Below are 57,223 nucleotides of genomic sequence, written 5' to 3' on the forward strand. Positions count from 1 at the left end.
CCCCCCCCCCCCCCCCCCCCCCCCCCCCCCCCCCCCCCCCCCCCCCCCCCCCCCCCCCCCCCCCCCCCCCCCCCCCCCCCCCCCCCCCCCCTCAGCGCGCCGAGCTCACTCCTCGCCGGAAACCGCGGCGAGAGAGCGCAGGATGGCCGTCTGCTTGGCGTCACGCTCGCGCACGTGCTCTTCGTACGTCTTCGAGCCGTAGGCCGCCTCCGCCTGCTCGATGAGCGAGCGGATGGTCTCGGCGTCCATCGGCGGACGCCCGAGCCCCTCCCAGCCGCGCTCCAGGTTGGAGCCGAGCGTGCCCAGCCACTTGCGCAGACCACCCTGGCCGCCACCCAGGTGGAAGGCCAGGAACGGGCCCACGGTCGCCCAGCGCAGCCCGATGGAGGTGGTGACCACCTGGTCGAGCTCCTCCAGCGTGACGACGCCCTCGCGCACCAGGTGCACCGACTCGCGCAGCAGGGCGGACTGGAGCCGGTTCGCGGCGAACGCCATGATCGGCTTGTGCAGGACGACCGGCTTGCGGCTGACCGACCTGAAGAAGGCGACGGCCTCCTCCACGGCCTCCGCGGAGGTGCGCTCGCCGGCCACGACCTCCACCAGCGGCACCACGTGCGGCGGGTTGAAGGGGTGGCCCACGACCAGGCGACTGGAGTCGGCCATCCGGGCGCCCATGTCGTCCGGGTTCAGGGTGGAGGTCGACGACAGCAGCAGCGCCCCGGCCGGGGCCGCCTTGCCGATCCGCTCGTACAGCTCCTGCTTGAGCTCCAGGTTCTCCGGCGCGTTCTCGACGATGACGTCGGCGTCCGCGACCGCCCGCTCCAGGTCGGGCTCGAAGCTGAGCCGCTCGGCGAAGCCCGCAGGGTCCGCACTGCCCTCGGGCAGATACGGCGCGAACAGCTCAAGCCCCTCGGCCACGATGCGCGGCGCGTCCTCGCGCCGGCTGTTGACCCGTACGTGCAGCCCGTGGCCCAGGAACAGCGCGATCCAGCCCAGCCCGATCGTGCCCGCGCCGATCACTGTGACGACGCGCTCCCGCTCCGCGCTCACGCGCCGGCCCCAAGCTTCGGGATGACCTGCTCGGCCATCAGACGCATCGTGGTGGCGGCGTCCTCGAAGGACAGGTGGCCCGAGTGCACGCCGAGGCTGATGGTGATGTCATCACCGAACCACTCGGAGATCTGCTCGAGCTGCGCCCGTACCTGGTCGGGAGCGCCGATGAGCAGCTTCTGCTGCTCCATCTTGCCGTCGAAGTGGGAGGTCCTGGTGGCCTCCACCAGCTTCTCGTACCCCGGGTAGGCATCGGAGCGGGTGGTGCCCCAGGAGGCGACGGCGTCCCGGATCGCGGCCGAGTTCCGGTCGTCGTCGATCCGGCCCTTGACCCGGGCCTCCTCGCCGTCCTCGGAGACGACGCACGGGTAGCTGAAGTGGATCTGCTCCGTACCCGGCGTGCGCCCGGACGCGGCCCACTCGGCGCGGTAGATGGCCAGCCGGTTCTGCAGCTCCTCGGTGGACATCACGTTCGGCACCGTCTGCAGGTTGTGCCCGTCACGGCCCGCCTCGGCACAGGACTCCGCGCTGCGAGCGGTGGTCACGAACACCGGCGGGTGCGGGCTCTGCACGGGCCGGGGCAGCAGCGTGACCGGGCCGAACTGGTGGAACTGGCCGTCGAAGACCACGTCCTCCTCGCTCCACAGCCGCTTGATCGCCTGGACGCCCTCGACGAACCGGTCCTTCGACTCGTCGATGGAGATGCCGAAGGCCTTGAACTCGTCCGGCAGGAAGGCCCGCCCGAAGGCGGCGTCGACCCGGCCGTTGGAGATGTTGTCCAGCATGGCCAGCTTGCCGGCCAGCTTCACCGGGTGCTGGAAGGCGGGAATGGTGGCACTGGTGCCCAGCCGCACCCGCTTGGTACGGCCTGCGGCCGCGGCGAGGAAGGTCACCGGGTCGGGGCTGTAGCCGCCGTAGGAGAAGAAGTAGTGCTCGACCATCTTCACGTGGTCGAAGCCCAGTTCCTCCGCGAGGTCGACGAGCCGCAGGGCCTCGTCGAAGTACTGCTGGGCGGACTTGTCGGCGGGGCCGACGGTGGGGAAGAAGACGATCCCGAATTTCACTGAAGCTCCTCAGCCTCGTCAGTCGCGGCCGGAGCCGTCGTGGTGGAGGTCCCGTTCGGCGACCTGCCAGGTGCCGTCCACGAGCACCAGGTGGTCGTTGCAGACCACGCTGGCGAAGATGTCGAGTGCGCCGCCGCGCTGGGTGCGCATCGCCAGCGCGTAGCTGCGTGCCCGCAGCGACCCGTCCGGCTCGGGGCGCACGTCGAGCATGCCGAGCCAGTGCCGGAAGTCGATCTTGTCGGCCTCGAGGCGCTTCTTGCGGGCCCGCGAAGAGTCCCGGATCGCCGTCCGTCCGCGCAGCGGTTCGTCGAGCCGGCTCGCCTCTTGGAAGACGGCGTCCTCCGTGAACGTCTGAGCCCACCCGTCGGGGTCGCCGCCGTCCAGGAGGCCCATCTGGCGGGCGTAGAACTGCTGCACCTGTGCGTAGAGCTCGGCGGAGACGAAGGGGTCCGCCGCGGTCCGCGCGGTGCCGGGGGTCGAGTCGCTCATACGATCTGCCTTTCGTGAAGGAGCCGGCGAGCCGGCTGTGTTACGTCCTCTGCTGTCACGGGGTGCCGGACCCGGGACCGGGGTACAGGAGCTGTGATCCGTAGGCTCCCGCCGCCGGGTCGAACCGCAGTGCCACATGGCTCGCCAGACTGTGCACGTCCCGCCAGATCCGCTGGAGCGGATGGCCGGCGAGCTGGCCGGAGCTGCCGCTCGCGCGCAGCAGCCGCTCGACGACGTCCACCAGCCGCTCCACGGCGTACGCGCAGTCGGCCGGGTTGCGCGTCAGCTCCAGCGGGCCGGCGGCCGGGGCGTCGGCGACCTCGGCGGCGCGCTCGAGCAGCAGCGCGGCGCCGTCGACGGCGATCGTGGCGCGCACCAGGGAGGTGCGCAGCGAGAGCTCTTCCTCGTCCGCGCCCGTCCGGGCGTCATCGGCCCACACCCGCAGAGCGGCCCGTGCCGCGCCGAGCGCCGGCGCGCCGAAGAGCAGGCCGCTCAGCAGCCGCAGCGGGGCGGTGTGGCAACGAGCCCGGGAACCGATGCTCCGGCCCTCGATCATGTCCTGGCGGGTGAAGCCGAGGTGGGCCGGCACGAAGACGTTGTCAGCGATCAGGGTGTTGCTGGCGGTGCCGCGCATGCCGAGCGAGGTCCAGGTGTCGGCCACCCCGTAGTCCCGGCGCGGCAGTGCGAAGAACCAGGGCACCCGCCCGCCGTCCTGCGGCACCAGCGCGCAGACCAGGGCCCAGTCGGAGAACCCGACCGCACTTGTGTAGGCCCACTCACCCGTGACCCGCCAGCCGCCGCTGACCGCCGTGGCGCTCCCGCGCGGCATCAGCGCGCCCACCACGACGGTGTTCGCTCCCTTGGCCCAGAGTTCGTCCTGACCCTCCTCGGGAAGGTAGGCACCCATCCGGCCCGCCCCCGCGATGACCGAGGCGCTCCAGGCGGCCGAAGTACACCCCTGCGCAAGGGTGGAGACGGCGCTCAGCAGATCGGCGGCCGTACCCTCCGAACCGCCGAGGCGGGCGGGCACGAAGTGCCGGGCGAAGCCCGCGTCGACGATCCCGTCGGTGACGGCGGGCGACAGTACCCGATCGGCATCGGCCCGCTCCGCGTACCGGCTCGCGACGGAAGCCAACTCCTGTGTCCTGACATGCAGGTCCGTGCCTGATGTCGGAAAGCTCGGCATCAATACCACTTTCCTCGCTGTTTCGTGGCGGTGCGTCATGCGGGTGCCAATGTGACAACCCTGGTCCCGGTGGATCCAGGCCCGCTGGAAGGCTGCTCGACCAGCTCCGCGCGCGGCCCGGGCGCGAAGCGCCGCGTACGGGACCACCGGCCCTCGATCGGGGGTCGAGGGGCCGTTCACATGCTCGGACGGACAGCAGCACGTGAGAGGCGACCATGATTAATCTCTTTCAGCCCCAGGTCGGAGCGGAGGAACTCGACGCGGTCGCCGACGTGTTCCATGACCGCCGGCTCGGCAGCGGGCGCCGGAGCAGGGCCTTCGAGACGGCCTTCGCCGAGCACCTGGGCGTCGGGCCCGATCACGTCGTCTTCACCAGCTCCGGCACTTCCGCCCTGCACCTGGCCGTCGAGACCCTCGACCTCCAGGACGGCGACGAGGTCGTCCTGTCCTCCTTCGGCCTGCCCGCCACTGCCGAGGCGGTGGCGGGGCGAGGCGGCCGCCCCGTCTTCAGCGACGTCGACCGCCGCACCCTCAACCCCTCCCTCGAGGACATCGAGGCGACCCTCACCGACCGCACCCGCGCGGTGCTCCTGCTCCACTACGGCGGCCGGGTCGGCGACGTCGTCCGGATCGCCGCACGATGCCGGGAACTCGGCATCGTGCTGATCGAGGACGGGGCCTGCTCCGTCGCGTCCCGCGTCGAGGGCACGCACGCCGGCACCTTCGGCGACCTCGCCGTGTGGAGCTTCGACCCCGGCCGGGTACTGGTCACGGGCGACGGCGGCATGGTCTACGCGAAGGACCCCGACCGGGCCGCCCGGACACGACTGCTGGCCAGGCGCGGCCTGGTGCGCGCCAGCAGCTTCGGCCACGGCACGGTGCCGGGCGAGCCGGACCTGCCCGAGTACGGCCGCGGGATCATCGGCAACGACCTGACCGCCGCCATCGGCTCCGTACAGCTGCGCCGGCTCCCCGAGATGGTCGAGCGGCGCCGGGAAATCGCCGCGCGGTACGACAGTGAACTGGCCGGCACCGAGGGGCTGCTGACGCCGCCGCCGCTGCCCGAGGGCCACGAGTCCACCAACTGCCTCTACTGGGTGCAGCTGGACCCCGCCATCCGCGACAAGGTCGTCGCCGACCTGCTCGCCGACGAGATCTACACCACCCCCCACTACGCCCCCCTGCACCGGGTCCGGGCCGACGGAATCGACGAAGGGCCCCCGGACGCCGGGCTGCCCGCCTGCGACTGGGCGGTGGACCGCACGGTACGCCTCCCCATGCACTGCGGGCTCAGCGACGGCGAGGTGGCCACGGTCATCGGCGCCCTGCGTGAGGCGGTGCGCGCACGGCTCGCCGAAACCGCGGCCTGAGCGCGGACGCGCGGCCTGCCCATGCCCCCGGGCCGGGCGTGAGGACCGCTGCGCCGGGCCGGCGGCAGCGTGATCGAGCTTCCTTCGAACCCCACTCGACCGCTCCCGGGGACCGTGGTAGGGCGGGATCAGACCTGATCAGGAGGACGCGCCGTGCCGATCTTCAGATACCCGGAACTGCCGCTCGACGGGCTGCTGCGCCGGGCTGCGCTGCGCGACCCCGCCGCCTGCGCCGTCCGCAGCGCGCACGGCATGCGCACCTTCGCCGAACTCGACGCCCGCGCCGACCGCTACGCCGCCTACCTGGAGCACACCCTCGGCAGGCGCGGAGCCCGCGTCGGCATCGCCAACACCCTCGACGAGGAGTTCCCCGCCGCCTACTACGGCACCCTGCGCAGCGGCAACACCGCCGTCCTCCTCAACCCGCTGGTCCGGGCCGCAGGGCTGCGCCACATGTGCGAGGACGCCCGCGTCGAGATCGCCTTCGTCCCCACCACCACTGCCGAGCTCCTCGTCAAGACCGCCGACCGGCTGCCCCTGCTGCGCGCGGTCGTCGTCACCGACGCGCCCGACGGGATCGTGCCTGCCGACGCCGTCCCGCTGTGCGTCGCCCTGGACTCCGCGCCGCGGCCCGCGCCCCGGACCACGGCGGCCTTCGACCCGGACACGGAAGCCTGCGTCCAGTTCACCACCGGCACCACGGGCCGCCCCAAGGGGGTGCGGCTGACCCACCGCAACCTCGTCGCCAACGCCGCGCAGACCGCCGCCGCCCACCACCTCGACGCCGGCTCGGTGACCCTGAACAACCTGCCGCTTTACCACCCGATGCACCTCAACTCGGCCGTCTACGCGGGCGCCTGCCAGGTGCTGTGCCCCTGCCCCCGCCCGGTGGCCGCCCTCGAACTGGCCGACCGCACCGGAGCCACCCACCTCTACACGCTCCCGGCCCGCCTGCACCAGCTCGCCGCCGACGTCCGCTTCGCCGAGGGCCCCCGCGGCGCCGGCCTGCCCCACCCCCTCCCCGGCCGGCCCGGCCGGCTGACCGTGGTCCTCTCCGGCGGCAGCGCCCTCGCCCCCGCCGACGCCCGGCTGCTGGCCGATCGGCTCGGCGTACCCGTGCTCCAGGGCTACGGAATGGTCGAACTCTCCCCCCTCACCCACTCCCAGCGGCCCGACGGCCGCACCGGCACCGGCACCGTCGGCGCGCCCGTGCCCGGCACCGAATGCCGCGTCGCGCACCCGGAGACCGGCGTCCCGCTCGGTCCCGGCGACACCGGCCAGGTACAGGTGCGCGGGCCCCAGCTGATGGCCGGCTACCTCGGCGAGAGCGGACCACCGGCCGACGCCGACGGCTGGTTCTCCACCGGGGACGCCGGCCGGATCGGCCCCGACGGGGGGCTGTACGTCGTCGACCGCCTCGACGACGTGTTCTCGTACGACAGCCAACTCGTCTCGCCCACCGCCGTCGAAGCCGTCCTCGCCGCCGACCCCCGGGTCGACGACTGCGTCGTCGTCGGCTGGCCCGACCCCGTCCACGGAGCCCTCGTCTGGCTCGGCATCGTCCTCGCCGATCCGACCGCCCCCGGGCTCCTCGACGTGCTCGACTCGGTCGTCGAGGCCGCCAACGCCCAGCTCGGGCCGCACGAGCAGATCCGGCGGGTCGAGGTCCTGGAAGCCGTTCCGCGCACCCCCGCCGGCAAGCCGGAGCGCCGCACGCTCCGCCGCGCGCTGCGCCGCCGCGCGGCGGCCGAGGCGGCCGTCTGAGCCGGGCGATGCCTTCACGAGGGGCCGTGGACGGCCGCTGAGGCCAGGATCCAGGATCCTTCGAGCGGACCTCCGCCGAAGCCCGCGATGGTCGAGAGCGAGGTTGAGAGAGGTGTGATCCGATGTCAGGTGAGCGTGTACAGCACACGTCGTACTCGGTGGACGTGGCCGCCCCCGCGGGAGTGGTCTACGCGCTGATCGCGGACACCACCCAGTGGCCGCTGTTCGTCCCGCCCAGCGTCCACGTCGAGCGGCTGGACTTCGACGGGACCCGGGAACGCTTCGGCATGTGGGCCACCGCCAACGGAACGGTCACCTCCTGGGTCTCCCGGCGTTCCCTGGACCCCCGGCGGCGGACCATCGACTTCCACCAGGAGGTCCCGGCACCCCCGGCGACCTCCATGGGCGGCCGCTGGGCCGTCGAGGAACTGGGCACCGACCGCTCCCGGCTGACCCTCCTGCACCGGTTCGCGGCCCGCGACGACGACCCGGCCGGCGTGGAGTGGCTCACCCGGGCCACCGACACCAACAGCCGGGCCGAACTGGACCGGCTGAAGGAGACAGCCGAACTCTGGACGAAGCTCGACGGCCTCCTGCTGACCTTCGAGGAGTCGGTACGCGTCCACGGCCCGTCCGAGCTCGTCTACGACTTCCTCTACCGGGCCGGCGACTGGCCCGTCCACCTGCCCGAGATCACCCGGGCCGACGTCGTGGAGGACCGGCAGGGCGTCCAACTGCTCGGCATGGACACCCGGGGCGCCGACGGCGTCACCGAGACCAGCGAATCGGTCCGGGTCTGTTTCCCGCACGCCGGCCGGATCGTCTTCAAGCAGACCCGCACCCCCCGCCTGCTGGCCGCGCACACCGGAGAATGGGCCGTCAACCCCGACGAAACCGGGATCACCGCCGTCGCCACCCACCAGGTGCTGCTCCGCGAGGAGGACATCGAGCCCGTGCTCGGCCCCGGCGCGGACCTCGCCCAGGCCCGCGACCACGTACGCCGCACCCTGGGCGCCGCGAGCACCCGCGTCCTGCACCTGGCCCGGCGGCACGCGGAGACGGCAGTGCACACACTGATCCCGCAGCGGTGAACGCGGCCCCTGGCGACCGCCCGCCGCCGTCCGCCGCGAGGGCCACCTCAACCCCCCTGCCATGGACCCACCCCGCGGCGCCCGTCCAGATCGACGTCCTCCTCGACGGCCTCACCCACCCCGGCCGGGGCATGTACACCGAGCAGCTGCACTGGTGCTGGAACGGCCCGCTCGAAGCCGAGCGCTTTGCCCGTGCCTGGCAGACCGTCACCGGCCAGGAGGCCGTCCTGCGCACCGGGCTCGTCGAACCCGCACCGGGGTCCGGGGCCGTGCCCCGGTTCGCCGTGCACCCGTACGCGGCCCCGCTGATCACCCACCACGGCTCCGGCGGCACCGGTCCGCGGGCCTGGGAGGCGCTGCTCGCCGCCGAGCGGATGCGCGAGTTCGACCTGACCCGGCCCGGCCCGCTGCGGATCGCCCTGCTCGGCGGTGCGGACGGCGGCACGCGGGTGCTGCTCACCTACCACCGCGCGCTGCTGGACCCCGTGGGCGTCCGCCAGCTGCTGCGCTCCTTCCACCGCGCCTACGCCGCCGAGGGCCCGCCCCGGGGCGGCGAGCGCCGGCCCGACCTGCGCGACCACCTGCGCTGGGTGGGCGCCCGGGACCTCGCACCCGCCCGCGCGTTCTGGACCTGGGCCGCCCCGCCCGCCGGGAGCGTGACCCTGCCCGCCCTGGACAGGGGCCCCACCCACCAGCGCGGCCACGGCCGCACCCGCCAGCGCCTCAGCCCGGCGGAGGCCGGCCGGCTGCGCGCCTGGGCCGCGCTGCTGGGAGCGGCCGAGAGCACCGCCCTGCAGGCCGCCTGGGCGCTGCTGCTGTACCGCGCGGGCTCCGGGCGCGCACCGGGCGCGGTGCCGGTGGCCTTCTCGGCGGCCGTCTCCGGGCGGGGCATCCCGCTGGAGGGGGCCGGGCAGCTGCCGGGACCCCTCGGGAACGCGCTGCCGGTGGCGGTGGACGTGCACCCCGGGGCGACGGTCTCGGCGCTGCTGGGTGAACTGGCCGGCCGGGCCGTCGACCTCGCGGCGTACGAGTGGGTCTCGCCGGGGCAGATCCGGGGCTGGGCCCCCGGGAGCCCGCGCACGGAGTCGGTGCTGGCGTTCCTCCCGCCGGAGTCCGGCCGGCAGCCCGCGGCGCCGCTGCCGGGGGCGCCGGGGCCGTCCGAGCCCGCGGTGCCCGATCCGGTCGAGGCCGTCGGGGCCCTCACCGGGATGCCGGTCGCCGTCTCGGCCCGGCACGACCACGACGGCGGGCTGACGCTGACCGCCGTGCACGACCGGACGCGGATCACGGACGGGGACGCCGCCGAACTGCTCTGGCAGACCGCCCTGCTGCTGCGGCGGCTGCCGCTGGAGGCCGGGCCCGACACCACCGTCGCCGAGGCCCTCGGGCCGCTGCACGGAGCACCGTCACCCCGGGTCGCCCCGGACCCCGTGCCGGCGCCCAGGGTGCTGTGCCCGGCCGCCGCGCCCAGGGCCGGGCTGGTCTGTCTGGTCCCGCCGCCCGGCACCGCCGAGGACTGTTACGACCGCCTCGCGGAACGCCACCGGGGCGCGCGGGCCCTGCTGACCACCGCCCCGGACCCGGCCGTCGTCCTGGCCGCGCTGGCCCCCGCCCTGGCCGCCGGTGACCCCGTCGCCGTCGGCGGGTACCCGGGCGCGCGGGCCCTCGCGAACGAGGCCGCCCGGCGGGTCGCCGCGTACGGCTGGAGCCCCCCGCCGGTGGTCGTCGCCGGCTCCGACCGGGCCCTCGCGAAGGCCCTGGCGGGGCTCTCCTAGGGGGTGCCTGACGGATGTCCGTGGGGAAGGAGCGTCGTGGCGCCGCGGACATCCGTCAGACACCCCCTAGTGCTGACCGCAAAGCTTTACCGTGTCGCGGCGCTCCCCAGCTACCGCTGGGAGGTGCCAACAGGCGGGGCACCTCGCCGCGTTGCCGGACCACGGAAGCACGTCCGGTACGAGCCGAGCCGTGGCCCTCCGCCTTGCGATGCACCGCGCCGGACACCGAGACCCGGCAAGCCTCTCCGGCCACAGCCCCAGCACGCTTCGAGCGGTCCTGCAGGGACCTTCAACCGCCGACGCCGACCTTGGTATGGCCCTGTCACCGGGAGCGCCCAGCGCAGAGGGGAGCAGAGCCGTGCCGGCCCTCGCCCAACCGGAACCGACGCACATCCCGCACCTGTCACTCGACGGACTGCTCCGCCGAGCCGCCGAACGCGCCCCCGACGCCCCCGCGCTCCGCGTGGGCGAACGGACGCTGACCTTCGGCGAACTCGACGCCCGGGCCGACCGGATCGCCGCCTTCCTGGAGTGCTCGGTCGGCCGGCGCGGAGCCCGCGTCGGGGTCGCCAACACCCTCGACGCCGACTTCCCCGCCGCCTACTACGGCACCGTCCGCAGCGGCAACACCGTCGTCCTGCTGAACCCGCTCGTCTCGCCCACCCGCCTCGTGAAGGTGCTGGCCTCGGCCGGAGCGGAACTCGCCTTCGTCCCCCGCGCCACCGCCGAACTGCTCGCCGACGCCGACGGCCGCCCGCCCTGTCTCTCGCTCGTCCTGGTCACCGGCGCCGGGGACGACCCCGTCCCCGGGGACACCGTCCCGGTGGACCTCGTCGTGGACGCGGTCGCCGCCGCCACCCGCCGCGCGGCCCCCGGCGAGCCCGCCGCCTTCGACCCCGGCGCGGAGGTCTGCGTACAGTTCACGACCGGCACCACCGGCCGCGCCAAGGGGGTGCGGCTGACCCACCGCAGCCTCGTCGCCAACGCCGCGCAGACCGCCGCCGCGCACCACCTCGACGCCGGCTCCGTCGTCCTCAACCACCTGCCGCTCTACCCGCCGATGCACCTCAACTCGGCCGTCCACGCGGGCGCCTGCCAGGTGCTGTGCCCAGACCCGGAACCACTGGCCGCGCTCGCGCTCGCAGAGAGCACCGGAGCCACTCACTACTACGAGCTGCCCGCCCGCCTGCACCGGCTCGCCGCCGACGAACGGCTGCGCGGCCCCGCCGCCCTTCCCGGCGTCCCCGCCGGCCCCCGGCTGCGCGCCGTGCTGTCCGGCGGCAGCGCCCTGTCCTCGGACGCCGCCCGGATCCTGGGCGAGCGGCTCGGCGTACCCGTCATCCAGGGCTACGGCCTCGCCGAATTCTCCCCGCTCACCCACTCGCAGAGGCCGGACCGGCCGGTGCCCGGCTCGGTCGGCACCCCCGTGCCCGGCACCGAATGCCGCCTCGTGCACCCCGAGACACGGGAGCCGTTGGGCCCGGGCGAGACCGGCGAGGTGCAGGTGCGCGGCCCCCAGCTGATGGCCGGCTACCTCGGCGAGAGCGAACCGCCCGCCGACGCGGACGGCTGGTTCTCCACCGGGGACATCGGCCGGATCGGCCCCGACGGAGACCTGTTCCTCGTCGACCGGCTCGGGGACGTGTTCCTGCACGACGGCGAACTCGTCTCGCCCAGCGCGGTCGAGCGGATCCTCGGCTCCGACCCGCGGGTCGCCGAGTGCGCGGTCGTCGGCTGGCCCGACGCCGTGCACGGATCGGTCACCTGGGCCGGCGTCGTTCTCCGCGACCACGCGGCCGCCGGCCCCGCCGTACTGGAGGAGATCGCCGCCCGCGCCAACACCCGCCTGGCGCCCTTCGAACGGATCCGCCGCGTCGAGGCCATCGACGCCGTCCCGCGCACCCCCGTCGGCAAGCCCGTACGCGGCGAGCTGCGCCGCACCGTCCGTACCCGCGCCGCCGCCGAAGCGGCGGCCTGAACCACTCCACGCCGTCCGGCGGGCCGTCCGGGACCAAGGTCCGCGGCGGTCCGACCAAAGTACCGTCCACCGTCCTGACCCGCGGCGGGAAGAGATCACGAAGGTAACGTCCGATCCGTGCCCCACTTCACGACTGCCCCGGCCCGTTCCCGCCCGCAGGAGTCCACGGGACCGGACCGTGGACACCCTTCTGTTCCTGCTCGCGGTGGCCTACGCGGTGGCGACCGCGCGGAGCCGCACGCAGGCGGCCCCGGAGCCGGGGCCCGACTGGACGGGCGGTGGCCGCGGGCGGCCTGGCGGGCCTGATCGGGGGCTTCCTCGTCAAGTTCGGCGAACTGTCCGTCACCGTGTCCGACACCCGGGTGCTGCTCACCCGTAGGGGAGAGCCGAGGGAATTCGCGCGCGCCGACATAGCCATGGCCTTCCGCGACGGCAAGCAGCTCGTCCTGCTCGGCCACGGCACCGAGGAACTCGCCCGCGAGGACTGCGACCAGGACCGGCGCAGGCTCGCCGACGCCTTCACCGGACACGGCTACACCTGGTCGGACGAGGATCCCCACGGGGCGGAGTTCCGGCTCTGGGTGCCGGAGAGCCCCCAACTGCCCGCCCAGGCACACGCGCTGTTCAAGGCCCGACGGCAGCTCCTGAAGCAGCCGGGCGCGGTCGGCGAACTCGGGGAACTGCGCCTCGACCTCCAGCGCCTCGACCTCGTCGTGCGCGACCGGAACGAGTCCCAGTACTGGCGCCGGCTGCACCGCTGACCGGCGGCGGGAGCACCGGAGTCCGGAGTCCCGGCGGCCCGGCTGCGGATATGCTCGCCGAATGACCACAGCCGAGCAGTCCACGGTCGACGTGCTGATCGCGGACGACGACCCGCTCGTGCGCATGGGGCTGTCGGTGATGCTCGGCGGAGCCCCGGACCTGCGGATCGTGGCCGAGGCCGGTGACGGCGCCGAGGCGGTCGAGCTGGTGCGCCGGCACCGTCCCGACGTGGTGCCGATGGACATCCGCATGCCGGTCATGGACGGGCTGGCGGCCACCGAGGCGCTGCGCGCCATGAGCGACGCCCCCGAGGTCCTGGTGCTCACCACCTTCGGCGCCGACGAGTACGTGCTGCGCGCCCTGCGCGCGGGCGCCGCCGGCTTCGCGTTGAAGGACACCCCGCCGGCGGAGCTCGTCGAGGCCGTCCGGCGGGCGGCCCAGGGCCGGCCGGTGCTGTCGCCGGCCGTCATGCGGCGGCTCATCGACAAGGTCGTGGCGCTGCCCGAGGACAGGGGCGGGCAGGACGCCGAGGAGCGGCTGGCGGTCCTCAACGAGCGCGAGCGGGCGGTGGCCCTCGGCATCGGCCAGGGCAAGTCGAACGCGGAGATCGGCGCGGCGCTCTGTCTCGGCGTCTCCACGGTCAAGACCCACGTTTCCGGGATCCTGGCCAAACTCGGCCTCAACAACCGGGTCCAGGTCGCGCTGTTCGTGCACGACGCCGGAAATCCGGAAGACCGTTCCTGACGCCGGACCGTGATGGTTCGTCAATTCTCTGCCGGAATTCCACCGGTGATCGACAACCGGGTCGCCGCGGTCCTGCCCGGATGACACAATAAATCCGCTCCGGAAAAAACAGGAGGTATCCCATGTCCGATACACCGGAAAACGAAGCCGTCGAAGCCGCCGAAGCCGTCGAGCCCGATGACAAGGCCAGGTTCCGCGAGGCTCTGGAGCGCAAGGCCCGCGCCACCCGCTCCCAGCAGGCACACAACGCGGGCGGCCTGAAGCTCAAGGGCAGCAGCGGCCCCAGCGGCCAGGGCCGGACCTTCCGCCGCAAGGCCGGCTGAACCATCCCCTGACACCCCGCCCAGGCTGCCGCGATCCGAATCCCCCATCGGATCGCGGCAGCCTTTTCTCGTATTCCCGCCGGGCGGAATTCCGCCCGGTCAGCCGACCGGGCGGAACACCGCGTCGAGCAACCCGTCGAAGACGCCCAGCCCGCTCGGGTACGCGGTCCAGCTCACGAGCGTGCGCTACTTGGGCCGGTTCATGCCGGACCCGCGGCAGGTGCCGGCGGAGGTGGCCGAGTATCTGGCCGAGCAGCTGGAGATCGAGGACCCGTCGTGCCTGAAGGAATACGGCGAGCGGGACGGGACTGCTCGCACCCACGCCGGGGAGATCCAGGAAGCCGGGGGTGGCGGGACTTCGCCGAGGTCTCGGCCGAGCTGGGTGAGTGGTGGACGCGCGGGCCTGGACGACCGGGGACGGGCCGAAGGCGTTGTTCGACGCGGCAGCCGGGCGGCTGCGCGAGCGCAGGGTGCTCCTTCCCGGGGCGAGCCGCCTGTCACGGCTGGTGGGCAGTGTCCGGGAGGCGGCGAACCAGCGACTGTGGGACACCCTGTACGGGCTGCTGAACACCGGCCAGCGGGCGGTGCTGGACTCGCTGCTGACGGTGCCTGCCGGTTCGCGGGTCTCGGAGCCGGACCGGCTGCGGCGCGGGAACGGTGCGGGTGTCGGGTCCGCAGATGAAGTGGTCGCTGGCCCGGGCGGAGGAGATCGCCGACCTGGGCATGGGTGAGCTGGACGTGTCGGGGATACCGCCGCGCCGGCTGGCGGAGCTGTCGAGGTACGGGGTGGACGGCAAGGCGACGCTGCTCAAGCGCCACAACGACGCGCGGCGTCTGGCGACGCTGCTGGCCACCGCGGTGCACCTGACGACGCGGGCGGTCGATGACGCCTTGGACCTCCTGGAGGTGCTGATCGCCACCAAGCTGCTGGCCAAGGCCGAGCGGGAGACGGCCAAGGAGAAGATGAAGACCCTGCCGAGGGTCGAGCGGGCCGGGGCGAAGCTGGCGACCGCGTTCCAAGTCGTCTTCGACACCACCTCCGAGCAGATCGACACCGATACCGGGGAGATCAAGGCGCCGAAGGTGGAGACGCTGGCGGCGATGTGGGAACAGATCGAGGCGGTGGTGCCGCGCAGCGAGCTGGCCGCCGCGATTGCCGCGCTGTTCGAGCTGGCGCCGCCGCTGGACTCCGATGCGGACCAGGCATGGCGGGCGATGCTGGTCACCCGGTTCGGCACGGTGCGGCCGTTCCTGAAGCTCCTGGTGAAGGTCGTGGATTTCGACGCCACCCCGGAGGGCGCTCCGGTCCTGGCTGCGCTGAAGTCGCTGCCGGAGTTGATGGGCCGTAAGAAGGTCGGCCCGGCCGAGATCGACACCGAGCTGCTGGCCGGGTCGTGGCGGCGTCTGGTGCTTTGGCCTGCTGACCTTGGCGGGGTTCACCTATGCGCCGCAGCTGGCTGACCTGCCGGACCAGAAGATGTGGCGCATCGACCGTGCCGCCGACTACGGCGCGTTCCAAGACGCGGCCCAGGGGCCGGGTCGACCTGGTCTGGATAGATCGGCACTGGGAGGACATCCTGCGGATCATCGGCTCCATCCACACCGGAGCCGTCCGGGCCTACGACGTGATCCGGATGCTGTCGCGCGACGGACGGCCCACCCCGCTGGGCGACGCGATCGCGCACTACGGGCGGATCGCCAAGACCCTGCACATCCTGCGCCTGGCAGACGAGCCGGCCTACCGGCGGAAGATCAAGGTGCAGGCCAACCTCCAGGAGGGCCGTCACGCGCTCGCGCGGAAGATCTTCCACGGCAAGGCCGGGCAGCTCTACCAGCGCTACCAGGACGGCATGAAGGACCAGATCGGCGCCCTCGGGCTCGTGCTGAACGCTCTGGTGCTGTTCAACACCCGCTACATGGATGCCGCCATCACCCAGCTGCGGGCCGACGGCTTCGATGTACGCGACGAGGATGTGGTCCGCCTCTCGGGCCGCAGGCCGCCCGGCGGGTCGGGGAGCTGGAAGGAGTACCTGCCGAGCATGTTGATGTGGTGGCGCACGGATGCCGTCGATGAGGAATGATGCCGCCAACCCGTCATCCTGGTCGCGGCCGTCATGGCTGTGGCGTCCGTAACTCGTCAGCGACGCGGAATCGGTACCGGAAGCCGAAGCGCCGACGGCGGTGGTGCCCGCTTCGCGTACCGGTTACGTGCGGCGGGCCCGGTAGGCGGGGCGGGCGGAGAACGTGTCTCGGTCAGGCTGATTCTTGCCGGTCTCGGCGTAACGGCGGCGACGCCGAGACGGCAGAGCCGACTACTAACTGCTCCCAGGTGCGGGCGACCATCTGCCACCCGGGCAGTTGGCCGACCGGCCCTCTCACTGGTCGCGCCGTTGCGCGCTGGTGACGGCGAGCACGGCTGTGGTGAGCGCCCACACCGCGTAGACGGTCCAGGCTCCGCCGGTCGTCCACGGAAAGTCGGTCCGGGGGGAGCCGACCTCCACGAGCCGTGACCACGCCTGGTAGAGCGTGGCGTGCCCGGCGACCGCCGACCAGTGGCGGCCGTCGGTGAAGACGATGGGCAGCACGAGGATGGCTACCACCGAGACGATCATGGTGGCCGAGGTGTGCCTGATGACGGAGCCGATGGCCATGCCGGCGACCGCGCACACCGGCGCAAGGAGGGCGGACGCCACTACGACGCGCAGGGCGCCCGGGTAGCTGATCGATATGCCTGCGCCCCGGCCGCCGAGGATCGCCTGCGTCAGGCCGAACGAGACCCCTGCGACGATCGCGCCGAAGACGGTGGTGACCGCCGTGACGACCACCGTTTTGGCGGCCATCACCGAACGGCGGGCCGGAACGGCCGCGAACGTCGTACGAATGGTGCCCGTGCTGTACTCGCCGATGATCGCGACGGCGCCGAGGGCACCGAGGGCGAGCATCATGACCATGGCGGCGTTCGCCGTGAACGCCTCCTGCAGCGGAATTCCGTCCCGGACGAAGTCGGCCCGGTCCGCCGCGGTCCGCTGTGGCCAGTAGCTGTACGTGTCGTAGGCGGTGCCCGCGTTGAACGCGATGACGGCCAGGGCGGTGGCCCCGTAGGCGATCCAGGTCGAGCGCAGCGACCGGATCTTGATCCATTCGGCGGCGACCAGGTCGTGAAAGCGGGCGCGGGGTTCGTCGGCGCCGAGTTCGCTGGCGGGAGCGTATGTCGTGGTCACTGGGGGTCTCCTGCGAGGTATTGCACGCTGTCGGCGGTGATCTCCATGAACGCCTCTTCCAGGGAGGCGGACCGGGTGCTGAGGTGATGCAGCGGAATACGGTGCTCCAGGGCGATCTCACCGATCCGGACCGCGGTCAGACCGGTGACGGTGAGCAGCTCGCCTTGTGCGTGTACGACTGCGCCCTCGGCCGTCAGCAGGTCCCTCAGGACGGCCGCGGCGGTGGTACCGACCACGGCGCTCTGCCGGGTGCCGCGGGCCGAGAACTCGGTGAGGCTTTCCGCCGCGATCAGTTCGCCGCGGCCGATGACGATCAGATGGTCGGCGGTGTGCTCCATCTCGGACATGAGATGGCTGGAGACGAATACGGCGCGGCCTTCGGCGGCGAGCTGCCTGAACAGGTCGCGCACCCACTTCACTCCTTCCGGGTCGAGGCCGTTGAGCGGTTCGTCGAAGAGCAGGACCGGTGGATCGCCGAGCAGGGCGGAGGCGATGCCGAGCCGCTGTTTCATGCCGAGCGAGAATCCTCCGATGCGGCGGCGGGCGACGTCGGCGAGGCCGACCTCCCGCAGCACCTCCTCCACCCGACGCTGCGGTATGCGGTTGCTGCGGGCCAGGGCGGACAGTTGCGCCCGCGCGCTGCGCCCGCCGTGCACGTCGTGCGCGTCGAGGAGAGCGCCGATGTGGCGCAGGCCGCGGGGGCGGTCACGAAAAGGGCGGCCGTCGATGGTGACGGTGCCGCTGGTGGGCTCGTGGAGGCCGAGGATCATCCGCAGCGTGGTGCTCTTGCCGGCGCCGTTCGGTCCGAGGAACCCGGTCACCTGGCCGGGTCGCACGGTGAAGGTCAGGTCGTTGACGGCCGTCGTGCCGCCGTACCGCTTCGTGAGTTCGTTGACTTCGATCACGGGGACAACGGTGCCGGGGGCGGCCCCGCCGGTCGTCGGGCCGGAGCTGACAATCGCCGGGCGCGAGTGTCAACCCCGGTTGTACAACCGCGGGTCGATGGCCCCTCAACAGCACACGGATACGATCACCAGATGTCAGCCTCCGTGTCTTTGCCGCTACTCAAGCGCATACCGCCGGGCCTGTGGACAGCGCTGGCGTGGTTGGCGGCAGCGGTGGAGCCCATCGTCCAGTACGTCGTGATGCCGCCGGGGCCGACGTACTCGCTCAACTTTCCCCGGGGCGGGCTCGATTCGCTTGGCGCCAGGGCTCTGCTTGCGCTCGCCTTCATGCTGGTCCTGGCCGGTAGTGCGGTGCTGCGCCGCAGTACTTCGTCGGCGTACGCACTGGTGATCGCCGGTACGGTCGCCTCGACGGTGGCCTGGCGCCAGGACGAAATCCCGCCCCTGCAGTTCCTGGCAGTGGATGTGGCCCTCTGCTACATCGCGGCCATCCGGTCCCGGCGGAACTCGCTCGCGGCGGCCGCGGGGGCACTCGGCGTGCTCACCTGCTATTTCATGCTGCGGCTGGTCGCGGGGGACGACTCCGGGATCGCTCCTGAGCCCTTCCTGGCCCTGACCGTGGCCATCGCCTGGCTCATCGGCAACTCGGTCCATCAGGCCCGGGCCCACACCGAAGAGCTGTACGCACGGGCCGCCGCGCAGGCCGTCACCGCCGAACGGCTGCGCATCGCCCGCGAAATGCACGACACCGTCGCCCACAGCATCGGCATCATCGCCCTGCAGGCCGGCGCCGCAGCCCGGGTCGTCGAGACCCAGCCGGCCAGGGCCCGGGAGGCGATGCTCACCGTGGAGAAGGCGGGGCGCGAGACCCTGTCCGGGCTGCGCCGGATGCTCGGCGCCCTGCGAGAGGCCGACCAGGATCAGGAAGGCCCCGGCCAAGACCATGGGCGTGCACCAGCGTCTCTGCAGCCGGCCGCCGGCCTGTCGGACGTGGAACAGCTCGCCACGGCGGCCATGGCCGCCGGTGTCCGCGTGGAGGTGTGCTGGCAGGGCCGGCGTCGCCCGCTGCCCGCTGACATCGACCTAGCGGCGTTCCGGATCGTCCAGGAGTCGGTGACCAACGCCGTACGGCACTCGGGGGCCGATTCCTGCCTCGTGCTCGTCGACTACCGCGCGGACGAACTCGCGGTCGAGGTCTCGGACCGAGGGAAAGGCGGCGGCACCAGCACGGACAGCGGATACGGCCTGATCGGCATGCGCGAGCGGGCCGCCCTGCTGCACGGCGATTTCACAGCCGGGCCCCGTCCCGGGGGCGGCTTCCTGGTAGCGGTCAGATTGCCGCTACCGGCAACGACCGAGGCGGGAGCCAGATGACCATCCGTGTCGTACTCACCGACGACCAGCCCCTGGTCCGCGCCGCTCTGCAGATGGTCATCACCGACACCGCGGACATCGAGGTGGTGGGCGAGGCCGGAAACGGCGCGGAAGCGGTACGACTGACGGAGGAACTCGCCCCCGACGTCGTCGTGATGGACCTCCGGATGCCCGGCATGGACGGCATCGAGGCCACCCGGCTGATCACGAAGGGCGCCGGCTCCGCACGCGTCGTCGTCCTGACGACCTTCGACGACGACGACTACGTCTACGGGGCGCTGCACGCCGGCGCGTCCGGATTCCTCGTCAAGGACATGGCCCTGGACGACATCCTCTCCGCAATCCGGATCGTTGCCGCCGGGGACGCGCTGATCGCACCGGCTGTCACACGTCGGCTGATCAAAGAGTTCACCGCCCGACCCGCAGCGTCACAGCCGCGGCGGGCGAAGCTCGGCGGCATCACCGCCCGGGAACGCGAGGTGCTGACCCTCGTCGGCAGGGGCCTGTCCAATACGGAGATCGCAGGCGAGCTCTGCATCAGCATCGCTACCGCCAAGACTTACCTGACCCGCCTGCTCGCCAAGCTCGATGCCCGCGACCGGGTGCAGCTGGTGATCCTGGCCTATGAGGCGGGCCTGGTGGCACCGCCCCAGTGAGCGAACGGACTCCCCGCGCAGCGAGCACCGGCGGGCGGTGCACGAGCCCGCTCCAACCCCGCCTGCCGTCAGTGCGCAGGTTGATCAAGGATCTGGCTCACCGCCGGCTGTCACCGGGGGCCAGAAGGCTGGTCAGCTCGGCGATGGCCGCCGGTGAGGGCTTGAAGTAACGGCGGAGGTTCTCCGGCTTCTTGTGACGCGACTTGGCCATCAGCATCAGCAGCGACGCACCTTGCTCGCCGAGGTGGGTCAGGGCAGAGTGCCGGTACTCGTGAAGGTCCCAACCGCTGCCCGGTCCACGTACTGCGGTGTGCCCATCCAGTAGGGCGCGGGCCTGGCCGTACGAGAGCCGGGCGAAGTCTGTGTCCGGACACACGTCTCGCGGGCCCATCACCTTCCCAGGGCCGGCTCGGCGGTGGGTGACGAACACCGGCCCGCGCGTGCGTCCCTTGAGCAGACGGGGCAAAAGTCTGGCCGTGCCCGCGTCCCAGTACACGGTCTCCAGCACGAAGTCCTCGCGCGTTTGGCTCCGTCGTCGGGCCTTCGCCCGGGCACCCTTGGCCTTGACCTGACAGCGGCGTCCGGCGAAGTCCAGATCCTCGATGTTCACGCCCAGAATCTCATCGGATCGAGCGGCGGTCTCATAGAGCATCCGGTACAGGGTCTTCTCTCGCAGGTGCACCTCGCGCCGCGCGATCAGCCGGTCGATGGCCATGCGCGAGCGGGCCGGGGTCTCGGAGTCCGGCACCGCCAGCCGCTTCGCCCAGGCCGGGACTGCCGGACACTCGTAGCCGCGCTCGCGGGACCACGCCAGCCAGGACAGCACCGATGCCCGACGGGAGTTCCAGGTGTTCACCGCCGCGGTGCCCAGAGCAGTTCGAGGGCTTCCCCCACTTCGTCGTCCGCGACCGAGCCGAGCGGCCGGCCCTCGCCGAGCCGCGCGGTGCCGGAACCAGGCCTCGCCGACACCCTTCTCGAAGAACTCCGCGTCGTTGCCGTAGTTGAAGATGCCGCTGGTGTGGTCGAGCAGCTGCCGCAGGGTGACCGTACGGCCGTCGTGGCCGTTGCCCGCGACCAGGCCGGGCAGCCACCGCTCGACCGTGTCGTCGAGGCCCAGCCGCCCCTCGGCCGCCAGCAGGAGGACCACGGCGGCGGTGAACGCCTTGCTGGTGCTGCCGATCCGGAACCGCTCGGACGGCCGCCGCCGCTGCCCGGTCGCCGTGTCGGAGAAGCCGGCCGAGCCGAACCACGCAGCGTGGCCGTCACGGACCTCGGCGGCGATTCCGGGAGCATCGAAGCGGGCCACGGCCTGGTCGAGGGCGTCCTGCGGGGTGGTCGTCGCGGGGGAGGGCACGGCGGTCATGTCGGGGTTCCTTCCGGGGAGTCGGGCGGGGAGGGGAGGTGGAGGGGGGACGGGGCGCGGCGCGTCAGGCGGCGAGGGCCGGGGCCGGGACGGCGGCCGCCGCACGCCGCCGGGCGGTGACGGCCACCGCCGCGCCGGCCGCCCCCCCGAGCAGCAGGACCACGGCGAGGGCGAGGAGGGTGGCCGCGTCCGGGTGGGCCGGGGACTGGCCGCGCCAGGCCTGCCAGGTCACCACCGCGACCAGCCCGCCGTAGCCGAGGGCGGCACTGCCGACCAGGCGGGCGCGCACCCTCTCGTCGCGCAGCCAGACGTGCTTCGCGGCCAGGGCGGCCAGCACGGCGGCGACCAGCAGGAGCACCTGGATCCCGTGCAGGGCGAAGAAGTGCGGGACCCGGAAGTCGCCGCCGGTCGTGCTCCAGCCGGTCAGCGGCATTCCGTGGCCGTCGGGGTCGCCGATGCCGTGGCCCTGGTACATCGGCACGGAGCGGCCGTTGGCGTCGGTCACCGTACGGGCGTGGATCTCGGTGGTCATCCAGAAGACCGGCACGAGCATCCCGAAGGTGGCCAGCGCCAGCCCGGCGCGGACGGCCCGGTCCAGCGCGGGACCGCCGCCGCGCTGGAGGAGTACGACGACCGCCAGCACCAGTTGCGCGATGACGATCACCATCACGCCGAAGGTGAGTACGGGGACCAGGGCGCGGGTGACCGGGTCGCCCTGGTCGGCGTTGAAGTGGCTGAAGGTGCCGCGCGCCGCCTGGACGGTGATGGCGCCGACCTCCGCCGTCGCGGCCACCGCGAAGACGGTGCCGAACCACTGTCCGACCCGCCTGCCCCTTCGGAGCTTCGTCAGCAGCCACGCCAGCGTGCCGGCGTAGAGGGCGAAGGCGAAGCCGAACTTGAGCGGCTTGACCCACACCGGCTCGTCCAGCAGCGTCCGCCCGTCGACCGCGAGCCCCACGCCGGAGACGAGGACCAGGCCGAGCATGAGCGCGGCGCAGACCACCAGGGGGCGGTGCCAGGTGCGCAGCGGGGTGAGGAAGGGCGTCATCGCGGGGCTCCTTGTTTCGCGGATGACTGAAAGCTAATTAGCTTTCAGTCATCCGTCAATGAATGAGCCGAGTCTACTTGCAAAAAAGCAGGTCAAGGCGGTGTGGTTTTGCAATGGGCGTGAAGGCTAATGCAAAGGCCTGGCCGGTTGTTTGCAATGAGCTGCCTTCGAAAGCAATACTGGGGCCCGATGCGGCGCGAAGAGACGATGGAGGTGGCCCGTGCCCGGAGGCCGGCTGACGCACGAGGAACGGCGGGAGATCGCCCAGGGGCTGGCGGCGGGCCGGACCTACTCCGAGATCGCCGCCCGGCTGGACCGGCCCGTCTCCACCGTCACCCGGGAGGTGGCCCGCAACGGCGGTGCGGGCGCCTACCGGGCCGACGCGGCACACCGGGCGACCGCCGGGCGCGCCCGGCGGCGCGCGCAGGTTCCGGCCCGGACCCCGGCCGCCCCGGGCGCGGAGGACGCGCACGGGCGCGACCCCGAGGCCGTACGCCAACTTGAGGAGCAGTTCACCGCGATGATGGTCGGCACCGGCCTGCCGCGGATGACGGCCCGGGTGCTGACCTGCCTGTACGTCACCGACGGCGGGAGCCTGACCGCCACCGAGCTCGCCCGGCGCCTCCAGGTCAGCCCGGCGTCCGTCTCCAAGGCCGTCGGTGAACTCGAACAGCAGGAGCTCATCAGGCGCGAACGCGACCCGGGGCGGCGGCGCGACCGCTACGTCATCGACGCCGACGCCTGGTTCCGCGGCTGGATGGCCAGCGCCCGGCAGAACACCATGCTGGCCGACTTCGCCCGCCGCAGCGCCCGGACCCTCGGAACGTCCACCCCCGCCGGCACGCGGATGCAGGACATCGGCGACTTCTTCGAGCACGTGGGCCGGGCCATGGTCCAGGCGGCGGAGGAGTGGCGGCGCGGCAGTGCCCCGTAGCGTTCAGTCTTCGTCTGTTGCAACGCGAGGGTGGTGTTCGTTGCGTTGAATTCAGGCCCGGTGCAACGATTGCATGGCTCTGACCTGCAAGGATTGTTGTTCTTCGCAACGGGTGTGTTGCTCGACATGTGAACGCGACGTAGCGTTCAGGTCATCGGAAACGACGAGCAACGAACCCGAAGGAAGAGAAACCATGCAGAAGTTCACCACCGCCGCCGCGATCGCCGCCGTCCTGGACGTCCCGGCCGGGAACATCCGCTTCATCGCCGCCGACCGCGCCGACACCACGGTCGAGGTCCTGCCGGCCAACGCCTCCAAGAGCCGTGACGTGAAGGCCGCCGAGGAGACCACCGTCGAGTTCCAGGGCGGTGTCCTGCGGATCAGCGCGCCGCACAAGAACCAGGTGTTCGGGGCCTCGGGTTCGGTCGAGGTCACCGTCCAGCTCCCGGCGGGGTCGAGCGTCGAGGCGAAGACGGCGTCCGCCGAGTTCCGCGGTGTCGGCCGCCTGGGTGAGGTGTCGCTGGAGAGCGCGCACGGCACGGTCAAGCTCGACGAGGCCGCCGGGGTGCGGCTGGTGCTGGCCGCGGGTGACATCGCGGTGGGCCGGCTCGGTGGCCCGGCCGACATCCGGACCCAGAAGGGCGACCTGACGATCGCCGAGGCCACCGGCGGCACGGTCACGCTGCGCACCGAGCACGGGAACATCTCCGTCGGCGCGGCCCGGGGCGTCTCGGCCTCCCTCGACGCCGGCACCTCCTACGGCCGCATCAGCAACGCCCTCCGGAACACCGGCGAAGGCACCGCCCTGAACATCCACGCCACCACCGCCTACGGCAACATCACCGCCCTCACCGCCTGAACACGGCCCTGCTCCTCAGGCCCCGCTCTCGCGGGGCCGCAGGACGTCCCGCAGCACCCCGCGCGGCAGGCCCCGCCGCCTGCGCTCGCGCGGGTAGCCGATGGACACCTCGTCGAAGCGCACCCCGTCGTGGTACGTCGTACGGGGGATGTGCAGGTGTCCGTACACCACGGCCGCCGCCCGGTAGCGCAGGTGCCAGTCCGCCGTCAGCGTCGTCCCGCACCACTGCGCGAACTGCGGGTACCGCAGGACGTCGGTGGGCTCCCGCACCAGCGGGTAGTGGTTGACGAGTACGGTCTCCAGCGCCGGGTCCACCTCGTCCAGCCGGGCCGCCGTCGCCGCCACCCTGGCCCGGCACCAGCCGTCCATGTCCGGGTACGGATCCGGGTGCAGCAGGAACTCGTCCGTGCACACCACCCCCGACGCGTGGGCGGCGGCGAGGGACTGCTCCTTCGTCAGCGCCGGGTCGCGGAACGAGTAGTCGTAGTGCGTGAACAGCGGAGCCACCACCACCGGCCCGCCGGGCCCCTGCCACACCGGGTACGGGTCCTCCGGCGTGAGCACCCCCAGCCTCCGGCACATCTCCACCAGGTACCGGTAGCGGGGCTCCCCGCGCAGCTGCACCGGGTCGCCGGCCGGCGTCCACAGGTCGTGGTTGCCCGGGGTCCACACCACCCGCGCGAACCGGTCGCGCAGCAGCCCGAGCGCCCACTCGATCTCGGACGCGGTCTCGCTGACGTCCCCCGCCACCAGCAGCCAGTCCCCGGGCGCCCCGGGCACGATCTCCTCCTCCAGCAGCCGGCGGTTCTCCGCGTGCACCACGTGCAGGTCGGACACGGCCAGCAGCCGGCCCGGCGCCGCCATCAGCCGGCCACCTTCCGCAGCCAGCCGTCCACCGTGTCCGCGACGGCACCCGCGTCCGCACCCAGCAGCGAGAAGTGGTCGCCCGCCACCTCCGCCAAGTGGTCCGCGTACTCCCAGCCGCCCGCGGCCGAGGCCGCGGACGCCGAAGCGCGCACCAGCAGCGTGGGCGCCGACGCCGGCTCCGGCGTCCAGTCGGTGAACACCCTCAGGTGGCCGCCCATCGCGAGCAGCCGCGCGTCGTCGGGCACCCCCGGCGGACCGTCCGTCCCCAGCAGACGCTCCGTCAGCACCGCCAGCCCGCGCCGGTTCTCGCCCCGCGCGTACGTGTCCAGCAGCACCACCGCCGCCGCCTCACGGCCGATCTCCAGCAGCTCCCGGGCCACGGCGTGCGCGATCCACCCGCCGGACGAGTGCCCCAGCAGCACCGGCCGCGCGGCGCCCGCCGCCTCGGCCACCGCCTCCGCCTGGGCCCGCACCAGCGCCTGCCGGCTGCGCGGCAGTACCGCGTCACCGGCGAAGCCGGGGTGCCCCAGCACCGTCAGACCCCGACGGCCCTCCAGGGCCGCCGCCAGCGCGAGGAACTCGTCCGGGCCGGACGCCGCGCCCAGCGAGGGGAACGCGAACAGCCCCGCCGCCCCCTCCCGCCCGGTCGCCAGTCGCACCGGAGCCGGCCAGCGCGCCACCCCGGACCGGGAGTCGTAGCCGGGCAGCAGCTCGGCCGCCGCCATCAGCAGCGCCGCGCCCTCGGCGGTACGGCCCTGCGCGTGTGCCCCGCGCAGCAGCCCCGCGAAGGTGCCCCCGGCGGCGGGCGGCGCCTGCGGCCGGCCCGCCGCCACCGGGCCCCGCTCCGCGAGCGGCCCGGCCGGCCCCCCGCCCGGCGAAGCGCCCTCGTCGGCCCGCGGGTTGGCGGCCCGGCGCGGCCGCTGGGCCACCAGGCTCCGCAGCAGCGCCGGTACGGGAGCCCCGGCGGTACGCGGCCCGCCCGCGTCGGCGCGGGCGGCCACCAGGGTCAGGCTCCGCGAGAGCGCGTGCCCCAGCAGGCCGGCCCCGTCCCCGCCGGCCGGGGCCGCCAGCCCCGCCGGGAGGCCCTCGGCGTCGGCGCCCCACCCCAGCACGGCCGCGGGCAGTCCGGCCGCGCGGCGGCGGGCGGCCAGCGCGGTGAGGAAGGCGCCCACGACCGCGGCGCACTCCGGGCCGCCCGAGCCGACGGCGGCCCCGACGGTGGTGACGAACGCCAGCGGCGTCGGGTGCCCGTCCAGGGCGAGCGCGGCGTCGACCGAGGCCTCCAGCGAGGGCCCGTCCGGACCGCTCAGGTGCACGACCGCGGCGGCCTCCTCGCCGGGCCCGACCAGCCGTACGCCGTACGCCTCCACCAGGTGCCGGGCGCTCTCCTCGGCGCGCGGCCCCTCGACGGCGCCGCTGAGCCGGACCGTTGCCGGCCCGTCGGCGCGGGCCGCCCCGGGCACCACGGTCTCCGTCCGCACCAGACGCCGCGCGTACGCGACCCCGTCGCGCAGGGCCAGGTCCGGTTCCCCGCCGCCCAGCGCCCGCGCCAGGGCCTTGCGGCTGGCGTCGCTGTCGTCCACGTCCACCAGCATGATGCGGCCCGCGCCCGCACCGTCGAGCCACGCCTGCACCGAGCGCACGAAGCCGCGTACGGCCGACCCGAAGAGATCGGCGACGCCCTCCCCGGGCAGCACCTCCTCGGCGCAACCCGTGACCACGGCCAGCACCGAACCGGCCAGCCGCTCCTCGGCGAGCCAGGCACCCACCAGCTCCCGCACCTCGTCCACCGCCGCCGCCACGCCCCGCCCGCACAGCTCGGCGTCGGTGGCCGGCCCCGCGAAGCGGGCCAGGACCAGCTCCGGCACCGGGCCCCCGTCCGCCGCCACCGCCAGCAGCTCGGGCAGCCCGGAGTACGCGGGCGCCCCGTCGCACTCCGGCAGCGGCGACGGGACGGGCCCGCCGCCCGGCATCCCGAGCAGCGCCCGGCGCGGCCCCCGGACGGGCTCGGCGGCCTCCGCCGCCCGCTCCCACACCAGCGCCAGCGGGGTGACGGGCCGTCCGTCCGGCCCGCCCGGCAGCTCGGACAGGGTCACGGCCGCCGCGGCCACCGGACCGCCCTCCGCGTCGGCCAGCTCCAGCGCCACCACCCCGAACGCGCCGCGCACGGCCCGCACCCGCAGGGCGGTCGCCCCGGTCGCGTACAGGGCCGTGCCCCGCCACGCCCCGGCCGACAGCGGCTCCGGCGCCGCCGCCAGCACGGGGTGCAGTGCCGCCTCCAGCAGCGTGGGGTGCAGGGCGTACGGCTGCCCGTGCAGCCCGGCGGGCAGCAGGACCTCCGCGAGGAACTCCTCGCCCCGCCGCCAGGCCCGCGCCACGGCCGGGTGCTCCTCGGCCTCCTCCAGCGGTTCCGCGTCCCGCGGCGGCCACTGCGCCAGGGCGAAGGACGGTGCCCGGCCCGGTGCCAGAACGGCCGTCAGGTGTCGCACCCACGGCTCCTCCGGGCCGGCGCCCTCGGCCCGCGAGACCACCGTCAGCCGCCGCCGGCCGGCCTCGTCGGGGGCCTGAGCCAGCAGCTGGAGCAGCACCCCGCCCCGCGAGGGCAGCGCCAGGACCACCTCCGCGGCGGCCTCCTCGACCTCCGGCGCGCCGATCGCGCCGCCCACCGCGAGCGCCGCCTCCACCAGCGCCTGCGCCGGCACACGGCCGGACGCGGCGAACTCCGGGTGGCTGCGCGCCGAGACCGTGCCCGTGAACAGGACGGCCCCCGCCTCCGGGAGGTCCAGCCGCCACGCGGCCAGCGGATGCCCCGTCGCGGTCATCCCCGTCGCCGCCGTCCCCGGGGTGCCGGGGGTGCCGGCCCGCACGGACCCCCCGGCGTGGTCCCGTGCCACCCGGGCGGCTGGGCCCTGGCCCGGCCGGCGGTCCTCGCGCCGGAAGGGGTACGTGGGCAGGCCGTACAGCGGCGCCCCGGCGGGCAGTCCCAGCGGCAGCCGGCCGAGGACGCCGTGGGCGTACAGGGTCGCGGTCGCCGTGAGCAGCGCCCGGACCTCGTCGCCCCGGCGGCACAGGGCGGGCACCACGACGGCGGAGCCCCCGTCGGCGAGGCAGGGCCGGGCCATGGCCGCGAGGGCGCCGTCGGGACCCAGCTCCAGTACGGCGGTGGCGCCTTCGGACTCCAGGGTGCGGACGGCGTCCTGGAAACGGACGGTCTCGCGGACGTGGCCGACCCAGTAGTCCGGGTGCGCGACCTCCTCGGTGACGATGCCGCCGGTGAGCGCGGAGACGAAGGCGATCCGCGGCCGCCGGAAGTCCAGGCCCGCGATGGCCCGCCGGAACTCCTCCAGCATCGGGTCCATCAGCGGCGAGTGGAAGGCGTGGCCCGCGCGCAGGGTCTTGGACTTGACGTCCTGCTCGGCCAGCCGTCCCACGACGGCCCGGACGGCTTCGCGGGCGCCGGAGACGACGACGTCCCGGGGCCCGTTGACGGCGGCGAGCGCCGTGCCCGGCACCAGCAGCGGGGCGACCTCCTCCGCGCCCGTCCGGACGGCGACCATGAGCCCGGCCTCGGGCAGGGCCTCCATCAGCCGTCCGCGCGCGGTGACGAGCACGGCCGCGTCCTTGAGGGACAGCACCCCGGACACGTGCGCGGCGGCGATCTCGCCGGCCGAGTGCCCGCCGACGAACTTCGGCACGACCCCCCACGACTCGACGAGCCGGTAGAGCGCGACCTCGACGGCGAACAGGGCCGCCTGCGCGGTCCCGGTGCGGCTCAAGGCCTCGGCGGCGTCGGCGTCGTCGCCGAAGACGGCCTCCCGGACCCCGCCGCCGAGTTCGGCGCACACCTCGTCGAAGGCGGCGGCGAACACCGGGAAGGCCGTGTACAGCCCGCGGCCCGTCCCCGGCCGCTGGCCGCCCTCGCCGGTGAACAGGACGGCCAGGTCCCGCCGCCGCGCCGCGGTCCCGCGCACCAGGCCCGCGTCCCGCCGGTCCCGGGCGAGGGCCTCCAGCCCCCGCGCCAGCTCCTCCCGGTCCGCGGCGACGACCACCGCCCGGTGCTCGAAGGCCGTACGGGTGGTGGCGAGCGCCCGGCTCAGGGCCCCCGGCCGCGCGCCGGAGTGCTCGCCCAGCCAGGCCAGCAGCCGCCGGGCCTGGGCGCGCAGGGCCTCGGGGGTGGCGCCGGAGACGGTGTACGGCAGCGGGTGCGCGGCCCCGACGGCCCCGTCGGCCCCGGCGTCGGCGGCCGGGGCCGTACGCGGTGCCTCCTCCAGGACGACGTGGCAGTCCGGGCCGCCCGTACCGCGGGAGCTGACGCCCACGACGAGCCGCCGGCCGGACACCCCGGCGCGCGGGCCCGGCGCCGGCTCGCGGCGGTCCCGGCCCAGGCCCGGCAGCGCCCCGATCAGGTCCGTGATGCCCACGGCGCCGTGCGGTTCGACGTACCGGACCTCGCGCGGGTCGACGCCGGACCGCTCGCAGACCCGGCGCAGCACGTCCTCCCGGCCCTGCGGTCCCTCGTCGCCGGGCGCGGCCGGCCCCGTACCGTCGCCCTCGTCGACGCCGCTGCCCGCGATCACGCCGAGCACCCGGTCCCCGTCGGCCAGGGCCCGGGCGAGGGGCTTGAGGACGACGACGCCGCCGCCCTCGCAGCGCACGGAGCCGCGGGCGCGGGCCCCGCCGGGCCCGGCCGCCGCGACGGCCGCGCCGGGGACCGGTTCGGGACCGAGCCCGCCGACCAGGGCGGCGTCGCACTCGCCGGCGCGCAGGCTCTCGCAGGCCAGGTGCACGGCCACGAGCGAGGAGGAACGGCCGGTGTACACGGTCGTGCTGGGGCCGCGCAGGCCCAGCAGGCCGCCGGTGCGGTGGCCGATGGTCTCCGGCCCGTGCTGGTACGACGGCGCGGTGTGCCCGTCCCGCACGGCGCCCACGAACACGCCGACGCGCTCGCCGCGCAGCGACCCCGGCACGATCCCCGCGTCTTCGAGGGCCTCCCAGCACAGCTCCAGCACCAGCCGCCGACGCGGGCCCATCGACGCGGCCTCGCGCGGGGAGATGCCGAAGAAGGCCGGGTCGAAGGCGTCGGCGGCGTCGTCCGGCAGCAGCCACGGGGCGTCCGGGGCCGGGGCCTTCGGGGCCGGGGCCTTCGGGAGGCGGCAGGACAGGCCGACGACCGCGATCCGGTGGTCGGCGGGCACGGCGACGTCCGGGAGCGGACCGCGAGCGTCTTCAGGCATTTCTTCTCACCCATCCGTCCTGACGCGAGGTGATGCGGGGGAGATGGTGCGCACAGTGGCTGGAGGCGGGCTCAAGAACGGCTGAATCCAGCCGCCCGGCCGGTGGGGCGCGTCCCCCGGTGCCCCCAAGACCGGCCACCCGAAAGGGAGATGAGAGCATGCCGGGAGGGCTGGTAACGCCACGGAAGACGAGAGGTCATCTGCAATGGAGAATTCCGCCGACGGTGTGTACGACGTGGTCATCCTCGGTGGCGGCAGCGGGGGCTACTCCTGTGCCCTGCGCGCGACCCAGCTCGGCCTGGACGTCGTCCTCATCGAGAAGGGCAAGCTGGGCGGCACCTGCCTGCACAACGGCTGCATCCCGACCAAGGCGCTGCTGCACGCCGGCGAGGTCGCCGACGAACTGCGCCGCAGCGAGTCCTACGGAGTGAAGTCCACCTTCGAGGGCGTGGACATAGCCGGGGTGCACGCGTACAAGGACGGCGTGATCGCCGGCCTCTACAAGGGTCTCCAAGGCATGCTGAAGACGCGCAAGAACCTCACCCTGGTGGAGGGCGAGGGCCGCCTCGTCTCCCCGACCGAGGTCGAGGCCGGCGGCGTCCGCTACAAGGGCCGCCACGTCGTCCTCGCCACCGGATCCCAGCCGCGCTCGCTGCCCGGCCTGGCCATCGACGGCAACCGGGTCGTCTCCTCCGACCACGCGCTGTTCCTCGACCGGATCCCCGAGTCGGCGGTCGTGCTCGGCGGCGGCGTCATCGGCGTCGAGTTCGCCTCGGCCTGGAAGTCCTTCGGCGTGGACGTCACCGTCGTCGAGGGCCTGCCGCACCTGGTGCCCGCCGAGGACGTCGACATCTCCAAGTCCCTGGAGCGCGCCTTCCGCAAGCGGAAGATCAAGTTCGAGCTGGGCTCCCGCTTCTCCGGCGTCGAGTACACCGAGAACGGTGTACGAGTCTCCCTCGAGAACGGCAAGCAGATCGAGGCCGAGCTGCTGCTCGTCGCCGTCGGCCGCGGCCCGGTCTCCGCCGGACTCGGATACGAGGAGGCGGGCGTCGCCCTCGACCGCGGCCACGTCGTCGTCGACGAGCTGCTGCGCACCAGCCTGCCGACCGTCTCGGCCGTCGGCGACCTCGTCCCGACGCTCCAGCTGGCCCACGTCGGCTTCGCCGAGGGCATCCTCGTCGCCGAGCGCGTCGCCGGCCTGCCGGTGACGCCGATCGACTACGACGGCGTCGCGCGGGTCACCTACTGCGAGCCCGAGATCGCCTCCGTCGGCCTCAGCGAGGCGAAGGCCAAGGAGGTCTACGGCGAGGACAAGGTCGTCGTGGCCAGGTTCAACGCCGGCAGCACCGGCAAGAGCAAGATCCTGAAGTCGGCGGGCGACGTCAAGCTCGTCCAGGTCGCCGACGGCCCCGTCGTCGGCATCCACATGATCGGCTCGCGCGTCAGCGAGCAGATCGGCGAGGCCCAGCTCATCTTCAACTGGCAGGCCCTCCCGTCGGAGGTGGCGAGCCTCATCCACGCCCACCCGACCCAGACCGAGGCCCTGGGCGAGGCCCACCTCGCCCTCGCCGGGAAGCCGCTGCACGTCCACGGCTGACCCCCGCGGTCGGTATTCCGCCATTCGGAAGGGCCGGGGTGAACTCCCCGGCCCTTCCCGCGTCTTCGGTGAAACCGCTGGTACGAGACCGGCCCGGATGCCACGATCACTGCGCCGCGGGTGTGGGGCCCGCCGGTAACCGGCCATCAGGCGAGGACGTATCCATGAACCCGGAACACGGCACCAACCTGGCACACGGCACGCACGGCACGCACGGCACGTCACGCACGGGCACCGACAGGGTGGCCACCCTCCTCCTCGGTCTCTCCACCGTCCTCATCGGCCTGATGGCGGGTCTGTTCTTCGCCTTCGACGTCTCGGTGATGCCGGGCCTGGCCGCCGGCGACGAGCGCACCTACGTCACCGCCATGCAGAGCTTCAACGCCGCCATCGACGGCAACGGCCTCTTCGGCAGCGCCTTCGTCCTCGCGCTGCTCGCCACCGCCGCCGCGGCCGTCGTCGAGTACCGCAAGGGCCGTCGCGGGACCGCCGTGTGGGCGGCCGCGGCGGCCGTCGCCTACCTCGTCGTACTGGTGATCACCTTCGCGGTGAACATCCCGCTGAACGACGAGCTCGCGGCCGTCGGCGACGCCGCGAAGCTGACCGACTTCGCGGTGGTGGACAAGTTCAAGGGCACCTGGGTCACCACGAACGTCCTGCGCACCCTGCTCTGCACCGCCGCCCTCACCGCCCTCGTCCGCGCCCTCCTCCTCCACGGCCGCGGCACCGCGGCCCGCTGACGCCGCCGCGGCCGCCGGGCCGCCGGTCTAGGCGTGCTGTCCGTGCAGGACCAGCGCCCAGACCAGCAGCCCGAAGGCCACCGTGCACAGGAGGGTGCGCCACACGTTCGCGCGGACCCAGGTCCCCTCGAACGCGCGGCGCACGGCGGCCGGATCGGCGATCCGGTCCACCGGGCCCGCCTGCTCCAGGGCGTTGTTGAGCGGGATGTTCACCCGGGCGGTGACGACCATCGCCAGGACGTACGCGACGAACGCGCCGGCCAGCGGCACCAGCGCGTGGTGGCCGTCGCCCGGCAGGTGCAGGCCCAGGGCCAGCCCCGTGAACACCAGCGAGCCCATGTAGCCGAGCAGGAACCAGCCGTTGAGGATGGCCACGTTGATCCGCTGCATCGTCTCGATCACCGTCCGGTCGGACGAGGCGCGCAGCCCTGGCATCACCGCCACCGAGAACCCGTAGAAGAGGCCGCTGACCAGGCCCGTGGTGATGGTCGCAGCGATCAGTGACGCGAACCGTGCCGTTTCCACGTGGTCCCCCCGCGTATGTGGGTGCCGCATGTACTGCCGCACCGCGATGGCCGGATTCTCGCCCATCCCCGGTCGTTCCACCCCTGATACAAGCCGTCCCCAGCTGATACTACGGTCGTACGCAGGCCACTTCTCGTGCCATTGCACAGGCCCAACACCCTTGCCGCGCAGGCCGGATGACCTCTTCCGGGAGCACCCCCGGCGCGCGGTACCCTCCCGCTGGGCCCGCACGCCCGCCAGAACGCCGGAGAGGAATCAGACCGTGACCGACCCGAAGCAGAGGCTGGACGCACTGCGGTCCGACATCGAGCGCCGCAACCCCGCCCAGCCCGAGTTCCACCAGGCCGTACGGGAGGTCCTGGACACCCTGGCCCCCGTCTTCGCGGCGCGCCCCGAGTACGCCGAGACCGGGCTCGTGGAGCGGCTCGTGGAACCGGAGCGGCAGATCATCTTCCGGGTGCCGTGGACGGACGACCACGGGCACGTCCACGTCAACCGCGGCTACCGGGTGGAGTTCAACAGCGCGCTCGGCCCGTACAAGGGCGGGCTGCGCTTTCACCCGTCCGTGGACATCGGCGTGGTGAAGTTCCTCGGCTTCGAGCAGATCTTCAAGAACGCGCTGACCGGGCTGGGCATCGGCGGCGGCAAGGGCGGCAGCGACTTCGACCCGCACGGCCGCTCCGACGCCGAGGTCATGCGCTTCTGCCAGTCCTTCATGACCGAGCTCCACCGCCACATCGGCGAGCACACCGACGTCCCGGCCGGGGACATCGGCGTCGGCGGCCGCGAGATCGGCTACCTGTTCGGCCAGTACCGGCGCATCACCAACCGCTGGGAGGCCGGCGTCCTGACCGGCAAGGGACAGGGCTGGGGCGGTTCCGCGATCCGGCCCGAGGCCACCGGCTACGGCAGCGTCCTGTTCGCCGCCGAGATGCTGAAGGTCCGGGGCGAGTCCCTGGACGGCCTGACGGCCGTGGTCTCCGGCTCCGGGAACGTGGCCCTGTACACCATCGAGAAGCTCCAGCAGCTCGGCGCCAACCCGCTGACCTGTTCCGACTCGCAGGGCTACGTGGTCGACGACAAGGGCATCGACCTCGCCCTCCTGCGCCAGATCAAGGAGGTCGAGCGGGGCCGCGTCAGCGAGTACGCCGCCCGGCGCGGCCCCTCGGCCCGCTTCGTGCCGGGCGGACGCGTCTGGGAGGTCCCGGCCGACGTGGCCTTCCCCTCCGCGACCCAGAACGAACTGGGCGCCGAGGACGCGCGCGCCCTCATCGGGAACGGCGTCAAGGCGGTCTCGGAGGGCGCCAACATGCCCAGCACCCCCGAGGCGGTCCACCTCTTCCAGGCGGCGGGCGTCGCCTTCGGCCCGGGCAAGGCCGCCAACGCGGGCGGCGTCGCGGTCAGCGCCCTGGAGATGGCCCAGAACGCGGGCCGTACGGCCTGGACCCGGGACCGGGTCGAGTCGGAACTGGCGGGCATCATGAGCGCGATCCACGAGGTAGCGCACGAAACGGCCGCCCGCTACGACGCCCCGGGCGACTACGTCACCGGCGCCAACATCGCCGGCTTCGAACGCGTGGCGGACGCGATGCTGGTCCAGGGCGTGATCTGATCCCTGCCGCCGCCGGGTCCGCGCCCCTCCCAGGAGGCGCGGACCCGCTCTGCCCCGGGCCTGCCGCTCATTCCGGTTCGGTACCGGGCTCCCCGGCCCGCTCCGTCCAGGCGGTGAGCTGCCGCCCGACGGCCAGGGACCGGGGATGGCCGGGGCCGTGGACGCGCTCGACGTCCGCCGCGAGGGCGCGGTAGAGGTCGCGTGCGGCGGGTGCGTCGCCCGCCACGCCGGTGTAGCGGGCGTGCTGGGCGCGGCTGGCCAGGGTGTCGGGGTGGTCGGGACCGAGGACGCGGGTTTCGTCCCGCACCAGGTCGCCGAAGAGGTCGCGCGTGGTGGCGGGATAGCCCGCCTTGCCCGTGTAGCGGGCGTGCTGCTTGCGGCTGATCAGGGTGTCGGGGTGGTCGGCACCCAGGACACGGGTCTCGTCCCGGATGAGGGTGCGGAAGAGCTCGCGTGCCGCTTCGAGTCCGCCCGCCTTGCCGGTGAAGCGGGCCAGCTGGTAGCGGCAGACCAGGGTGTCGGGGTGGTCCGCGCCCAGGATGCGGGTCTCGTCGGCGACGAGCACGACCAGCAAGTCGCGTGCTGTGGCGGGGTCGCCCGCCTGGCCGGTGCCGTAGGCGATCTGGTACCGGGTGCCGAGGGTGTCGGGGTGGTCGGGCCCCAGGACGCGCGCGTGGTCTTGCGCGAGCACCGCCAGCAGCTCGTGGGCGGCGGCGGGGTCGCCCGCTTTGGCGGTCCAGTAGGCGAGCTGGAGACGTGTGCCCAGGGTGTCGGGGTCGTCGGGACCCAGAGCTCGCTCGCGGTCGCGGACCAGTGTCCCGTAGAGGTCGCGTGCTTCTGCGGGGTCGCCCGCTTCGCCCGTCCAGTAGGCGAGCTGGTGGCGGCTGGTGAGGGTGTTGGCGTGGTCGGGGCCCAGGACGTCGGTTTCGTCCGGGATGAGAGCGGCCACCAGATCGCGTGCCGTGGCCGGGTCGCCCGCCTCGGCGGTGCAGTACGCGTAGTGGTAGCGGCTGAACAGGGTCCCGGGGTCGTTGGGGCCGAGGAAGGCGGCCGACGCCGTGGTGAGGAGTGCGTAGAGGCGGGCGGCCGCGTGGAAGTCGCCCGCGTCCATGGCGGCCTCGGCCTCGGCGCGGAGTTCCCCCGCCGTCTTGTTCGGGGTGTCCGTGCTGGTGGAGAGGTTGTCCGGGACAATGACGGGCACGGGTTCGCCGAGCTCGGTGGCGATGCGGTGGACCGTGTCGCTGTCGGTGTCGTTGACCGCCGTCACGCGGGCGAGGGCCGTGTCGATGTCGTTGCCCTCGGGGTCCGCGGGTCTGGCCGGGCCGGTGAACGGGGCGAGGCCGGGGACGTCGTCCGCCGGGGCGGGGCCGCCCTGGCCGCGCAGCAGGTCCAACTCGTCGGTGAGCGCGGTGATCTGCTCCTGCAGGCGCGCCGCAAGGGCTTCGGCCTGCTGTTTCTTCTCCTCGGCCCGTCCGAGTTCGTTCTCGGCCTTGGCCTGCTGCGACCGGGCCCGCTCCAGCTTGGACTGCGCGGCCTCCAGGACCTCCCGGCCGACGGCCTGGTCGCGCTCCCGGCCGAGTGCGCCGACGCGGTCGTTCAGCTTGTGGATCATGCCGAGCAGGATCCAGATCAGCCGCGCGGCGTTGTCGGCCGTCTGGCGCAGCTCCGCCTGCTGCTCCAGGGCGCGGGTGAGCCGGTCGTAGGTCTCGATCTGCTGCGCCTGCACGGCCGCCAGGTCCACCACGCCCGGCCCGGCCGTCGCGGCGGGCGCCCTGGGGGCCGTGGTGCGGGGCGGGTGCTTCGCCTCGTACAACAGGGCGTCGGCCTCGCCCTGGCGGCGTTCGCGCAACGGCGCGGGGACCGTCGCTTCGATGAGCGAGGTCACGAACCGCTGCGGCGGGATCCGCCCGCCGAGCAGCGAGCTGATCTGTGTTGAGGAGTAGCTGATCTCCTTCTCCAGCACGGCCAGGGTCTTGCCGGAACCGTCCACCTGTGCCCGCAGGAACGCGGCGAGCCTGCCGGCCGCCGGGTTCTCCGGGCGGATCTGCCCCCAGGGGCGGCCCTTGCGCTTGTTCGTTTCCGCCACCCACGTACCCCCTGGTGCGCGCGCCGTGCGTTTGTCCGGTCCGGCCGGGACAAGTGCCCTTTCATCCGCAACCTATCTGCGATGTTCCGCCCGGAGGGTCCGGACAAGTCAAATGCCGCGCAAGGTCTGCCCACCGGCCGCACTCCGCGGCCCGCACCCGAAGGGCCCTGTCGCCATGACCGACCTCCTCTCCGTCGCCGCCGACGTCCTCACCCTGATCGGATCGGCGCTCTCCCTCACCCTCGAAGTCCGCCGCGCCCGCCGGGAGGCCCGTGCGGCGGCCAAGGACGGCGAGAACCCCGAGGAGTGAGCACGGGCAGCCCGCCCGGGCGGGCCTGCGGCGCGGCGGCGTAGCCTGGGGGTCCGCCACCGACAGGGAGTTGCCGCGTGCTGACCGCGCTTGACGGGACGTACGGCGACCGCGCGGACGCCGTACGCGTCGCCGGCCGTACCGCCTCGTACGAGGAACTGCTCGGCGCGGCGGCGGCCGTGGCCGCCGACGTCGCCGGAGCCCCCGCCTTCGCCGTGACGGCGACCGCCTCCCTGGAGACCGTCGCGGCGGTCGTCGGAGGGCTCCTCGCCGGGGTGCCCTTCGTGCCGCTGCCCCCCGACGCCGGCCCCGCCGAGCGGGAGCACGTCCTGCGCGACTCCGGTGCCGTCGAGGTCCCCGTCGACTTCGCCCGCCGGGCCGTGGCACCGGGCCCGGCCGCGGGGCCGGGGGACCCCGCGCTGGTGCTGTACACCTCCGGCACCACCGGCCCGCCCAAGGGCGTGGTCCTGACCGCCGGCGCCCTCGCCGCCGACCTCGACGCCCTCGCCGAAGCCTGGCAGTGGAGCGCCGAGGACACCCTGGTGCACGGGCTCCCGCTGTTCCACGTACACGGCCTCGTGCTCGGCGTGCTCGGCGCCCTGCGCACCGGGAGCCGCCTCGTGCACACCGGCCGCCCGACCCCGCAGGCGTACGCGGCCGCCCGGGGCAGCCTGTACTTCGGGGTGCCGACCGTGTGGTCCCGCATCGCCGCCGAACCGGAGCACGCGGCCGGGCTGTCCGGGGCCCGCCTCCTCGTGTCCGGCAGCGCCGCCCTGCCCGCGCCCGTCTTCCGGGACCTGGAGCGCCTCACCGGCCACCGCCCCGTCGAGCGCTACGGGATGACCGAGACCCTGATCACCGTCAGCGGCCGCGCGGGCGGCGAGGTCCGCCCCGGCACCGTCGGCACCCCGCTCCCCGGCATCCGCACCCGGATCGCCGCCGAGCCGGGCGCCGAGATCGGCGAACTCCAGCTCACCGGGCCCACGCTGTTCTCCGGCTACCTGGGCCGCCCCGAGGCGACCGCGGCCGCGTACACCGAGGACGGGTGGTTCCGTACGGGCGACATCGCCGCCGTCGATCCGGAGGACGGGGTCCACCGCATCGTCGGCCGGGCCTCCATCGACATGATCAAGTCCGGCGGCTACCGCATCGGCGCGGGCGAGATCGAGAACGCCCTGCTGGACCACCCCAAGGTGGCCGAAGCGGCCGTCGTGGGGGTCCCGGACGCGGACCTCGGGCAGCGGATCGTCGCCTTCGTCGTCGCCGAAGGGGTCACGGGCCCCGAACTCACCGACTTCGTCGCCGCGCACCTGTCCGTGCACAAGCGCCCCCGCGAGGTCCGCTTCGTCCCCGCGATCCCCCGCAACGCCATGGGGAAGCCGCAGAAGAAGCTCCTGCTGACCGGCGAGACCGGTGCGTCCGGTGGGTCCGGGGAGGCGCGGTGAGCGCCGCCGACCGGCGGAGCCCCTGGATCCGCCGCTTCCACCCGCCGGCGGTGCCGCCGGGGACGGCCGTGCCGGTCCTCGTCGTCCTCCCGCACGCGGGCGGCAGCGCCTCCTTCTACTTCCCGCTCTCCCGCGACCTGGCCGCGCACGCCGAGGTGCTCACCGTCCAGTACCCCGGCCGCCAGGAGCGGCTGGGGGAGCCGATCCCGGACACCATCGCCGGGCTGGCCGACGGGGTGGAACGGGCGCTGGAGCCCTGGCGCGGCCGGCCCCTCGTCCTGTTCGGGCACAGCATGGGCGCGGTGCTCGCCTACGAGCTGGCGCGCCGGCTGGAGGCGGCGGGCGGGACGCCGCGCGGCCTGATCGTCTCCGGGCGGCGGTCGCCGCTGATCGAGCGGGAGGAGGAGCACCTCCACGCGCAGGACGACGACACCCTGCTCGCCCGGGTGCACTCCCTCTCCGGCACCGACCCCGCGCTGCTGGCCGACCCGGAGTTCCGGGCGCTGGTCCTGCCGGCGCTGCGCAGCGACTACAAGGCGGTCGAGACCTGGCGGCACGTGCCGGGGCCGCCGTTGCGCACTCCCGTCAGCGTGCTCTGCGGGGAGTCCGACCCGCGGGCGAGCGTGGCCGAGGCGATGGGCTGGCGGGAGCTGGCCGGGGCCGGGTTCGGCTTCCGCGGCTTCCCCGGCGGGCACTTCTACCTGGCCGAGCAGCACGCGGCCGTGGTGCGGGCGGTGGCCGAGGACCTGGCGGGGTTCACGGCGGGCTGACGCCGCATCAGGCCGTCCCGCTTCAGGCCGTCGTCCCGTCGCCGCGCACCGCCAGGTGGCGGGCGAGGACCTCCAGCGCCCGCGTCACCTCGGGCAGCTGCTCGGCGCCGACTTCGCCCAGGGCGCGGGCGAGCGCCTCCTCGACCCTGGAGCTGCCGGCGGCCCGTACGGCGGCCACGCGCGCGGAGGCCGTGGGGGACTGGCGAACCAGGGTCCGGCGGCGGTCGGCGGGGTCGGGGGCCGTCTCGACCGATCCGGCCTCGCGCAGCCGGGCGACGGCGCCCGAGACCTGGCTCTGCGGCAGGCCCGTGCGCTGCGCCGTTTCGCCGACGGTGGTGTCCGGGTGCGCCGCGATGTCCCCGGCGACGATCACCACGGCGCGGGTGCCGCCCGCGTACTGCCCGGATCCGCCGGGGGGTTCGGGCAGGGCCTCCTCGCCGAGCTTCATCAGGGCGCGGCCCAGCAGGAACAGTTCGATTCCATCCACCGGTCCAAAGTACATCAGCATCGATTCATCGAAATCGATCCATCGTTCTTGATGTATCGAGATCGATGGAATACCTTGATTGCAGGGCGGCGGACGAAGGGTCCGGCGCCGACAGCCGTAGCAGTCGAAGCAGTCGAAGGAGAGCCGTCATGCCCGGTCTCGCCGTTCCCGGAACCACCCTCCACTACCAACTCCAGGGTTCAGGGCCCCTGTTGCTCATCTCGCAGAGCGGCGAGGGCGATGCGGACCGCACCGTGGACATGGTCCCGCACCTCACCGACACCTTCACCGTCCTGACCTACGACCGCCGGGGCCTGTCCCGCAGCCGCCTGGAGCAGCCCGGCCGGACCACCTCGCTCGCCGAGCACGCCGAGGACGTCCACCGGCTGCTGGCCGCCGTCACCGACGAGCCGGCCCTGATGCTCGGGTGCAGCCTCGGCGCCGTCATCGGCCTGCACGTGGCCGTCGCGCACCCGGGGCAGCTCTCCGCCCTCGTCGCCCACGAGCCGGTCGCCCCGCGCCTGCTGCCGGACGCCGCCGACCGCGAGCGGCACGAGGCGGAGCTCGTCGAACTCCAGCACCTCTTCCGGGAGGAGGGGCTGCCCGCGGCCGCCCGGGAGGCCGCCCGGGTGCTGGGCATGGACACCAGCGGCAAGGACTACGAGCCGGGCCTCACCCCGCAGCCGATGAGCGAGACGCGCCGCGCCAATTTCGCCTACTTCATCGAGCACGACTTCTCGGCGATCCTCCAGGACACCCTCGCCCCGGCCGCCGTGGCCGCGACCACGACCCGCATCCTGCCGGCCGTCGGAGCCACCACGCCGTCCACCGTCTTCGACGTCGCGTGCGCCCACGCGCTGGCGGATCTGGTGGGTTCGGAGATACGGGTCTTCCCGGGCGGGCACAACGGCAACACCAGCCACCCCCGGGCCTACGCGGAGCGTCTGCGGGCGGTTCTGACCGCTTGCTGAGAGCCCGCTGAGCGCTTGCTGACAGCCCCTTGACGCCCTGCTTGCGGCCCGGCCGGATCACCCGGGACGGCCTAGGCAGCGTCATTGCCCGTCGGTACGTTGGCCCGCATGGATCAAACGACCGGTGCCTCCCGAACCAGTCTCGATCAACGTGCCCTCGCGGCCGCCGCCGTCACCGTCGTGATGTGGGCCTCCGCGTTCGTCTCCATCCGCGCCTCCGCGGAACACTTCGGCCCCGGGGCGCTGGCTCTGGGCCGGCTCCTGACGGCCTCGCTCGCGCTTGGCGCCGTACTGCTGGTCAAGCGGACACCGCTGCCGCCGCGTCAGGCGTGGCCCGGGATCCTGGCCTCCGGGGTGCTGTGGTTCGGGCTGTACATGGTGGCGCTGAACTGGGGCGAGCAGGGGGTCGACGCCGGCACTGCCGCCATGGTGGTCAACATCGGGCCCATCGTCATCGCCCTGCTCAGCGGGTGGATGCTGAAGGAGGGCTTCCCGCCGATGCTGCTCGTCGGGATGGGCGTCTCCTTCGCGGGGGCGGTCGTCGTGGGGATGTCCACCTCCAAGGGCGGCACCTCCTCCCTCACCGGTGTGCTGCTCTGCCTGGTCGCCGCGCTCGCCTACGGCGCCGGGGTGGTCTCGCAGAAGCCCGCGCTGCAGTACGCGAACCCGCTCCAGGTGACCACGTACGGCTGCTTCGTCGGCACCGTCTGCACGCTGCCCTTCGCCGGCCAGCTCCTGCACCAGCTCCCCGAGGCACCCCTGTCCGCCACCCTCAACATGGTCTACCTGGGCCTCTTCCCGACCGCCCTCGCCTTCACCACCTGGACGTACGCCCTCTCCAAGACCACCGCCGGGAAGATGGGCGCCACGACCTACGCGGTGCCCGCCGTGGTGATCGTCATCGCCTGGGCCCTGCTGGACGAGGTCCCGGGCTGGCTGACCCTCCTCGGCGGCGCGATCTGCCTCGCGGGCGTAGCGGTCTCCCGCCGCCGCCCCCGTCCCGCCCCGCAGCCGACGGCAGCGCTGAAGTAACCGGCGAGTCGTGCGGCGCGGGCCCGCCATCTGCCCCTCGCCCCCTGGGCCACGACGGCGCTCGCCCACCCGCCCCCTGGCAGGGGCGGGGTCGGCCCCTATCTTCAGGCGGGCTCGACGTTCGCGACCACGGTGGTGAACTCGCGGCCCGAGGAGCCCCGGATGTAGGCCAGTTCGACCCAGTGCTCACGCAGCACCGAGTCCGACACGTTCTCGTTGATCACGGCCATCAGCTCTCCCTCGGCGCCCGAAGCGATGTCACGCACGCGGCGGCGCAGTAGCCGGTGCGGTACGTATTCGTACTGCTCACTCATTCGGACATGCCGGTTACCTGCCCGCATGGGCGCCCTCCTCGGTGTGACGTGCCGTCACCGTAGGGGCGCTGTAGCCGGGTCAGGGGGACCGCTTGTCCCCCTGACCCAGACCGTCCCCTTACGCGATGGCCACACCGACCGCCTCGGCGAGGCGCCCGGCCTCCGGACGCAGCGCACGCGGGGCCTCGCGCCACAGGTCGAGTACCGCCACGCGTGCCTGGGGGTGTAGGCCACGGTTTCCGCGTTGATCCCGTGCGCGATCCAGCCCTTAGCCCCGTTCGCGGAGGTGGGCCTCCAGGGCGGCGGCGCCCGTCAGGAGGGCGCGGCCGCGGGCCGACAGGCGGGCGTGCCAGTCGTGCAGGGCGGCTTCCAGGGGCTCCGGGCCACCAGCCGCGCGGACCTGGGCGATCAGCGGGGAGATCTGCTCCAGCAGGTAGCCGCCCCGGCGGAGTTGGTGGGTCATCCGGGCGTCCCGTACGGCGGCCGCGTCGTAGACGCGGTACCCGGTCCGGGGGTCGCGGTGTGGGTGCACCAGCCCCGCCCCCTCCCACTTGCGCAGGGTCGCGGGCCGGATCCCGAGCTTCGCCGCCAGCGGGCCGATGAAGGTGCCGCCGGGCTCGGACGGCGGGAGGGGCTCCAGGTCGCGGAGCGCGGCCTCCACGGCCCGGAGGGTCCGGCGGTCGTCCAGGAGCTGGGCGTGGCTCTCGTCGATGAGGCGGAACGCCTCGTCGGCCGCGTCCTCGTTCACGGCCCGCATGACCGCCGTCGCCGTGCGGTGGCCGTGACCCGGCAGCAGGGCCAGGAACGCGCGCAGGGCGCTCGCGTGCAGCGGGGTGTAGGCGCGGTAGCCGCTGGCCGTGCGGGCGGCGGCCGGGAGGACGCCGGCCTCCTCGTAGTTCCGGACCGCCTGGGTGGACAGGCCGTGCGCGCGTGCCAGGTCGATCGGCCTGAGATGTCCGCTGGTTTTAAGGTTCTGGCCCATTGGAGCCGAGAATAGCGGCCAAAGTTTCAATCGAAGGTTCAACGATAGCGTTGAAGCCATGGAAACCTCCGTGAAGGACCACGTCCGTTCCGTCGACGCCGCCGGCGTCCTCCGCCTGCTCTCGCGCAGGCCCCGGCTGCTCGCCCTCGGTGAGCCCACGCACTTCGAGGACACCCTGCTCGAACTGCGCAACGAGCTGTTCCGGCAGCTCGTGGAGGAGGGCTACCGGACCATCGCGATCGAGAGCGACTGCCTGATGGGCCTGACCGTGGACGACCACGTCACTTCCGGCGAGGGCGTCCTCGACGAGGTCGTGGAGCACGGCATCAGCCACGGCTGGGGCACCTCCGCCGCCAACCGCGAGCTGGTGCGCTGGATGCGCGCCCACAACGAAGGGCGGCCGGCCTCCGAACAGGTCCGCTTCGCAGGCTTCGACGGCCCGTTGGAGATCACCGGCGCCGCGAGTCCCCGGCAGGCCCTCACCCGGCTCCACGGCCACCTCGCCGCCCGCGTGGAAGCGGACCTGCTCCCCTGCACGCGGGAGACCCTCGACCGGCTGCTCGGCACCGACGGACAGTGGACCGAACCCGCCGCCATGATGGACCCGGCCCGGTCCGTGGGGCAGTCGGCCGAGGCGGGCCGGCTGAGGCTGATCGCCGACGACCTGGCGGCCCTGCTCGACGAGCAGGAGCCCCAGCTGATCGCGGCGGGCCCGCGGGAGGAGTGGGACCGGGCGCGCCTGTACGCGCGGACGGCCACGGGCCTGCTGCGCTACCACCACTGGACGGCCGACCGCTCGCCCGCCCGGCTGGCCCGGCTGGCGGGGGTGCGGGACCGGATGATGGCCCGGAACCTGCTCGCCCTCGCCGAGTGGGGGCCGGTGTTCGTCCACGCCCACAACGCCCACCTCCAGCGGGAGAAGAGTTCCATGCGCATGGGCGGGCAGCCGCTGGAGTGGTGGAGTGCCGGTGCGCTGGTGGACGCCCGCCTCGGTGCGGAGTACGCCTTCGTGGCCACGGCCCTCGGCACGATCCGGCGCCGGGGAGTGGAAGAGCCGGCGCCGGACACCTTCGAGGGGCTCCTGTACGCCCTCCCGGAGGACCGCTGCCTGGTCGACACCCGGCGGCTGGCGACAGCGCTCGGCGGTGCCCGGCCCGCGCCCCGGGTATCGCCCTGGTTCGGCTATGCCCCGCTCGACCCGGCCCACCTGGAGGACGCCGACGGGGTCGTGTTCCTCAAGGACATGGCTCCGGCGTAGCGTTCAGTCTTCGTCTGTTGCAACGTGAGGGTGGTGTTCGTTGCGTTGAATTCAGGCCCGGTGCAACGATTGCATGGCTCTGACCTGCAAGGATTGTTGTTCTTCGCAACGGGTGTGTTGCTCGACATGTGAACGCGACGTAGCGTTCAGGTCATCGGAAACGACGAGCAACGAACCCGAAGGAAGAGAAACCATGCAGAAGTTCACCACCGCCGCCGCGATCGCCGCCGTCCTGGACGTCCCGGCCGGGAACATCCGCTTCATCGCCGCCGACCGCGCCGACACCACGGTCGAGGTCCTGCCGGCCAACGCCTCCAAGAGCCGTGACGTGAAGGCCGCCGAGGAGACCACCGTCGAGTTCCAGGGCGGTGTCCTGCGGATCAGCGCGCCGCACAAGAACCAGGTGTTCGGGGCCTCGGGTTCGGTCGAGGTCACCGTCCAGCTCCCGGCGGGGTCGAGCGTCGAGGCGAAGACGGCGTCCGCCGAGTTCCGCGGTGTCGGCCGCCTGGGTGAGGTGTCGCTGGAGAGCGCGCACGGCACGGTCAAGCTCGACGAGGCCGCCGGGGTGCGGCTGGTGCTGGCCGCGGGTGACATCGCGGTGGGCCGGCTCGGTGGCCCGGCCGACATCCGGACCCAGAAGGGCGACCTGACGATCGCCGAGGCCACCGGCGGCACGGTCACGCTGCGCACCGAGCACGGGAACATCTCCGTCGGCGCGGCCCGGGGCGTCTCGGCCTCCCTCGACGCCGGCACCTCCTACGGCCGCATCAGCAACGCCCTCCGGAACACCGGCGAAGGCACCGTCCTGAACATCCACGCCACCACCGCCTACGGCAACATCACCGCCCTCACCGCCTGAACACGGTCACAGCAGTAAGGTCCAGAGCCGTGACGACCGACATCGTGATCGCCCAGACCACCGTCGACGACCCGGAGCGCGCCCAGCGCCTGGCGCGCGGGGCGGTGGAGGAGCGGCTGGCGGCATGTGCGCACGTCGACGCTCCCCTCACCGCCGTATACCGCTGGAAGGGGAGCGTCGAGACGGCCGCCGAGTGGCGGGTCTCCTACAAGACCGCCCGGGACCGGCTGCCGGCCCTCGCCGAGTGGGTCGCGCGGGCCCATCCCTACGAGGTCCCGGAGTGGATCGTCCTCCCCGTCGTCGGCGGCTCGGCCGCCTACCTCGAATGGGTCGACCGGGAGAGCCGCGGTTGACGGGCCGTCAAAGGACGTAGGTCGCCTCGTTGCGGCCGAGCAAGTACCCGAGCTGGAGCCGGTTCAAAGCGCCGAGGTCCTGTTTGATGGCCGCGATGTGGGCCTGGAGGGAACGCTCGCTGATCCCTATGCGGCGCGCGATGGCCTTGTCGGAGTAGCCCTCCACGAGCAGCCGGCTGATGGACTCCCGGATCGCCGGGACCACCTCGTCCGCCGCCTTGGCCGCGTGCAGCGGGACGAAGGGAAAGGGTTTCGCCCGGTCCCAGGCCTTGTCGAACGTATCTCTGAGAAATCGTACGATGGTCGGTTCGGTAATGGAGATCGCCGTGGTACGGTCCTCGTTCGCCGAAATGAAGGCGACATCGTCCACAATGATCAAACGGTCAAAGAATTCTTCCAGCGTCCGCACTTGAGCGCCGTATTCCGTGACGGTGCGGACATATTCCTTCGTCGCCTCGTCGAATCTCGTCGTGTGCTGATACAGCGTCCGCATGGCGATCCCCGCCGCGATCTGCCGCCGTACGGATTCCAGGGCTTCCTTCAGCACCGCGCTCGGGCGCGCCCCGTCGGGCTGTGCCGTGAGGATGTCCCGCCGGACCGACGCGAGGGCGTCGTTGATCGCCGTCGAGATGCTGCCCAGGCCGTGCAGGTACCGGACCCCGGGCCCCACCACCTCCTCGCCGCAGGTCTCCAGGGCCGCGGCCGGCGCCGGGTGCGCCGCCGCCTGCTGCGCCGCTTCCTGCGCCAGCAGGCCGAGGTGCGTTGCGAGTTCCCGCAAGAACGCCTGCGGTTCCCCTGCCGCAGCCGCGTACAGCTCCTCAGGTGCACCGCTTTGTGCGGTTTTGACGTATTTGACTACGTCCACTTGCCACCCCTGTCTGTCCGGTATGCAGGTATTTGCGGCGGTTGAGACCCCGTGGGTTCCCGCAATGCGGAAACCGGAGCCATCGTAGGTCTACCTGGTCTCGAGTCGGCAGGGGAGATTTGGTCTCACCGCAGGAACGAACACCGAGAAGGCGCACCGGAGATCAGCACCGCCGGAAACCGCCTCGGTTTGGCGTTCCTGGAATGGCCAAAGACGAAACGACTTGAGGGGACTGGGAAAAATGGGGAAGAACCACATGGTGACTCGTCCGGCCGGCCGCGTTTCGGGAATCCGCGGCCGTGTCGTACTCGCGACCGCGGGCATCGCCCTCGGCCTGGGTACGACGGTCGCCGGCATCGCCACCCAGGGTGCCTTCTCCGCCGACTCCGGCAGCCACCTGCGCCTCGGCGACGTCGGCTGGAACAACGCGAACCCGCACGTCGTGGCCGGTGACGCCGATGACGTCGGCTGGAACAACCCGCAGCCGGGCACCACCCCCGCGCCGACGCCCTCCTCCACCAACGACGTTGGCTGGAACTGATCCACCCCCAGAGCCCCGTACTGCACTGCCTCACCTCCCGCCACTGACCGACCGGCAAAGGAATGGCTGATCCTCGTGGTTGCCTCCCCCTGGTTCCTGACCTCCGAGACCGTCGCGGTTCCCGACCCCGCCGCCCGGGTCTTCTGCTTCCCGCACGCCGGCGGCAACCCCCGGACCTTCCTCGGCTGGCAGCCCTCGATGCAGGACGACGCGCAGGTCCTCGCCGTCTGCCCGCCCGGCCGCGGCCACCGCTTCCGCGAACCGGCCCCCGCCTCCCTCGCCGAGCTCGCCGACGGCTCCGCCGCCGCCATCACCCTCGCCGCCACCACCGACGACCGGCCCCTCCTCCTCTTCGGCCACAGCTTCGGCGCCGCCCTCGCCTTCGAAGTGGCCCGCCGCCTCGACGGCGTACGCGGCTTCGCCGGACTCGTCGTCTCCGGCTGCAGCGCGCCCTCGCTGCTGCCCACCCCCCGCGTGGTCGAGACGGCCCGGCTGGAGGGCCGCGCCTTCACCGAGGCCGTCGGCTTCTTCGGCGGGCTGCCCCCCGAGGTGCTGGAGGACGAGGCCGTGCAGGAGCTCCTCCTGCCGCACCTGAAGGCCGACTTCCGCATGGTCGCCGGCTACCGCTACCGGCCCGGCGCCCCCCTCGCCGTCCCCGTCACCCTGCTCAACGGCACCGAGGACCCGCACGTCAGCGCCCCCGCGCTCGACGCCTGGTCCCGCGAGTGCGCCGCACCGCCCGACCGGCACTGGACGGACGGCGGCCACTTCTACTTCGAGGACCGGCCCGACGCCGTCACCTCCGTCCTGCGCCCGCTGGCCCGCGCGGCCGCAGCAACCCGCAACAGCGCTGGGTACGTTGAGCTGATCTAGGCCGCGACCTGGGGCCGCCCGCGTACGACAGCACCCCTGCGAGGAATCCCATGCACCCCACCACCACCCCGAGCACCGACCACGCCGCCCGGCTCCGGCGCGCCGTCGCCTTCCGCGACCTGCACGCCGGTCCCGGCCCCTTCGTCGTCCCGAACCCCTGGGACGCGGGGACCGCGCGGATCCTGGCCTCCTTCGGCTTCGCCGCCCTCGCCACCACCGGCGCCGGCCTCGCCCACAGCCTCGGCCGCCCCGACGGGGCCAACCAGGTCAGCCGCGCCGAGATCCTCGCCAACGCCACCGCGATCGTCGACGCCACCGGCCTGCCCGTCACCGCCGACCTGGAGAGCGGCTTCGGCGAGCGCCCCGAGGACGTCGCCGAGACCATCCGCCTCGCCGCTGCCGCCGGCCTGGTCGGCGGCTCCGTAGAGGACTCCACCGGCCGCGACGAGGACCCCGTACGGCCCCTCGAAGAGGCCGTCGAGCGCGTCGCCGCCGCCGTGGAGGCGGCAAAGGCACTGGACTTCCCCTTCACCGTCACCGCCCGCGCCGAGAACTTCTTCCAGGGCCGGCCCGACCTCGACGACACCATCCGCCGCCTCCAGGCGTACGAGGCCGCCGGCGCCGACGTGCTCTACGCCCCGGCACTCCCGGACGCCGACGCGGTCCGCGCCGTCTGCTCCGCCGTCGAACGGCCCGTCAACGTCCTGATGACCGCCGCCCTGAAGCTGTCCGTGGCCGACCTCGGCGCCCTCGGCGTACGCCGGATCAGCACCGGCTCCGCGCTCTCCCGCGCCGCCCTCGGCGCCCTCACCCGCGCCGCCCGCGAGATCACCGGAACGGGCACCTTCGGCTTCGTCGCGGAGGCCCTCCCGTACGACGAGGCCAACGCCCTGCTGGCCGCCGCCCCCGCCCCGTCCGCCGACCCAGAGAGCGATCCGGCACCGTGAGCCTTCCGTACGCGTCACCCGCCGCCTCCGCACCGGCCGAGGCCCCCGCCGTCCACCTGTCCGCGCCCCGCTACGTACTCGGCGAGACCGCGGGCGACCACACCACCGTCGAGGGCCTGCTGGAGCGCGCCCGCGGCTTCGGGATGCCGCCCCGCGCCGACCTGTGGGGCTGGGGCACGGTCCACCGCACGGCCAAGACCCTGGAGACCCTCGCCGCCGAGACCGCCGCCGCCACCCTCGACGGCGCGGGGGTCTCCCCGGGGGAGGTGGACTGCCTCATCCTGTGCTCCACCCGCTTCCCCGGCGGCCCGCGCACCCACGGCACGTTCGTCGAGAACGTCATGGCCGCCACCGGCCTGGGCGCCGCCGCCTTCACCGGCCTCACCCTCGGCCGCTGCGCCAACCTCCTCGCGGGCATCCGCACCGGCCAGGCGTACGTGGCCTCCGGCATGCACCGCCGGGTCATGGTCATCACCGCCGACCGGGTCACCGACGAGGCCGTCCGCATGGAGAACTTCGCCCTCTTCACCGACGGCGCCGCCTCCTGCCTGGTCAGCGCCGACCCCCTCGGCCCAGACGCGTACGAGATCGTCGCCGGGGCCGGCGCCCAGGACCCCGCCGGACTCGACTGGTCCAACGAGATCAGCTCCGACCTGGCCCGCGAGGTCAACGAGCGGATCCTCGACGAGGCCGGCATGAAGATCGGCGACATCCACGGCGTGCTCCACGCCAACCTCTACAAGCCCCTGGTCGTCCTCAAGGAACGCCAGGCCGGCTTCACCCGCGAGCAGCTCTTCCTCGACAACATCCCGCGCGTCGGCCACTGCTTCGCCGCCGACCCGCTCATCAACCTCGTCGACCGCGACGCCGCCGGAGCCCTCAAGCCCCACGGGCACTACCTCCTCGCGTCCAGCGTCCCGGGCGTGCGGATCGGCGTCCTGCTGCGCAAGCTCCCGCACCACACCACGCCGGACACCGCACCGGACACCGCACCGGCCACCGCACAGCTGGGGGACCACTGACATGACCGCGCCCATCACCCCCGACGAGGAGACCTCTCTCGACATGGCGCGGAGCTTCTACGCCCCCGCCTTCGCCCTTCCCGACCTGACCACCTCGCTCCCGGCCGGCCCCGTCGAGGCCTCGGCGGCCGGCGCCGACGAAGCCGCCCGGATCACCGCCGAGCCGCCCGCCGGCCTGTTCCGCCGGCTGATCTCCGACCAGGAGAGCGAGGCCGTCCTGCTCGCCGCCCGCCGGGTCCTCGCCGCCTTCCTGACCGCCCCCGACGCCGACGCCGCCGACGAAGAGGACGCCGACGCCGTCGCCGCCGAGGTGCTCGCCGCCCGCGACGGACTCGCCGCCGTCCTCGCCCCGCTGCGCACCCACCCCGACCCGGAGGTGCGCGGCGCCGTCCTGCGCCAGCGCGCCCCCCTCGCGCTGACCGGCGGCTGCTGGCTCGACACCCTCTCCCAGGCCGCCACCCAGCCCGCCGAGATCGTCGGCCGCCTCTTCGGCCAGCACTGGCGGCTCCAGGGCGAGGGCACCGCCGAGGCCGGGCTGCCCGCGCGCCGCCGACGGGCGCTGGTCGCGCAGGGCGTCTTCCTCCCCGGCGTGGAGGCCGCCGCCTTCCTCGACGAGGCCGGCGCCCTGCCCCTGACCGCCCTGCACGGCGCCTTCCGCCTCGCCCTGTCCCGGCTGCCCGCGTCCCACCTCCCCGAGGTCGTCGGCGTCCACTACGCCGCCCACGCCCTCGGCACCGACGAACTCCTGCTCGGCGGCGAGCCGGTGCTCGCCGAGAGCGACGTACGCCCCCTGCTCGCCGCGTACCTCTCCTACACCCGGCGGTCACCGACCGGGCCCGAGGACCGCCGCCGCGCACTGGCCGCCGTACGCCTCCTGGTACGCCTGGAGCGCGAGCACGCCGCAGCCCTCGCCGAACTCGCCGCCTGGCACGAAGGGCTGTCCCTCGACGCCCGGGTCGCGCGGATCGTCGAGCGGCACGCCCCGCACGCCGGCCGCCAGCACCGCGCGGTGCGCCTGGGCACCCGCAAGCTCACGGACTGGCTGGACGGCGGGCAGCTCGACGCCGCCGCCTTCGTCCGCGAGTTCCGCACCGCCCGGCAGCTGCGGCCCGCACGCGACGGCGGCCCCTGCCGCTTCCTGAAGTCCATCAAGTTCGGCGGCCCCATGTTCGGCATCTTCGACGAGCGGGAAGCGGCCGTCCTCGCCGCCTGGGCGCGGTCCGTCGCCGACGGCGAGCCCGCCGGTGCGGACCTCGTCCCCACCACCGCCGGACAGGCCGCCGCCCGCGCCTGGAGCGAACGCCTCGCCGACGCCGAACCCGCCGGGCTCCTGCTGCGCGAGCCCGACGGGCCCGGCGGCCTCGCCGACACCCGCGACCACCGGCGGTTCTTCCACCGCCTCGTCAACTTCGAGCGCCACCCCGGCGTCCTGCCGGCCGCCCGCGCCCGCGCCGAAGCCGGGCTCGCCGAGGCCGAGCTGCTCTTCGAGCACGGCGCCGCCGGGCTGCTCACCGACGCGTCCTGGTTCACGTACACGCCCGAGGCCCTGCTGGAGCGGGTCGAGCGGATCTACTGGGACAAGCTCGTGGACCCGTACGAGCCGCTCACCGAGATCCCCTCCCGCGACGAGGTCGTCTTCGAGCAGTCCACGTACGCGCTCGGCAGCCTCATCGACGGCGCCTGGGCGCACCGCGTCGGCAACCTCGGCCGGCGCGGACGGCGCAGCGACGACATGCTCTTCTCCATCTACGCGGACGAGATGGGCCGCGGCGACATGGACAAGAACCACATCACGATCATCCACAAGGTCCTCGCCAGCATGGACATGGACCTGCCGCACATCCGGCAGGAGGCCTTCCTGCACCAGGGCGACCTGCCCGACCACCTGTACGGCTTCTCCATCCACCAGCTGTGCCTGTCGCTGTTCCCCGACAGCCTCTACAACGAGATCCTCGGCTACAACCTGGGCATCGAGATGTTCGGCCTCGGCGCGGTGCGGCTGCACGAGATCCAGAAACTGCGCCGGCACGGTCTCGACGTCTCCTACGAAGAGGCCCACCTGTCCATCGACAACTTCTCGGCGGGCCACGCCCGCCAGTCCGCCGACATCGTCGTCGCCTACCTCGACGACGTCCGGCACCTGTCCGGCGAGGAGGCCGTCCAGCGCGAATGGCGCCGGATCTGGCGCGGCTACGCCTCCTTTGCCTTCTTCATCGAGCACGCCCTGGTGAGGAAGGTCCGCGCCGAGGCGGCCTCCGGGGCGGCCTCCGGGGCCGCCACCCCCGCCGACCTGGTCATCTGAGGAGCGAGGCGATGGAAATGACGACGAGCTTCGACCCCGAGGTCCTCGCGCTGCCCTTCTACGAGGACTCCCACCGCCGCCTCGCCGCCGAGGCCGGCGCCTGGTGCGACAGCAACCGGGTGCTGTGGGAGGAGATCCGCGCCCTCGACCCCGACGCCGCCGGACGGCGCCTCGTACGCGTCCTCGGCGCGGCGGGCTGGCTGAGCGAACTCGACCCGAGCGGCGCCCCGGTGGACGACTTCCGCGCGGTGTGCCTGCGCCGCGAGGCCCTCGCGTACGCCGAGGACCTGGCCGACTTCGCCTTCTCCATCCAGGCGCTGGCCGCGACCCCGCTGCTGCGCTTCGGCAGCGAGGCGCAGCGCCGCCGCTACCTGCCGGGGATGGCCGCCGGGACGCTGATCGGGGCCTTCGCGGTGTCCGAGAAGGAGGCCGGGTCGGACGTGGCCTCGGTCGGGCTGGAGGCGGTGCGCGACGCGGACGGGGACGGCTCGTACGTGCTGAACGGCCGCAAGGCGTGGATCGCCAACGGGACCATCGCCGACGTGTTCGTGGTCATCGCCCGCACCGGACAGGGCCCGGGGCCGCTGGGCCTCTCGGCCTTCCTGGTGCCGGCCGGCACCCCCGGGCTGCGGGCCGAGCGGATCGACGCGATCGCCCCGCGCTCCTTCGCCCACCTGTCCTTCGAGGACTGCCGGCTGCCGGCCGACGCGGTGCTCGGGCGGCCCGGGAAGGGGTTCGTGGTCGCGGTCGACCTGCTGGAGCGGTTCCGCACCACGGTGGGGGCCGCGGCCCTCGGCTTCGCCCGGCGGGCCTTCGACACCGCGCTCGCGCACGTGCTGGCGCGGGAGGCGTACGGGGCCACGCTCTTCGACCTCCAGCTGGTCAAGGCCTCCCTCGCCGACATGGAGGTCCAGCTGAACGCGGCCGCGCTGCTGGTGGCGCGCGCGGCCTGGGAGACCGACCGGGGCAGCCGCCGGTTCGCCCGGCACTCCAACATCGCCAAGGTCCACGCGACCGAGGCCGCGCAGGGCGTCGTCGACAACGCCGTGCAACTCCTGGGCGCGGCGGGCATCGTGGAGGGTTCGGTCACCGAACGCCTGTACCGGCAGATCCGCTCGCTGCGGATCTACGAGGGGACCTCCGAGGTGCTGAGGATGGCCATCGCGGGGTCCCTGGACATGCGCCGGGCCGCGCGCGCTGCGGCCGCCTGAGCCGGTACGAGCGGTTGCCACCGGGAAACGGCGATCACCGCGACCATCGACCGAGCAACCAGAACGGCGGGCGACCACGTCCGCGAGAGCGGCGCCGGTTCAGGCGCGAAAAGGGGAGTCTTCAAGTGAGCACCACCACCGTCAGCAGTCCCGTCGAGGCCGTCCGGCTCGCCGACCCGTACCCCTACTACGCGCGCCTGGTGGCCGAGCGCCCCTTCGCCTGGGACGAGGCGCTCGGGGCCTGGGTCGCCGCCGACGCGGCCGCGGTGCGCGCGGTGCTGGGCAGCGGCGCGCTGCGGGTGCGGCCCGTCGCGGAGCCGGTCCCGGCCGGGATCGCGGGGACGGCGGCCGGGGAGGTGTTCGGCGAGCTCGTACGGATGACGGACGGCGCCCCGGCGGCCCGGCTGAAGGGGGTCGTGGCCGGGGCGCTGGCCCGCGCGGACACCGCGTACGCGGCCTCGCTGGCGGCCCGCCTCACCCGCGAGGCGCTGGCGGCGGGTGGTGAAGTGCCGTACGAGGAGCTGATGTTCGGGGTCCCGGCGCGGGTGGTGGCCGCCCTCAGCGGCCTCACCGACGGGGCGGACCGGGAGGCGGCCCGCGCGATCGGTGACTTCGTCCAGTGCATTCCCGCCACCGCGACGCCCGAGCAGCAGAAGGCGGCCGTGGTGGCGGCGGAGCGGCTGCGCGGGCTCCTCGGCCCGGCGCTGGCCTCGGCGCAGGCCGCGCCCACCGGAGCCGGAGCCGGAGCCGGAGCCGGAGCCGGGCAGTCGGCGCCGCCCGGGGCCGACTGCCCGGCCGCCGGGGCCCCGCACTCCGCCCGGAAGGGCCGGGCGCAGGGGCTGTTGCGGGAACTGGTCGCGGCCGCCGAGCGGGACGGGTGGCCGCATCCGGGGCCCTTGCTGTCCAACGCCATCGGCTTCCTCTCCCAGACCTACGACGCCACCGCCGGGCTGATCGGCAACACCCTCGTCGCCCTCGCCCGGGGCGCCGACGGCACCGACACCGGCGCCCTGGTGCGCGAGGTGGTCCGCCACGACGCGCCGATCCAGAACACCCGCCGCTTCGCCGCCGAACCCTTCGCGTACGCCGGTTCCACCGTGGAACCCGGGCAGCAGGTCCTCGTCCTCCTCGCAGCCGCCAACCGCGACCCCGCCGTCAACCCGGACCCGCACGCGCTGACCCCCGGCCGGGTGAATCCGGCCGTCTTCACCTTCGGCGCGGCAGCCCACCGCTGCCCGGGTGCGGAGCTCGCCACGGCCCTCGCCGGCGCCGTCGTCACCGAACTGCGCGCGGCAGGCTTGGGCACCACCGCGACCCCCGCCTACCGCCCGCTGGCGAACGCACGGATCCCGCTCCTCTAGCGCGCGGGCCGTCCCCGACGGAAGCCGACGCAGCCCCCGCAACCGCGATCAGGCCGGGGGTCGGTCACCCCTATGCCTTCAGACAGGACAAACCGCATCATGTCGGACAGCCTTCACCTCTGGATGCGTCACGAGGCCCGCCCCACCGAGCGCCGGGCCCCCCTCACCCCCGAGGACGCCGCCCGCCTCGTCGAGGCCGGCATCCGCGTCACCGTCGAGGAGTCGGACCGCCGCGCCTTTCCCCTCACCGCCTACACCGCCGCCGGCTGCGCCACCGCCCCCGCCGCCTCCTGGCACGAGCAGGCCCCCGACGACGCGTACGTCCTCGGCCTCAAGGAACTCCCGGCCGGCCCCGACGCCCCCGCCCTGCGCCACCGGCACATCTACTTCGGCCACGCCTACAAGGGCCAGGCCGGCGCCCGAGAGCTGCTCGCCCGCTTCACCGCGGGCGGCGGCGCCCTGCTCGACATGGAGTACCTCACCGACGAAGCCGGCCGCCGCGTCGCCGCGTTCGGCTACTGGGCCGGCTACGTCGGCGCCGCCCTCGCCGTCCTGCACCACCGCGGCGCCCTCACCGCCCCCCTGCGCCCCACCGACCGCCCCACGCTGGACGCCCTCCTCGCCGCAGGAGCCCCCGCAACCGGCACCACCGCCCTCGTCATCGGCGCCCTCGGCCGCTGCGGCCGCGGCGCCTGCGACGCCCTCGTCCGGGCGGGACTGGAGCCCACCCGCTGGGACCTCGCCGAGACCCGGAACATCGACCGCCCCGCCCTCCTCCGCCACGACCTGCTGGTCAACACCGTGCTGACCACCACCCCCGTGCCGCCGTTCCTGACCAAGGCCGACCTCGACGACCCCGAGCGCCTGCTCTCCCTGGTCAGCGACGTCACCTGCGACGTCACCTCCGACTGCAACGTCCTGCCGGTCTACGACGAGACCACCACCTGGACCGAGCCCGTCCGCACCCTCCGCGAGGGCGAACGCCCCCTCGACCTCATCGCCATCGACAACCTCCCCTCCCTCCTCCCCGTGGAAGCCGCCACCGCCTTCTCCGCCGAACTCACCCCGCACCTGCTGCGGCTGGCCGAGTGGGACGGCGTCTGGGCCCGCGCCCTGCACACCTTCGAGGCGGCCGTAGAAGCCCAGGAGGCACCCCTTGACCACTGACCGGCAGCCCGCCGCGCCGGCCTCCGGCACCGTCCACTGGATAGGCACCGGCCTGTCCACCGGCCGCTCGGGCCTCTCCCTCGTCTGCGAACGCGCCCGCCGCGTGGTCCTGTGGGACCGCACCGCCGAACGCGCCGCCGCCCGCCTGGCCGCCCTCGGCCTGGCGGGCCGCGCCGAGGTCCGCGCCCTCACCCCCGCCGCCCTGGCGGCGGAGACGGGCGCGGGCGACGTCCTCGTCTCCATGCTCCCGGCCGCCGAACACCCCGCGCTGCTGCGCCTGGCGGCCGACCGCGGCGCCCACTTCGCCTGCACCAGCTACACCACCCCGGAGCTGGCCGAGCAGGCGCGGCGGGCCGCCGCGCAGGCCCGTACCGTCGTCCTCACCGAAGCCGGACTCGACCCCGGCATCGACCACCTGATGGCCCACGACCTGGTAGCCCGCGCCCGCGAGGCCGTCGGACCCTCCCCGGCGACCGCCGTGTTCACCTCCTACTGCGGAGGCGTCCCGGCCGTCCCCAACGCCTTCCGCTACCGCTTCAGCTGGGCCCCCTACGGGGTCCTCGCCGCCCTCGGCACCCCCGCCCGGTACGTGGCCGACGGCGCCGAGGCCACCGCCGCCCGGCCGTGGGAGGCCACCCGCGCCCTGACCCTGGGCGGCGAGGAGTTCGAGGTCTACCCCAACCGGGACAGCCTCCCCTTCGTCGCCCAGTACGGCATCCCGTACTACTGGCACCTCGACACCTTCGTACGCGGCACCGTGCGCAACTCCGGCTGGCGCACCGCCTGGCAGCAGGTCTTCGACACCGTCGCCGCCGGGGACGCCGGGGCCGTCCGGGAGCTCGCCGCCGAACTCGCCGCCCGCCACCCCACCACCCCCGCCGACCGCGACCGCGTCGTGCTCTCCGTCTCCCTGGAACTGCGCACCAGGTCGGGGGAGAGCTGGCGCGGCTCGCGGCTGCTCGACCTCACCGGCGACGGCGCCGAATCCGCGATGGCCCGCTGCGTCTCCCTCCCCGTCGCCTACGGCGTCACCCGGATCCTGGCCGGCGCCCTCCCCGCCGGGCTGAGCCGCGCCGCCGAAGCCCCCCGCGAGGCCGGCCGCTGGCTGGCCTTCCTCGGCGCCCACGGGCTGGCCGGGACCCGCGCGGAAACCACCTCCACCGCCGCACGAATACCGGCCTGACCGCCGTACCCGCGCGCGCACGGCCGACACGGCCCAGCGCTCCCACCCCACCCACCCCTCCCTCCCTCACCTCACACACCGAATCGAACGAGAGGTTCCGACAATGGGGCACGAGAGCTTCCGGCCGGGCACCATGCACTTCCGCTGCGTGGGAGTCGGCGTGGGCCCGGCCAACCTCAGCCTGGCGTCCCTGCTGCACGGCAGGCCGGACGTACCCAATCTCTTCCTCGACCGCAAGGAGTCCTTCGGCTGGCACGACGGCCAGCAGATCCCCGGCAGCACCCTCCAGGTCTCCCAGTTCAAGGACCTGGTCAGCCTCGCCGACCCCGCCAACCCCTTCTCGTTCCTGTCGT

48 protein-coding genes and 3 pseudogenes (1 of these 51 cut by a window edge) are annotated in these 57,223 nt (G+C 73.7%); 34 read left to right on the top strand and 17 right to left on the bottom strand.

From position 1 onward, the window contains the following. Positions 1-105 precede the first annotated feature (105 nt). From ACZ7IF_RS32390 to ACZ7IF_RS32405, 4 genes are read right to left on the bottom strand one after another with little or no spacing between them, the layout of a single operon-like run. A complete protein-coding gene (locus ACZ7IF_RS32390; RefSeq protein ID WP_470978827.1) occupies positions 106-1,050 on the bottom strand; it encodes a 3-hydroxyacyl-CoA dehydrogenase NAD-binding domain-containing protein in 945 nt (314 codons plus the stop codon). Continuing rightward, a complete protein-coding gene (locus ACZ7IF_RS32395; RefSeq protein WP_470978829.1) occupies positions 1,047-2,114 on the bottom strand; it encodes an LLM class flavin-dependent oxidoreductase in 1,068 nt (355 codons plus the stop codon). The genes ACZ7IF_RS32390 and ACZ7IF_RS32395 overlap by 4 nt, the downstream gene beginning before the upstream one ends. Before the next feature lie 18 nt (positions 2,115-2,132). After that, positions 2,133-2,603, bottom strand: coding sequence for a nuclear transport factor 2 family protein (locus ACZ7IF_RS32400; RefSeq protein WP_470978832.1), 471 nt, complete (start codon positions 2,601-2,603; stop codon positions 2,133-2,135). A 55-nt stretch (positions 2,604-2,658) separates the two neighbouring features. After that, positions 2,659-3,738: an acyl-CoA dehydrogenase family protein gene (locus ACZ7IF_RS32405; protein ID WP_470978835.1), complete on the bottom strand. Its 1,080-nt coding sequence runs from the start codon at positions 3,736-3,738 to the stop codon at positions 2,659-2,661. Positions 3,739-4,004: 266 nt separating this feature from the next. Between ACZ7IF_RS32405 and ACZ7IF_RS32410 the strand changes: the two genes are divergently transcribed. The 9 genes and pseudogenes from ACZ7IF_RS32410 to ACZ7IF_RS32450 all read left to right on the top strand — a co-directional run. Then, the gene (locus tag ACZ7IF_RS32410) at positions 4,005-5,159 is read left to right on the top strand and encodes a DegT/DnrJ/EryC1/StrS family aminotransferase (protein WP_470978838.1); all 1,155 of its coding nucleotides are present in this window, start codon (positions 4,005-4,007) and stop codon (positions 5,157-5,159) included. A gap of 153 nt (positions 5,160-5,312) precedes the next feature. Next, positions 5,313-6,923, top strand: a complete 1,611-nt coding sequence (locus ACZ7IF_RS32415) for a class I adenylate-forming enzyme family protein (RefSeq protein WP_470978841.1) — start codon at positions 5,313-5,315, stop codon at positions 6,921-6,923. 122 nt (positions 6,924-7,045) lie between these two features. Beyond that, entirely contained in the window at positions 7,046-8,014 is a 969-nt protein-coding gene (locus ACZ7IF_RS32420) for an aromatase/cyclase (protein ID WP_470978844.1), read from the top strand. Further along, a complete protein-coding gene (locus tag ACZ7IF_RS32425) occupies positions 8,011-9,789 on the top strand; it encodes a condensation domain-containing protein (protein WP_470978847.1) in 1,779 nt (592 codons plus the stop codon). The genes ACZ7IF_RS32420 and ACZ7IF_RS32425 overlap by 4 nt, the downstream gene beginning before the upstream one ends. Before the next feature lie 358 nt (positions 9,790-10,147). Further along, a complete protein-coding gene (locus ACZ7IF_RS32430; RefSeq protein ID WP_470978850.1) occupies positions 10,148-11,767 on the top strand; it encodes a class I adenylate-forming enzyme family protein in 1,620 nt (539 codons plus the stop codon). Between the two features lie 278 nt (positions 11,768-12,045). After that, the gene (locus ACZ7IF_RS32435; RefSeq protein ID WP_470978854.1) at positions 12,046-12,528 is read left to right on the top strand and encodes a YqeB family protein; all 483 of its coding nucleotides are present in this window, start codon (positions 12,046-12,048) and stop codon (positions 12,526-12,528) included. Between the two features lie 61 nt (positions 12,529-12,589). Beyond that, a complete protein-coding gene (locus ACZ7IF_RS32440; protein ID WP_470978856.1) occupies positions 12,590-13,273 on the top strand; it encodes a response regulator in 684 nt (227 codons plus the stop codon). Positions 13,274-13,395: 122 nt separating this feature from the next. Next, positions 13,396-13,596, top strand: a complete 201-nt coding sequence (locus tag ACZ7IF_RS32445; RefSeq protein ID WP_470978859.1) for a DUF5302 domain-containing protein — start codon at positions 13,396-13,398, stop codon at positions 13,594-13,596. 154 nt (positions 13,597-13,750) lie between these two features. After that, a pseudogene (locus ACZ7IF_RS32450) lies at positions 13,751-15,524 on the top strand (Tn3 family transposase); the annotation flags it as partial. Between the two features lie 447 nt (positions 15,525-15,971). On the opposite strand, the gene ACZ7IF_RS32455 reads toward ACZ7IF_RS32450, so the two are convergent. Continuing rightward, positions 15,972-16,817 carry an ABC transporter permease gene (locus tag ACZ7IF_RS32455; protein ID WP_470978862.1) on the bottom strand — a complete coding sequence of 282 codons (846 nt, stop codon included), beginning with the start codon at positions 16,815-16,817 and terminating at the stop codon, positions 15,972-15,974. Then, positions 16,814-17,722: an ABC transporter ATP-binding protein gene (locus tag ACZ7IF_RS32460; protein WP_470978864.1), complete on the bottom strand. Its 909-nt coding sequence runs from the start codon at positions 17,720-17,722 to the stop codon at positions 16,814-16,816. The genes ACZ7IF_RS32455 and ACZ7IF_RS32460 overlap by 4 nt, the downstream gene beginning before the upstream one ends. A gap of 132 nt (positions 17,723-17,854) precedes the next feature. Between ACZ7IF_RS32460 and ACZ7IF_RS32465 the strand changes: the two genes are divergently transcribed. Together ACZ7IF_RS32465 and ACZ7IF_RS32470 are read left to right on the top strand one after the other, a co-directional pair. Further along, positions 17,855-19,096, top strand: coding sequence for a sensor histidine kinase (locus ACZ7IF_RS32465; protein WP_470978867.1), 1,242 nt, complete (start codon positions 17,855-17,857; stop codon positions 19,094-19,096). Next, on the top strand, positions 19,093-19,752 hold the full coding sequence (locus ACZ7IF_RS32470; RefSeq protein ID WP_470978871.1) for a response regulator: 660 nt from the start codon (positions 19,093-19,095) through the stop codon (positions 19,750-19,752). Before ACZ7IF_RS32465 ends, ACZ7IF_RS32470 begins: the two co-directional genes overlap by 4 nt. Positions 19,753-19,849: 97 nt before the next feature. Here the strand turns inward: ACZ7IF_RS32470 and ACZ7IF_RS32475 are convergent. From ACZ7IF_RS32475 to ACZ7IF_RS32485, 3 genes and pseudogenes are all read right to left on the bottom strand, one after another. Beyond that, positions 19,850-20,691, bottom strand: a pseudogene (locus ACZ7IF_RS32475) (tyrosine-type recombinase/integrase); the annotation flags it as partial. Positions 20,692-20,731: 40 nt separating this feature from the next. Next, positions 20,732-21,115: pseudogene (locus ACZ7IF_RS32480) on the bottom strand (serine hydrolase domain-containing protein); the annotation flags it as partial. Between the two features lie 64 nt (positions 21,116-21,179). Then, on the bottom strand, positions 21,180-22,163 hold the full coding sequence (locus ACZ7IF_RS32485; RefSeq protein WP_470978874.1) for a hypothetical protein: 984 nt from the start codon (positions 22,161-22,163) through the stop codon (positions 21,180-21,182). 220 nt (positions 22,164-22,383) lie between these two features. On the opposite strand from ACZ7IF_RS32485, the gene ACZ7IF_RS32490 reads away from it, so the two are divergent. Together ACZ7IF_RS32490 and ACZ7IF_RS32495 are read left to right on the top strand one after the other, a co-directional pair. Further along, positions 22,384-23,097, top strand: a complete 714-nt coding sequence (locus ACZ7IF_RS32490; RefSeq protein ID WP_470978876.1) for a GbsR/MarR family transcriptional regulator — start codon at positions 22,384-22,386, stop codon at positions 23,095-23,097. 193 nt (positions 23,098-23,290) lie between these two features. Then, the gene (locus ACZ7IF_RS32495; protein ID WP_470978879.1) at positions 23,291-23,956 is read left to right on the top strand and encodes a DUF4097 family beta strand repeat-containing protein; all 666 of its coding nucleotides are present in this window, start codon (positions 23,291-23,293) and stop codon (positions 23,954-23,956) included. A 15-nt stretch (positions 23,957-23,971) separates the two neighbouring features. Here ACZ7IF_RS32495 and ACZ7IF_RS32500 read toward each other — a convergent pair whose 3' ends face one another. After that, entirely contained in the window at positions 23,972-24,820 is an 849-nt protein-coding gene (locus ACZ7IF_RS32500) for a metallophosphoesterase family protein (RefSeq protein WP_470978883.1), read from the bottom strand. After that, positions 24,820-30,057 (bottom strand): acyltransferase domain-containing protein, encoded by a 5,238-nt coding sequence (locus ACZ7IF_RS32505; RefSeq protein WP_470978885.1) that lies wholly within the window; start codon positions 30,055-30,057, stop codon positions 24,820-24,822. The genes ACZ7IF_RS32500 and ACZ7IF_RS32505 overlap by 1 nt, the downstream gene beginning before the upstream one ends. A 205-nt stretch (positions 30,058-30,262) precedes the next feature. On the opposite strand from ACZ7IF_RS32505, the gene lpdA reads away from it, so the two are divergent. Further along, positions 30,263-31,654: a dihydrolipoyl dehydrogenase gene (lpdA, locus tag ACZ7IF_RS32510; RefSeq protein ID WP_470978887.1), complete on the top strand. Its 1,392-nt coding sequence runs from the start codon at positions 30,263-30,265 to the stop codon at positions 31,652-31,654. A gap of 164 nt (positions 31,655-31,818) precedes the next feature. Further along, on the top strand, positions 31,819-32,394 hold the full coding sequence (locus ACZ7IF_RS32515; protein WP_470978890.1) for an anthrone oxygenase family protein: 576 nt from the start codon (positions 31,819-31,821) through the stop codon (positions 32,392-32,394). Positions 32,395-32,421: 27 nt separating this feature from the next. On the opposite strand, the gene ACZ7IF_RS32520 is transcribed toward ACZ7IF_RS32515, so the two are convergent. Then, positions 32,422-32,919, bottom strand: a complete 498-nt coding sequence (locus ACZ7IF_RS32520; RefSeq protein WP_470978893.1) for an anthrone oxygenase family protein — start codon at positions 32,917-32,919, stop codon at positions 32,422-32,424. A 262-nt stretch (positions 32,920-33,181) separates the two neighbouring features. Here ACZ7IF_RS32520 and gdhA point away from each other — a divergent pair, with 262 nt between their 5' ends. Then, complete coding sequence (gdhA, locus tag ACZ7IF_RS32525; protein ID WP_470978896.1) at positions 33,182-34,531, top strand: NADP-specific glutamate dehydrogenase; 1,350 nt, start codon at positions 33,182-33,184, stop codon at positions 34,529-34,531. A gap of 67 nt (positions 34,532-34,598) precedes the next feature. Here gdhA and ACZ7IF_RS32530 read toward each other — a convergent pair whose 3' ends face one another. After that, entirely contained in the window at positions 34,599-36,617 is a 2,019-nt protein-coding gene (locus ACZ7IF_RS32530; RefSeq protein WP_470978899.1) for a tetratricopeptide repeat protein, read from the bottom strand. A gap of 175 nt (positions 36,618-36,792) precedes the next feature. Between ACZ7IF_RS32530 and ACZ7IF_RS32535 the strand changes: the two genes are divergently transcribed. The 3 genes from ACZ7IF_RS32535 (at position 36,793) to ACZ7IF_RS32545 (ending at position 39,142) form a co-directional block, all read left to right on the top strand. Continuing rightward, positions 36,793-36,927, top strand: a complete 135-nt coding sequence (locus tag ACZ7IF_RS32535) for a hypothetical protein (protein WP_470978902.1) — start codon at positions 36,793-36,795, stop codon at positions 36,925-36,927. A gap of 77 nt (positions 36,928-37,004) precedes the next feature. After that, entirely contained in the window at positions 37,005-38,372 is a 1,368-nt protein-coding gene (locus tag ACZ7IF_RS32540; protein WP_470978905.1) for an AMP-binding protein, read from the top strand. Continuing rightward, the gene (locus ACZ7IF_RS32545) at positions 38,369-39,142 is read left to right on the top strand and encodes a thioesterase II family protein (RefSeq protein ID WP_470978908.1); all 774 of its coding nucleotides are present in this window, start codon (positions 38,369-38,371) and stop codon (positions 39,140-39,142) included. Before ACZ7IF_RS32540 ends, ACZ7IF_RS32545 begins: the two co-directional genes overlap by 4 nt. Before the next feature lie 22 nt (positions 39,143-39,164). On the opposite strand, the gene ACZ7IF_RS32550 is transcribed toward ACZ7IF_RS32545, so the two are convergent. Beyond that, positions 39,165-39,650, bottom strand: coding sequence for a MarR family transcriptional regulator (locus tag ACZ7IF_RS32550; RefSeq protein WP_470978910.1), 486 nt, complete (start codon positions 39,648-39,650; stop codon positions 39,165-39,167). A 128-nt stretch (positions 39,651-39,778) separates the two neighbouring features. On the opposite strand from ACZ7IF_RS32550, the gene ACZ7IF_RS32555 reads away from it, so the two are divergent. After that, the gene (locus ACZ7IF_RS32555; protein ID WP_470978912.1) at positions 39,779-40,600 is read left to right on the top strand and encodes an alpha/beta fold hydrolase; all 822 of its coding nucleotides are present in this window, start codon (positions 39,779-39,781) and stop codon (positions 40,598-40,600) included. Positions 40,601-40,708: 108 nt separating this feature from the next. Next, entirely contained in the window at positions 40,709-41,632 is a 924-nt protein-coding gene (locus ACZ7IF_RS32560) for a DMT family transporter (protein WP_470978915.1), read from the top strand. 104 nt (positions 41,633-41,736) lie between these two features. Here ACZ7IF_RS32560 and ACZ7IF_RS32565 read toward each other — a convergent pair whose 3' ends face one another. Together ACZ7IF_RS32565 and ACZ7IF_RS32570 are read right to left on the bottom strand one after the other, a co-directional pair. Continuing rightward, on the bottom strand, positions 41,737-41,946 hold the full coding sequence (locus tag ACZ7IF_RS32565; protein ID WP_470978918.1) for a hypothetical protein: 210 nt from the start codon (positions 41,944-41,946) through the stop codon (positions 41,737-41,739). A 268-nt stretch (positions 41,947-42,214) separates the two neighbouring features. Beyond that, positions 42,215-42,928: a TioE family transcriptional regulator gene (locus ACZ7IF_RS32570; RefSeq protein WP_470978921.1), complete on the bottom strand. Its 714-nt coding sequence runs from the start codon at positions 42,926-42,928 to the stop codon at positions 42,215-42,217. A 58-nt stretch (positions 42,929-42,986) separates the two neighbouring features. Here ACZ7IF_RS32570 and ACZ7IF_RS32575 point away from each other — a divergent pair, with 58 nt between their 5' ends. The 3 genes from ACZ7IF_RS32575 (at position 42,987) to cutA (ending at position 45,398) form a co-directional block, all read left to right on the top strand. After that, entirely contained in the window at positions 42,987-44,186 is a 1,200-nt protein-coding gene (locus ACZ7IF_RS32575) for an erythromycin esterase family protein (RefSeq protein WP_470978924.1), read from the top strand. Positions 44,187-44,379: 193 nt separating this feature from the next. After that, positions 44,380-45,045, top strand: coding sequence for a DUF4097 family beta strand repeat-containing protein (locus tag ACZ7IF_RS32580; RefSeq protein WP_470978927.1), 666 nt, complete (start codon positions 44,380-44,382; stop codon positions 45,043-45,045). A 29-nt stretch (positions 45,046-45,074) separates the two neighbouring features. Beyond that, on the top strand, positions 45,075-45,398 hold the full coding sequence (cutA, locus tag ACZ7IF_RS32585; protein ID WP_470978930.1) for a divalent-cation tolerance protein CutA: 324 nt from the start codon (positions 45,075-45,077) through the stop codon (positions 45,396-45,398). A gap of 7 nt (positions 45,399-45,405) precedes the next feature. Here cutA and ACZ7IF_RS32590 read toward each other — a convergent pair whose 3' ends face one another. Next, on the bottom strand, positions 45,406-46,263 hold the full coding sequence (locus ACZ7IF_RS32590; RefSeq protein ID WP_470978933.1) for a LuxR C-terminal-related transcriptional regulator: 858 nt from the start codon (positions 46,261-46,263) through the stop codon (positions 45,406-45,408). 256 nt (positions 46,264-46,519) lie between these two features. Between ACZ7IF_RS32590 and ACZ7IF_RS32595 the strand changes: the two genes are divergently transcribed. The 10 genes from ACZ7IF_RS32595 to ACZ7IF_RS32640 form a co-directional block, all read left to right on the top strand. Beyond that, positions 46,520-46,804, top strand: a complete 285-nt coding sequence (locus ACZ7IF_RS32595; protein WP_470978936.1) for a hypothetical protein — start codon at positions 46,520-46,522, stop codon at positions 46,802-46,804. Positions 46,805-46,879: 75 nt separating this feature from the next. Continuing rightward, the gene (locus tag ACZ7IF_RS32600; protein WP_470978939.1) at positions 46,880-47,677 is read left to right on the top strand and encodes a thioesterase II family protein; all 798 of its coding nucleotides are present in this window, start codon (positions 46,880-46,882) and stop codon (positions 47,675-47,677) included. Between the two features lie 50 nt (positions 47,678-47,727). Then, positions 47,728-48,624: an isocitrate lyase/PEP mutase family protein gene (locus tag ACZ7IF_RS32605; RefSeq protein WP_470978942.1), complete on the top strand. Its 897-nt coding sequence runs from the start codon at positions 47,728-47,730 to the stop codon at positions 48,622-48,624. Next, positions 48,621-49,646: a beta-ketoacyl-[acyl-carrier-protein] synthase family protein gene (locus ACZ7IF_RS32610; protein WP_470978945.1), complete on the top strand. Its 1,026-nt coding sequence runs from the start codon at positions 48,621-48,623 to the stop codon at positions 49,644-49,646. The genes ACZ7IF_RS32605 and ACZ7IF_RS32610 overlap by 4 nt, the downstream gene beginning before the upstream one ends. Before the next feature lies 1 nt (position 49,647). Further along, positions 49,648-51,948 carry an iron-containing redox enzyme family protein gene (locus tag ACZ7IF_RS32615; RefSeq protein ID WP_470978948.1) on the top strand — a complete coding sequence of 767 codons (2,301 nt, stop codon included), beginning with the start codon at positions 49,648-49,650 and terminating at the stop codon, positions 51,946-51,948. 17 nt (positions 51,949-51,965) lie between these two features. Continuing rightward, the gene (locus tag ACZ7IF_RS32620) at positions 51,966-53,159 is read left to right on the top strand and encodes an acyl-CoA dehydrogenase family protein (RefSeq protein WP_470979043.1); all 1,194 of its coding nucleotides are present in this window, start codon (positions 51,966-51,968) and stop codon (positions 53,157-53,159) included. Between the two features lie 125 nt (positions 53,160-53,284). After that, positions 53,285-54,520 (top strand): cytochrome P450, encoded by a 1,236-nt coding sequence (locus ACZ7IF_RS32625; protein WP_470978951.1) that lies wholly within the window; start codon positions 53,285-53,287, stop codon positions 54,518-54,520. Positions 54,521-54,619: 99 nt separating this feature from the next. Next, positions 54,620-55,687 (top strand): saccharopine dehydrogenase, encoded by a 1,068-nt coding sequence (locus ACZ7IF_RS32630; RefSeq protein WP_470978954.1) that lies wholly within the window; start codon positions 54,620-54,622, stop codon positions 55,685-55,687. Further along, positions 55,677-56,870 (top strand): saccharopine dehydrogenase C-terminal domain-containing protein, encoded by a 1,194-nt coding sequence (locus ACZ7IF_RS32635; RefSeq protein WP_470978957.1) that lies wholly within the window; start codon positions 55,677-55,679, stop codon positions 56,868-56,870. Before ACZ7IF_RS32630 ends, ACZ7IF_RS32635 begins: the two co-directional genes overlap by 11 nt. 103 nt (positions 56,871-56,973) lie before the next feature. Continuing rightward, a protein-coding gene (locus tag ACZ7IF_RS32640; RefSeq protein WP_470978960.1) for a lysine N(6)-hydroxylase/L-ornithine N(5)-oxygenase family protein crosses the window boundary here: on the top strand, positions 56,974-57,223 show its 5' end (the start). 1,079 nt of this gene lie beyond the right edge of the window; only the first 250 of its 1,329 coding nucleotides appear in the window; the start codon lies at positions 56,974-56,976; the stop codon falls past the right edge of the window.

The sequence above is a fragment of the Streptomyces sp. NPDC037421 genome (assembly GCF_055602105.1).

Excerpts from the sequence above, each read along its gene's own strand:
- ACZ7IF_RS32575 (WP_470978924.1), top strand. The coding sequence starts at position 42,987 with ATGGAAACCTCCGTGAAGGACCACGTCCGTTCCGTCGACGCCGCCGGC.
- ACZ7IF_RS32615 (WP_470978948.1), top strand. The coding sequence starts at position 49,648 with ATGACCGCGCCCATCACCCCCGACGAGGAGACCTCTCTCGACATGGCG.
- ACZ7IF_RS32445 (WP_470978859.1), top strand. The coding sequence starts at position 13,396 with ATGTCCGATACACCGGAAAACGAAGCCGTCGAAGCCGCCGAAGCCGTC.
- ACZ7IF_RS32505 (WP_470978885.1), bottom strand. The coding sequence starts at position 30,057 with ATGCCTGAAGACGCTCGCGGTCCGCTCCCGGACGTCGCCGTGCCCGCC.
- ACZ7IF_RS32620 (WP_470979043.1), top strand. The coding sequence starts at position 51,966 with ATGACGACGAGCTTCGACCCCGAGGTCCTCGCGCTGCCCTTCTACGAG.
- ACZ7IF_RS32465 (WP_470978867.1), top strand. The coding sequence starts at position 17,855 with ATGTCAGCCTCCGTGTCTTTGCCGCTACTCAAGCGCATACCGCCGGGC.
- ACZ7IF_RS32515 (WP_470978890.1), top strand. The coding sequence starts at position 31,819 with ATGAACCCGGAACACGGCACCAACCTGGCACACGGCACGCACGGCACG.
- ACZ7IF_RS32605 (WP_470978942.1), top strand. The coding sequence starts at position 47,728 with ATGCACCCCACCACCACCCCGAGCACCGACCACGCCGCCCGGCTCCGG.
- ACZ7IF_RS32500 (WP_470978883.1), bottom strand. The coding sequence starts at position 24,820 with ATGGCGGCGCCGGGCCGGCTGCTGGCCGTGTCCGACCTGCACGTGGTG.
- lpdA (WP_470978887.1), top strand. The coding sequence starts at position 30,263 with ATGGAGAATTCCGCCGACGGTGTGTACGACGTGGTCATCCTCGGTGGC.
- ACZ7IF_RS32555 (WP_470978912.1), top strand. The coding sequence starts at position 39,779 with ATGCCCGGTCTCGCCGTTCCCGGAACCACCCTCCACTACCAACTCCAG.
- ACZ7IF_RS32560 (WP_470978915.1), top strand. The coding sequence starts at position 40,709 with ATGGATCAAACGACCGGTGCCTCCCGAACCAGTCTCGATCAACGTGCC.
- ACZ7IF_RS32565 (WP_470978918.1), bottom strand. The coding sequence starts at position 41,946 with ATGAGTGAGCAGTACGAATACGTACCGCACCGGCTACTGCGCCGCCGC.
- ACZ7IF_RS32535 (WP_470978902.1), top strand. The coding sequence starts at position 36,793 with ATGACCGACCTCCTCTCCGTCGCCGCCGACGTCCTCACCCTGATCGGA.
- ACZ7IF_RS32570 (WP_470978921.1), bottom strand. The coding sequence starts at position 42,928 with ATGGGCCAGAACCTTAAAACCAGCGGACATCTCAGGCCGATCGACCTG.
- ACZ7IF_RS32410 (WP_470978838.1), top strand. The coding sequence starts at position 4,005 with ATGATTAATCTCTTTCAGCCCCAGGTCGGAGCGGAGGAACTCGACGCG.
- ACZ7IF_RS32550 (WP_470978910.1), bottom strand. The coding sequence starts at position 39,650 with ATGCTGATGTACTTTGGACCGGTGGATGGAATCGAACTGTTCCTGCTG.
- ACZ7IF_RS32400 (WP_470978832.1), bottom strand. The coding sequence starts at position 2,603 with ATGAGCGACTCGACCCCCGGCACCGCGCGGACCGCGGCGGACCCCTTC.
- ACZ7IF_RS32595 (WP_470978936.1), top strand. The coding sequence starts at position 46,520 with ATGGTGACTCGTCCGGCCGGCCGCGTTTCGGGAATCCGCGGCCGTGTC.
- ACZ7IF_RS32580 (WP_470978927.1), top strand. The coding sequence starts at position 44,380 with ATGCAGAAGTTCACCACCGCCGCCGCGATCGCCGCCGTCCTGGACGTC.
- ACZ7IF_RS32470 (WP_470978871.1), top strand. The coding sequence starts at position 19,093 with ATGACCATCCGTGTCGTACTCACCGACGACCAGCCCCTGGTCCGCGCC.
- ACZ7IF_RS32420 (WP_470978844.1), top strand. The coding sequence starts at position 7,046 with ATGTCAGGTGAGCGTGTACAGCACACGTCGTACTCGGTGGACGTGGCC.
- ACZ7IF_RS32495 (WP_470978879.1), top strand. The coding sequence starts at position 23,291 with ATGCAGAAGTTCACCACCGCCGCCGCGATCGCCGCCGTCCTGGACGTC.
- ACZ7IF_RS32630 (WP_470978954.1), top strand. The coding sequence starts at position 54,620 with ATGTCGGACAGCCTTCACCTCTGGATGCGTCACGAGGCCCGCCCCACC.
- ACZ7IF_RS32485 (WP_470978874.1), bottom strand. The coding sequence starts at position 22,163 with ATGACGCCCTTCCTCACCCCGCTGCGCACCTGGCACCGCCCCCTGGTG.
- ACZ7IF_RS32440 (WP_470978856.1), top strand. The coding sequence starts at position 12,590 with ATGACCACAGCCGAGCAGTCCACGGTCGACGTGCTGATCGCGGACGAC.